The 57,671-nt window shown below is 54.1% G+C and carries 50 protein-coding genes and 1 tRNA gene (2 of these 51 only partly in view); 25 read left to right on the top strand and 26 right to left on the bottom strand.

From position 1 onward, the window contains the following. The 5 genes in view from lsrA to lsrG are tightly spaced (at most 11 nt apart) and all read left to right on the top strand, a layout consistent with a single transcriptional unit that may run on beyond the window. Positions 1 to 559, top strand: the final stretch of a protein-coding gene (lsrA, locus tag AC6I8R_RS14230) for an autoinducer 2 ABC transporter ATP-binding protein LsrA (RefSeq protein WP_415174161.1). The gene continues 959 nt to the left of window position 1, outside the view; 559 of the gene's 1,518 nt are visible here — the last part of the coding sequence; its start codon lies off the left edge, out of view; it ends in the stop codon at positions 557 to 559. Then, on the top strand, positions 559 to 1,605 hold the full coding sequence (lsrC, locus tag AC6I8R_RS14225; protein ID WP_497832498.1) for an autoinducer 2 ABC transporter permease LsrC: 1,047 nt from the start codon (positions 559 to 561) through the stop codon (positions 1,603 to 1,605). The genes lsrA and lsrC overlap by 1 nt, the downstream gene beginning before the upstream one ends. Further along, positions 1,602 to 2,615 carry an autoinducer 2 ABC transporter permease LsrD gene (gene lsrD, locus AC6I8R_RS14220; RefSeq protein ID WP_415174163.1) on the top strand — a complete coding sequence of 338 codons (1,014 nt, stop codon included), beginning with the start codon at positions 1,602 to 1,604 and terminating at the stop codon, positions 2,613 to 2,615. The genes lsrC and lsrD overlap by 4 nt, the downstream gene beginning before the upstream one ends. A 5-nt stretch (positions 2,616 to 2,620) precedes the next feature. Further along, positions 2,621 to 3,628 (top strand): autoinducer 2 ABC transporter substrate-binding protein LsrB, encoded by a 1,008-nt coding sequence (gene lsrB, locus AC6I8R_RS14215; RefSeq protein ID WP_415174164.1) that lies wholly within the window; start codon positions 2,621 to 2,623, stop codon positions 3,626 to 3,628. Between the two features lie 11 nt (positions 3,629 to 3,639). After that, the gene (gene lsrG, locus AC6I8R_RS14210) at positions 3,640 to 3,933 is read left to right on the top strand and encodes a (4S)-4-hydroxy-5-phosphonooxypentane-2,3-dione isomerase (RefSeq protein WP_415174165.1); all 294 of its coding nucleotides are present in this window, start codon (positions 3,640 to 3,642) and stop codon (positions 3,931 to 3,933) included. An 80-nt stretch (positions 3,934 to 4,013) separates the two neighbouring features. Here lsrG and ubiG read toward each other — a convergent pair whose 3' ends face one another. Continuing rightward, positions 4,014 to 4,739 (bottom strand): bifunctional 2-polyprenyl-6-hydroxyphenol methylase/3-demethylubiquinol 3-O-methyltransferase UbiG, encoded by a 726-nt coding sequence (gene ubiG, locus AC6I8R_RS14205; RefSeq protein WP_021185051.1) that lies wholly within the window; start codon positions 4,737 to 4,739, stop codon positions 4,014 to 4,016. A gap of 177 nt (positions 4,740 to 4,916) precedes the next feature. Here ubiG and gyrA point away from each other — a divergent pair, with 177 nt between their 5' ends. After that, positions 4,917 to 7,556, top strand: coding sequence for a DNA topoisomerase (ATP-hydrolyzing) subunit A (gyrA, locus tag AC6I8R_RS14200; protein ID WP_021185050.1), 2,640 nt, complete (start codon positions 4,917 to 4,919; stop codon positions 7,554 to 7,556). Between the two features lie 149 nt (positions 7,557 to 7,705). Further along, a complete protein-coding gene (gene rcsC / locus AC6I8R_RS14195; RefSeq protein WP_497832497.1) occupies positions 7,706 to 10,558 on the top strand; it encodes a two-component system sensor histidine kinase RcsC in 2,853 nt (950 codons plus the stop codon). Between the two features lie 94 nt (positions 10,559 to 10,652). Here the strand turns inward: rcsC and rcsB are convergent, their stop codons facing one another. The 3 genes from rcsB to AC6I8R_RS14180 are packed head-to-tail and all read right to left on the bottom strand — an operon-like array spanning position 10,653 to position 15,134. Next, positions 10,653 to 11,303, bottom strand: a complete 651-nt coding sequence (rcsB, locus tag AC6I8R_RS14190) for a response regulator transcription factor RcsB (RefSeq protein ID WP_013509853.1) — start codon at positions 11,301 to 11,303, stop codon at positions 10,653 to 10,655. A 1-nt stretch (position 11,304) separates the two neighbouring features. Continuing rightward, positions 11,305 to 13,956 (bottom strand): phosphotransferase RcsD, encoded by a 2,652-nt coding sequence (gene rcsD, locus AC6I8R_RS14185; RefSeq protein ID WP_497832764.1) that lies wholly within the window; start codon positions 13,954 to 13,956, stop codon positions 11,305 to 11,307. A gap of 23 nt (positions 13,957 to 13,979) precedes the next feature. Then, positions 13,980 to 15,134, bottom strand: coding sequence for an MFS transporter (locus tag AC6I8R_RS14180; RefSeq protein ID WP_021185047.1), 1,155 nt, complete (start codon positions 15,132 to 15,134; stop codon positions 13,980 to 13,982). A 1,052-nt stretch (positions 15,135 to 16,186) separates the two neighbouring features. Between AC6I8R_RS14180 and ompC the strand changes: the two genes are divergently transcribed. Beyond that, a complete protein-coding gene (gene ompC / locus AC6I8R_RS14175; protein WP_415174167.1) occupies positions 16,187 to 17,296 on the top strand; it encodes a porin OmpC in 1,110 nt (369 codons plus the stop codon). Positions 17,297 to 17,323: 27 nt separating this feature from the next. Here ompC and AC6I8R_RS14170 read toward each other — a convergent pair whose 3' ends face one another. Beyond that, positions 17,324 to 17,887 carry a TetR/AcrR family transcriptional regulator gene (locus AC6I8R_RS14170; protein ID WP_497832496.1) on the bottom strand — a complete coding sequence of 188 codons (564 nt, stop codon included), beginning with the start codon at positions 17,885 to 17,887 and terminating at the stop codon, positions 17,324 to 17,326. A 91-nt stretch (positions 17,888 to 17,978) separates the two neighbouring features. Between AC6I8R_RS14170 and AC6I8R_RS14165 the strand changes: the two genes are divergently transcribed. Beyond that, positions 17,979 to 18,434 carry a nuclear transport factor 2 family protein gene (locus tag AC6I8R_RS14165; protein WP_415174202.1) on the top strand — a complete coding sequence of 152 codons (456 nt, stop codon included), beginning with the start codon at positions 17,979 to 17,981 and terminating at the stop codon, positions 18,432 to 18,434. 6 nt (positions 18,435 to 18,440) lie between these two features. On the opposite strand, the gene AC6I8R_RS14160 is transcribed toward AC6I8R_RS14165, so the two are convergent. Beyond that, positions 18,441 to 18,596, bottom strand: a complete 156-nt coding sequence (locus AC6I8R_RS14160) for a hypothetical protein (RefSeq protein ID WP_415174169.1) — start codon at positions 18,594 to 18,596, stop codon at positions 18,441 to 18,443. A gap of 387 nt (positions 18,597 to 18,983) precedes the next feature. Here AC6I8R_RS14160 and apbE point away from each other — a divergent pair, with 387 nt between their 5' ends. The 3 genes from apbE (at position 18,984) to AC6I8R_RS14145 (ending at position 22,459) form a co-directional block, all read left to right on the top strand. Beyond that, positions 18,984 to 20,024 carry an FAD:protein FMN transferase ApbE gene (gene apbE / locus AC6I8R_RS14155; RefSeq protein ID WP_415174170.1) on the top strand — a complete coding sequence of 347 codons (1,041 nt, stop codon included), beginning with the start codon at positions 18,984 to 18,986 and terminating at the stop codon, positions 20,022 to 20,024. A gap of 11 nt (positions 20,025 to 20,035) precedes the next feature. Continuing rightward, positions 20,036 to 20,677, top strand: a complete 642-nt coding sequence (gene alkB / locus AC6I8R_RS14150) for a DNA oxidative demethylase AlkB (protein WP_021185040.1) — start codon at positions 20,036 to 20,038, stop codon at positions 20,675 to 20,677. Positions 20,678 to 20,806: 129 nt separating this feature from the next. Then, positions 20,807 to 22,459: a multidrug ABC transporter permease/ATP-binding protein gene (locus AC6I8R_RS14145; protein ID WP_415174172.1), complete on the top strand. Its 1,653-nt coding sequence runs from the start codon at positions 20,807 to 20,809 to the stop codon at positions 22,457 to 22,459. A 154-nt stretch (positions 22,460 to 22,613) separates the two neighbouring features. On the opposite strand, the gene AC6I8R_RS14140 is transcribed toward AC6I8R_RS14145, so the two are convergent. After that, complete coding sequence (locus AC6I8R_RS14140) at positions 22,614 to 23,339, bottom strand: 4'-phosphopantetheinyl transferase family protein (protein WP_497832495.1); 726 nt, start codon at positions 23,337 to 23,339, stop codon at positions 22,614 to 22,616. A 74-nt stretch (positions 23,340 to 23,413) separates the two neighbouring features. Continuing rightward, positions 23,414 to 23,617 carry a hypothetical protein gene (locus AC6I8R_RS14135; protein ID WP_013509840.1) on the bottom strand — a complete coding sequence of 68 codons (204 nt, stop codon included), beginning with the start codon at positions 23,615 to 23,617 and terminating at the stop codon, positions 23,414 to 23,416. Between the two features lie 214 nt (positions 23,618 to 23,831). Here AC6I8R_RS14135 and AC6I8R_RS14130 point away from each other — a divergent pair, with 214 nt between their 5' ends. Further along, a complete protein-coding gene (locus AC6I8R_RS14130) occupies positions 23,832 to 24,383 on the top strand; it encodes a GNAT family N-acetyltransferase (RefSeq protein ID WP_497832494.1) in 552 nt (183 codons plus the stop codon). Here the strand turns inward: AC6I8R_RS14130 and fhuB are convergent. Genes fhuB through AC6I8R_RS14115 form a run of 3 tightly spaced genes read right to left on the bottom strand, consistent with a single transcriptional unit; the run spans position 24,378 to position 29,375 of the window. Beyond that, positions 24,378 to 26,354 carry a Fe(3+)-hydroxamate ABC transporter permease FhuB gene (fhuB, locus tag AC6I8R_RS14125; RefSeq protein ID WP_497832493.1) on the bottom strand — a complete coding sequence of 659 codons (1,977 nt, stop codon included), beginning with the start codon at positions 26,352 to 26,354 and terminating at the stop codon, positions 24,378 to 24,380. The two genes, AC6I8R_RS14130 and fhuB, sit on opposite strands and share 6 nt — an antisense overlap. Further along, the gene (locus AC6I8R_RS14120; RefSeq protein WP_497832492.1) at positions 26,351 to 27,214 is read right to left on the bottom strand and encodes an ABC transporter substrate-binding protein; all 864 of its coding nucleotides are present in this window, start codon (positions 27,212 to 27,214) and stop codon (positions 26,351 to 26,353) included. The genes fhuB and AC6I8R_RS14120 overlap by 4 nt, the downstream gene beginning before the upstream one ends. Positions 27,215 to 27,218: 4 nt before the next feature. Then, positions 27,219 to 29,375, bottom strand: coding sequence for a TonB-dependent siderophore receptor (locus tag AC6I8R_RS14115; RefSeq protein WP_021185035.1), 2,157 nt, complete (start codon positions 29,373 to 29,375; stop codon positions 27,219 to 27,221). Between the two features lie 273 nt (positions 29,376 to 29,648). Between AC6I8R_RS14115 and AC6I8R_RS14110 the strand changes: the two genes are divergently transcribed. Beyond that, on the top strand, positions 29,649 to 30,419 hold the full coding sequence (locus tag AC6I8R_RS14110) for an AraC family transcriptional regulator (RefSeq protein ID WP_497832491.1): 771 nt from the start codon (positions 29,649 to 29,651) through the stop codon (positions 30,417 to 30,419). On the opposite strand, the gene AC6I8R_RS14105 is transcribed toward AC6I8R_RS14110, so the two are convergent. After that, positions 30,409 to 31,227, bottom strand: coding sequence for a helix-turn-helix domain-containing protein (locus tag AC6I8R_RS14105; RefSeq protein ID WP_021185033.1), 819 nt, complete (start codon positions 31,225 to 31,227; stop codon positions 30,409 to 30,411). The two genes, AC6I8R_RS14110 and AC6I8R_RS14105, sit on opposite strands and share 11 nt — an antisense overlap. Positions 31,228 to 31,466: 239 nt before the next feature. Here AC6I8R_RS14105 and AC6I8R_RS14100 point away from each other — a divergent pair, with 239 nt between their 5' ends. From AC6I8R_RS14100 to arsC, 5 genes are all read left to right on the top strand, one after another. Continuing rightward, positions 31,467 to 32,867: an MFS transporter gene (locus AC6I8R_RS14100; RefSeq protein ID WP_497832490.1), complete on the top strand. Its 1,401-nt coding sequence runs from the start codon at positions 31,467 to 31,469 to the stop codon at positions 32,865 to 32,867. Positions 32,868 to 32,877: 10 nt separating this feature from the next. Continuing rightward, on the top strand, positions 32,878 to 34,833 hold the full coding sequence (locus AC6I8R_RS14095) for a glycoside hydrolase family 127 protein (RefSeq protein ID WP_497832489.1): 1,956 nt from the start codon (positions 32,878 to 32,880) through the stop codon (positions 34,831 to 34,833). 361 nt (positions 34,834 to 35,194) lie between these two features. Further along, on the top strand, positions 35,195 to 35,518 hold the full coding sequence (locus AC6I8R_RS14090; protein WP_235056597.1) for a metalloregulator ArsR/SmtB family transcription factor: 324 nt from the start codon (positions 35,195 to 35,197) through the stop codon (positions 35,516 to 35,518). A gap of 45 nt (positions 35,519 to 35,563) precedes the next feature. Then, complete coding sequence (locus AC6I8R_RS14085) at positions 35,564 to 36,853, top strand: arsenic transporter (RefSeq protein WP_497832488.1); 1,290 nt, start codon at positions 35,564 to 35,566, stop codon at positions 36,851 to 36,853. A gap of 13 nt (positions 36,854 to 36,866) precedes the next feature. Continuing rightward, positions 36,867 to 37,292: a glutaredoxin-dependent arsenate reductase gene (arsC, locus tag AC6I8R_RS14080; RefSeq protein ID WP_497832763.1), complete on the top strand. Its 426-nt coding sequence runs from the start codon at positions 36,867 to 36,869 to the stop codon at positions 37,290 to 37,292. Positions 37,293 to 37,350: 58 nt separating this feature from the next. Here the strand turns inward: arsC and AC6I8R_RS14075 are convergent. From AC6I8R_RS14075 to AC6I8R_RS14065, 3 genes are all read right to left on the bottom strand, one after another. Beyond that, a tRNA-Pro gene (locus AC6I8R_RS14075) sits at positions 37,351 to 37,427 on the bottom strand. A 72-nt stretch (positions 37,428 to 37,499) separates the two neighbouring features. Beyond that, positions 37,500 to 39,254, bottom strand: a complete 1,755-nt coding sequence (gene yejM, locus AC6I8R_RS14070) for an LPS biosynthesis-modulating metalloenzyme YejM (RefSeq protein WP_415174190.1) — start codon at positions 39,252 to 39,254, stop codon at positions 37,500 to 37,502. Between the two features lie 22 nt (positions 39,255 to 39,276). After that, positions 39,277 to 39,504 carry a YejL family protein gene (locus AC6I8R_RS14065; protein WP_021185026.1) on the bottom strand — a complete coding sequence of 76 codons (228 nt, stop codon included), beginning with the start codon at positions 39,502 to 39,504 and terminating at the stop codon, positions 39,277 to 39,279. A gap of 158 nt (positions 39,505 to 39,662) precedes the next feature. On the opposite strand from AC6I8R_RS14065, the gene yejK reads away from it, so the two are divergent. Beyond that, positions 39,663 to 40,667: a nucleoid-associated protein YejK gene (yejK, locus tag AC6I8R_RS14060; protein WP_021185025.1), complete on the top strand. Its 1,005-nt coding sequence runs from the start codon at positions 39,663 to 39,665 to the stop codon at positions 40,665 to 40,667. Between the two features lie 58 nt (positions 40,668 to 40,725). Here yejK and rplY read toward each other — a convergent pair whose 3' ends face one another. Together rplY and radD are read right to left on the bottom strand one after the other, a co-directional pair. Continuing rightward, on the bottom strand, positions 40,726 to 41,010 hold the full coding sequence (rplY, locus tag AC6I8R_RS14055; protein ID WP_208723947.1) for a 50S ribosomal protein L25: 285 nt from the start codon (positions 41,008 to 41,010) through the stop codon (positions 40,726 to 40,728). 130 nt (positions 41,011 to 41,140) lie between these two features. After that, positions 41,141 to 42,895, bottom strand: a complete 1,755-nt coding sequence (radD, locus tag AC6I8R_RS14050; RefSeq protein ID WP_036626842.1) for a DNA repair helicase RadD — start codon at positions 42,893 to 42,895, stop codon at positions 41,141 to 41,143. Between the two features lie 168 nt (positions 42,896 to 43,063). On the opposite strand from radD, the gene rsuA reads away from it, so the two are divergent. From rsuA to AC6I8R_RS14035, 3 genes are all read left to right on the top strand, one after another. Continuing rightward, entirely contained in the window at positions 43,064 to 43,786 is a 723-nt protein-coding gene (gene rsuA / locus AC6I8R_RS14045; protein ID WP_021185023.1) for a 16S rRNA pseudouridine(516) synthase RsuA, read from the top strand. A gap of 12 nt (positions 43,787 to 43,798) precedes the next feature. Beyond that, the gene (locus AC6I8R_RS14040; RefSeq protein WP_415174192.1) at positions 43,799 to 44,995 is read left to right on the top strand and encodes a Bcr/CflA family multidrug efflux MFS transporter; all 1,197 of its coding nucleotides are present in this window, start codon (positions 43,799 to 43,801) and stop codon (positions 44,993 to 44,995) included. A gap of 364 nt (positions 44,996 to 45,359) precedes the next feature. After that, the gene (locus AC6I8R_RS14035; RefSeq protein WP_021185021.1) at positions 45,360 to 45,686 is read left to right on the top strand and encodes a YejG family protein; all 327 of its coding nucleotides are present in this window, start codon (positions 45,360 to 45,362) and stop codon (positions 45,684 to 45,686) included. Here the strand turns inward: AC6I8R_RS14035 and yejF are convergent. The 9 genes from yejF to yeiP all read right to left on the bottom strand — a co-directional run bounded on the left by yejF (position 45,683) and on the right by yeiP (position 56,642). After that, complete coding sequence (gene yejF / locus AC6I8R_RS14030) at positions 45,683 to 47,272, bottom strand: microcin C ABC transporter ATP-binding protein YejF (RefSeq protein WP_497832487.1); 1,590 nt, start codon at positions 47,270 to 47,272, stop codon at positions 45,683 to 45,685. The two genes, AC6I8R_RS14035 and yejF, sit on opposite strands and share 4 nt — an antisense overlap. Then, a complete protein-coding gene (locus AC6I8R_RS14025) occupies positions 47,273 to 48,295 on the bottom strand; it encodes an ABC transporter permease (protein WP_021185019.1) in 1,023 nt (340 codons plus the stop codon). It lies immediately after the preceding gene. Next, the gene (locus tag AC6I8R_RS14020) at positions 48,295 to 49,389 is read right to left on the bottom strand and encodes a microcin C ABC transporter permease YejB (RefSeq protein ID WP_415174195.1); all 1,095 of its coding nucleotides are present in this window, start codon (positions 49,387 to 49,389) and stop codon (positions 48,295 to 48,297) included. Before AC6I8R_RS14020 ends, AC6I8R_RS14025 begins: the two co-directional genes overlap by 1 nt. Before the next feature lie 10 nt (positions 49,390 to 49,399). Further along, positions 49,400 to 51,208 (bottom strand): extracellular solute-binding protein, encoded by a 1,809-nt coding sequence (locus AC6I8R_RS14015; RefSeq protein WP_415174196.1) that lies wholly within the window; start codon positions 51,206 to 51,208, stop codon positions 49,400 to 49,402. A 65-nt stretch (positions 51,209 to 51,273) separates the two neighbouring features. Continuing rightward, positions 51,274 to 52,842, bottom strand: a complete 1,569-nt coding sequence (gene pdeN, locus AC6I8R_RS14010) for a cyclic di-3',5'-guanosine monophosphate phosphodiesterase PdeN (RefSeq protein ID WP_497832486.1) — start codon at positions 52,840 to 52,842, stop codon at positions 51,274 to 51,276. A 299-nt stretch (positions 52,843 to 53,141) separates the two neighbouring features. Next, complete coding sequence (mepS, locus tag AC6I8R_RS14005) at positions 53,142 to 53,717, bottom strand: bifunctional murein DD-endopeptidase/murein LD-carboxypeptidase (RefSeq protein ID WP_013509814.1); 576 nt, start codon at positions 53,715 to 53,717, stop codon at positions 53,142 to 53,144. A 516-nt stretch (positions 53,718 to 54,233) separates the two neighbouring features. Continuing rightward, positions 54,234 to 54,941 carry a phosphatase PAP2 family protein gene (locus AC6I8R_RS14000; protein WP_208723954.1) on the bottom strand — a complete coding sequence of 236 codons (708 nt, stop codon included), beginning with the start codon at positions 54,939 to 54,941 and terminating at the stop codon, positions 54,234 to 54,236. A gap of 44 nt (positions 54,942 to 54,985) precedes the next feature. Then, entirely contained in the window at positions 54,986 to 55,960 is a 975-nt protein-coding gene (locus tag AC6I8R_RS13995; protein WP_415174198.1) for a CobW family GTP-binding protein, read from the bottom strand. Positions 55,961 to 56,069: 109 nt separating this feature from the next. Then, the gene (gene yeiP / locus AC6I8R_RS13990; RefSeq protein ID WP_021185013.1) at positions 56,070 to 56,642 is read right to left on the bottom strand and encodes an elongation factor P-like protein YeiP; all 573 of its coding nucleotides are present in this window, start codon (positions 56,640 to 56,642) and stop codon (positions 56,070 to 56,072) included. 254 nt (positions 56,643 to 56,896) lie between these two features. Between yeiP and AC6I8R_RS13985 the strand changes: the two genes are divergently transcribed. Together AC6I8R_RS13985 and fruB are read left to right on the top strand one after the other, a co-directional pair. After that, entirely contained in the window at positions 56,897 to 57,151 is a 255-nt protein-coding gene (locus tag AC6I8R_RS13985; RefSeq protein ID WP_415174055.1) for a YkgJ family cysteine cluster protein, read from the top strand. Positions 57,152 to 57,429: 278 nt separating this feature from the next. Continuing rightward, on the top strand, positions 57,430 to 57,671 hold the 5' portion of the coding sequence (fruB, locus tag AC6I8R_RS13980) for a fused PTS fructose transporter subunit IIA/HPr protein (protein ID WP_021185011.1). 889 nt of this gene lie beyond the right edge of the window; the window shows 242 of its 1,131 coding nt (coding positions 1-242); it begins with the start codon at positions 57,430 to 57,432; its stop codon lies beyond the right edge, outside the window.

The following is a 57,671-nucleotide window of genomic DNA, read 5'->3' as shown; positions in this document are numbered from 1 at the left end:
ATCGCTGCTGGCAATGTCGCCGGCGCAACGGCTGCGCGCCGGGCTGGTTTACCTGCCCGAAGATCGGCAAACCTCCGGCCTCTACCCGGATGCTCCGCTGGCGTGGAACGTTACCGCGTTAACCCTGCCGCGCCGTAACTGGTGGCTGCGACCTGCGCAGGAGAGGGCGGTACTGACGCGTTACCAGCGAGCGCTGGGCATCAAATTTAGCCGCTGTGACCAACTGGCGCGCACCCTGTCCGGCGGCAATCAGCAGAAGCTGCTGCTGGCAAATTGCCTGGAAGCGATGCCAAAAGTCCTGATCGTCGATGAACCGACGCGCGGGGTGGATGTGGCGGCCCGCGCTGACATTTATCAGTTGCTGCGCTCGGTAGTGGCGCAGCAGATTGGTTTGATCATCATCTCCTCGGATCTGGATGAAGTGGCGCAACTGGCGGATCGCGTGGTGGTGATGCATCACGGCGAGTGGGTCGGCGAATTAACGCAGTCGGCGGTCAGCGCTGAAAATATTATCCAGATGGCCTGGGGACGCCACGCTCAGGCGGCAGGAGAACATTGATGCTGAAATATCTGCAAACCCACCGTGAACTGAGCACGTTGTTGGCGACCCTGCTGTTGTTTCTGCTGCCGTGGTTGCTGGATCGGCAAATTGCCAGTCTGCAACTGGTGGGGATGATTTTTGGCAGTGCGCAGATCGCCATCCTGTTGGCGATGGGGGCGACGCTGGTCCTGCTGACGCGCAACATCGACGTCTCCAGTGGTTCCACTATGGGGTTGTGCGCGGCGGTGCTGGGCATCCTGCTGAATCAGGGGATGGCGTTGCCGCTGGCCTGCTTACTGACGCTGGCCAGCGGTATGCTGGCCGGGTTGTTTAACGGCGTGCTGGTGGTTGGGTTGCGCATCCCGGCAATTGTCGCCACGCTCGGTACCCTCGGGTTGTACCGTGGCCTGATGTTGCTCCTGACCGGCGGGAAATGGATTGAAGGGCTGCCCGAGCAATTGAAAACCCTGGCCGTACCGCTGTTTGGCGGCCTGTCCCCGTTGGGGATCATGGTGCTGCTGATTGCCGTGGTGATGATGGTATTCCTCGCCCGCAGCGCGGCAGGTCGTAACTTTTACGCTACTGGCGATAACCTGCAAGGGGCGCGTCAGTTAGGCGTACCGGTGCATCAGGTTCGCCTGCTGGCGTTTACCGTCAACGGGGCGATGGCGGCGCTGGCCGGGATGGTGTTTGCCGCACAAATTGGCTTTGTACCCAATCAAACCGGCACCGGCATGGAGATGAAAGCGATTGCCGCCTGCGTGCTCGGTGGCGTAAGCCTGCTGGGAGGTTCCGGCACCTTGTTGGGAGCGGTACTTGGCGCGTGGTTCCTGACGCAAATCGACAGCGTGCTGGTGTTGCTCAGGCTGCCCGCCTGGTGGAACGATTTTATCTCTGGCCTGGTGTTGTTGCTGGTGCTGGTGATTGATGGGCGTTTACGTCAGGCGCTGGCGCGCCGTTTACATCGTCAGCGCTATGCGCGTTTTTTAACGCCCCCGGTGCGAAAAAAAAGCGCAGCTAAAGCCACATCGACATCGGCGACGCGCCGGGGAGCGACGGAATGAAACGCTATCTGAACTGGGAAGGGGCGCTGGCGCTGCTGTTGGTTCTGGAGATTTTTCTGTTCGGCTGGGCCAACCCCCGGATGTTGAATATCGACACCTTACTGTTCAGCACCAGCGATTTTATCACCGTCGGCATTGTGGCGTTGCCGCTGACGCTGGTGATTGTCAGTGGGGGTATCGATATCTCCTTTGCGGCGGTCACCGGCTTGTGTGCCATCGCCCTCGGCATCATGTTGCAGAGTCACTGGCCGTTGCCTGTCGCCTTGTTGTGCACGTTGCTGCTCGGCAGCCTGTGTGGATGGCTCAACGGTGCCCTGATTCTGTGGACCGGCGTCAACCCGCTGGTGATTACCCTTGGCACCCTTTATCTCTACGGCGGCGGCGCGTTGCTGCTCTCTGGTCTGGTCGGGGCGACCGGTTTTGAAGGCATCGGAGACTTTCCGGCGACCTTTACCGATTTAGCCAATCTCACCCCGCTCGGTATCCCCATGCCCTTGCTGATATTTACGCTGTTGTGTCTGGTGTTTTGGTTGCTGATGCATCGCACCCGTACCGGGCGTTATGTGTTTTTGCTGGGGCAGAACCTGCGTGCGGCACGGTACGGCGCGCTGCCGGTGAATCGCACCTTGTTGCTGCTCTACAGCCTGGTTGGCCTGGCATCCGCCATCGCGGCGGCGGTGATGAGTGCCTATTTTGGCTCGGCGCGTGCCGATCTCGGCGCCCCCTTGTTGATGCCTGCTATCACCGCGGTGGTGCTGGGCGGGGCAAATATTTACGGCGGAGCAGGTTCGGTGCTGGGCACCGCATTGGCGACGCTGGTGATTGGTTTTTTGCAGCAGGGCTTGCAAATGGTGGGAGTGTCGAGTCAGGTCAGCAGTGCGCTTGCGGGTGCCTTGTTGATTCTTGCGGTGATCGGACGCTCCTGGAGCCTGAATCCAGGCATTGTGCGCCAGCTTAGCCGGCGCTTGCGTGCACGCTTCACGCGGGAACGCACATCTTACCAGGAGTAAAAATCATGAAAATGCAGCGTTTATCACTGGCGCTTTGCTGTGTGCTCGGCGTGAGCTTTAGCGTGCAGGCAGCCGAGCGAATCGCCTTTATCCCGAAACTGGTGGGCGTGGGCTATTTCACCAGCGGTGGCAAAGGGGCCACGGACGCGGGTAAGGCCCTCGGGGTAGATGTGACTTACGACGGCCCGACCGAACCCAGCGTCTCCGGCCAGGTTCAGATGATCAACAACTTCGTCAATCAGGGTTACAACGCCATTGTGGTGGCGGCCGTTTCACCGGACGGGCTGTGTCCGGCATTGAAACGCGCCATGCAACGTGGCGTGAAGGTGCTGACCTGGGATTCAGATACCAAACCGGAATGCCGCTCGATTTACATTAATCAGGGCACACCGACGCAATTGGGCGGCATGCTGGTGGATATGGCGGCCAGCCAGGTGAAGAAGGACAAAGCGAAGGTGGCGTTTTTCTACTCCAGCCCAACGGTGACGGACCAAAACCAGTGGGTTAAAGAAGCCAAAGCGAAGATTGCCAAAGATCATCCGAATTGGGAGATCGTCACCACGCAGTACGGTTATAACGATGCCACCAAATCGTTGCAAACCGCCGAGGGTATTCTGAAATCCTGGAACGATCTGGATGCGATTATCGCCCCGGATGCCAATGCGTTACCGGCAGCGGCGCAGGCGGCGGAAAACCTCGGGCGCAAGAATGTCACCATTGTCGGCTTCAGTACGCCGAACGTGATGCGGCCTTATGTCAAACGCGGTACGGTGCAACAGTTTGGCCTGTGGGACGTGGTGAAGCAGGGCAAAATCTCTATCGCGGTTGCCAACCAACTGCTGAAGGGCAACCTTAATCCGGGCGATACCCTGGAGGTGCCCGGCGTGGGGAAAGTGACAGTCTCAGACAACAGCGTGCAAGGCTACAATTATGAGGCCAAAGACAACGGCATCGTGCTGTTGCCGGAGCGGGTGGTATTTACCAAAGACAACATCGATAACTACGATTTTTAAGGAGCAGGCGAATGGAAGTCACTTTGGTTGAGATTAACGTCAAACCTGACTGTATCGACGAATTTCTACGGGTTTTTCGCGAAAATCATTTAGGCGCGGTGCAGGAGCCGGGCAACATGCGTTTTGATGTGTTGCAGGATAGCAACGTGCCGACGCGTTTTTTTATTTACGAAGCTTACGCCAATGAAGCGGCGGTGCTGGCGCATAAAAAAACACCGCACTATCTCGCCTGTGTTGAAGCGCTGGAGGCGCTGATGTCCGAGCCGAGAAAGAAAACGGTGTTTAACGGGATATTCCCGGAATAGTTTGTCTTACGCGCGATAAATCGCGCCGCTACAGGGCTGAGAACAAATTGTAGCGGCGCGATTCATCGCGCAAGGTGCCATTACATCTGACGATGCGTATGCACCATATAATTCACATCCACCCCGCGTCCCAGGCGGAACTGGTTGGTCAGCGGGTTGTAATGCAGACCAATCATCCCCTGTTCACGCAGCGGGGTTTCATCCACCCAGTTCAGCAACTCGGCTGGACGGATAAATTTCTTCACGTCATGGGTGCCGCGCGGCACCATGCGCATCACATATTCGGCACCGAACACCGCCAGCAGCCAGGCTTTGGGGTTGCGGTTAATGGTGGAGAAGAATACTTCGCCGCCTGGTTTCACCAGTTGCGCGCAGGCCAGTACCACCGAACGTGGGTCGGGCACATGCTCCAGCATCTCCATACAGGTGACGACATCATATGCACCGGCGTGACTGGCGGCGTGATCTTCCACCGTTTGCTGGACGTAATTGACGCTGACACCGCTTTCCAGCGCATGCAGACGCGCCACTTCCAGCGGTTCTGCCCCCATATCTAACCCGGTGACATCGGCACCTTCACGCGCCATGCTTTCTGCCAGAATGCCGCCGCCGCAGCCGACATCCAGCACCTTTTTGCCAAACAGGCCGTTGCTGTGCTGGGCAATCCAGCCAAGACGCAGGGGATTAATCCGGTGTAACGGCTTGAATTCACCCTCTAAATCCCACCAGCGCGATGCGACTGCCTCAAACTTGGCAATTTCGTTGTGATCGACGTTCTGGCGGCTTTCCTGCGGTTGTTCATTCATTGAATCATGACTCCAGACAAAATGTGGCTTCAGTATAAACGCTTAAGCGCGGCCTGCGCACCTCTCAGAACGAAGGAAAAGCCGCATTAAACCGCGCTTAACATTCACCCCATGTAAGCAATGTGATATACTTTCGCACCTTTGAATTCCGGGATTATGTAGAGGGATAGCGGCTCCATGAGCGACCTTGCGAGAGAAATTACACCGGTCAATATCGAAGAAGAGTTGAAAAACTCGTATCTCGATTACGCCATGTCGGTCATCGTTGGCCGAGCCTTACCCGATGTCCGTGACGGCCTGAAGCCGGTGCACCGCCGTGTGCTTTTTGCCATGAGCGAACTGGGTAACGACTGGAACAAAGCCTATAAAAAATCCGCCCGTGTGGTCGGTGACGTTATCGGTAAATATCACCCCCACGGTGATTCCGCCGTCTACGACACCATTGTCCGTATGGCGCAGCCGTTCTCCATGCGTTACATGCTGGTTGACGGTCAGGGTAACTTCGGCTCCATCGACGGCGACTCCGCCGCAGCTATGCGTTACACCGAAGTGCGTATGGCGAAGATTTCCCATGAGCTGCTGGCTGACCTGGAGAAAGAAACGGTCGACTTCGTGCCGAACTACGACGGCACCGAGCAGATCCCTGAAGTCCTGCCGACCAAAATTCCTAACCTGCTGGTGAACGGTTCGTCCGGTATCGCCGTAGGTATGGCGACCAACATTCCGCCGCACAACCTGACGGAAGTGATTAACGGCTGCCTCGCCTTTATCGACGATGAAAACATCAGCGTTGAAGGGCTGATGGAGTACATTCCGGGACCTGATTTCCCGACCGCCGCCATTATCAATGGTCGCCGTGGTATCGAAGAGGCTTACCGTACCGGTCGCGGCAAAATCTACATCCGCGCCCGTGGCGAAGTGGAAACCGATGCCAAAACCGGCCGCGAAACCATCATCATTCACGAAATTCCCTATCAGGTGAACAAAGCGCGCCTGATCGAGAAGATTGCCGAGCTGGTGAAAGAGAAGCGTGTTGAAGGCATCAGCGCGCTGCGTGATGAGTCTGACAAAGACGGCATGCGTATCGTCATCGAAATCAAACGCGATGCTGTGGGTGAAGTGGTTCTGAATAACCTCTACTCGCTGACGCAGTTGCAGGTTTCGTTCGGCATCAACATGGTGGCGCTGCATCAGGGCCAGCCGAAGATCATGACGCTGAAAGGGATTCTGGAATCCTTTGTCCGCCATCGTCGTGAAGTGGTGACACGTCGTACCATTTTCGAACTGCGTAAAGCGCGTGACCGTGCCCATATCCTTGAAGGTCTGGCGATTGCGCTGGCCAACATCGATCCGATTATCGAGCTGATCCGTCGCGCGCCGACCCCGGCAGAAGCGAAAGCCGGATTGATCGCTCAGGCGTGGGATCTCGGCAACGTGGCTGCCATGCTGGAGCGTGCTGGTGATGACGCGGCGCGTCCGGAGTGGCTGGAAGCAGAATTCGGTATCCGTGACGGTCAGTATTACCTGACGGAACAACAGGCTCAGGCGATTCTGGATCTGCGTTTGCAGAAACTGACCGGCCTGGAGCACGAGAAGCTGCTTGATGAATATAAAGAGCTGCTCGACCAAATCGCGGAATTGATCCACATCCTGCAAAGCGCTGAGCGCCTGATGGAAGTGATCCGCGAAGAACTGGTGGCGATGCGCGATCAGTTCGGTGACGAACGTCGTACCGAAATCACCGCCAACAGCGCCGATATCAACATCGAAGACCTGATCAATCAGGAAGATGTGGTAGTGACGCTGTCGCATCAGGGTTATGTCAAATACCAGCCGCTGTCGGACTATGAAGCCCAGCGTCGTGGCGGTAAAGGCAAATCCGCAGCCCGTATTAAAGAAGAAGACTTTATCGACCGTCTGCTGGTGGCTAACACCCACGACACCATTCTGTGCTTCTCCAGCCGTGGCCGTCTCTACTGGATGAAGGTCTATCAGTTGCCGGAAGCCAGCCGTGGCGCGCGTGGACGTCCAATCGTCAACCTGCTGCCGCTGGAAGCCAACGAGCGTATCACCGCCATTCTGCCGGTGCGTGAATACACCGAAGGCTTCAACATCTTTATGGCGACCGCTGACGGTACCGTGAAGAAAACGGCGTTGCAGGAGTTCAGCCGCCCACGTAGTGCCGGCATCATCGCCATCAACCTGCGTGAAGACGATGAGTTGATCGGTGTGGCGCTGACTAACGGTAGCGACGAAACCATGCTGTTCTCAGCCGCCGGTAAAGTGGTGCGCTTCGCCGAGTCGGCAGTGCGTGCAATGGGACGTTCTGCTTCGGGCGTTCGTGGTATCAAGCTGGCCGAAGGCGACAAAGTGGTGTCGCTGATTGTGCCGCGTGAAGAGGGCGCCATCCTTACTGTGACGCAGAACGGTTACGGTAAGCGTACTGCCAACAGCGAATACCCGACCAAATCCCGTGCCACGCAGGGTGTGATCTCGATTAAGGTCACCGAACGCAACGGACCGGTGGTCGGTGCGGTGCAGGTGGAAGACAGCGATCAGATTATGATGATCACCGATGCCGGTACCCTGGTGCGTACCCGCGTGTCGGAAGTCAGCGTGGTGGGTCGTAACACCCAGGGTGTGATTCTGATTCGTACCGCAGAAGATGAAAACGTGGTGGGTCTGCAACGCGTTGCTGAACCGGTGGAAGAAGAAGAACTGGATTCCATCGACGGCAGTGTGGCGGAAGGCGATGACGATATCACGCCGGAAGTCGATAACGACGATGACGCGCCAGATGCGGATGAAGAAGAGTAATTCGTAATCTTGAAAATCAACGGCAGGTCAGGGCAACCGACCTGCCGTTTCTTTTTCAGAGTTTTCGCCACCAAGAGCGCTTTGACTGGCTTTTAAGGGATGATAAAGCTAGTGTTTCGCCATGATTATTGCCGTGAGTTGAGCCTGTTTTGAAATATCTCGTCTCGTTTCGCACCACGCTGCGCATTTCACGCTACCTGTTTCGCGCGCTGGCGCTGTTGCTCTGGTCGCTGGGTGCGCTGCTGACCACTTTTTACATCATCAATGTGCTGCACGAGAAAGAGAACGCGGTTCGGCAGGAATTCGATATCAACTATGGCCAGGCGGAGTGGTATGTGCGCCATTCGGCGGATGTGATGCGTGAACTGAAATACATCACGGAAAATCGCCTGACCAGCAGCGCCAGCGGCCTCGATGTACTCAACGGCATCCCGACCAGTAAAGGTACGCTGCCGCAATTTACCCCGTTATTTTCCGACGGTGATTGCACCTCGATGAGCAGCACCTGGCGCAATTCTCTCGACTCACTCAGTTACTACATCAACTACTGGAAAAGTAACTTTGCTTCGGCCTATGAGCTGAACCGGGTGTTCTTTATCGGCGGAGAAAATCAGTGTCTGGCGGATTTCACCATCGGTAGCAATACGATGGATCGCGAACGCAGCCTGAAGATACTGCGCGAGCGTGTGCTGCACTATCGCAGCAGTAACGAAGACGAACGCCGTAATCCGATGTACTGGATCACCGAAAGCTCACAGCCTGGCGTTGGCAGCTTCTACATGGTGATGCCGGTCTATGTCGCCAACAAGCTTCAGGCGTTACTCGGGGTGGAACAAAATATCCGGCTCGATGAGTTTATTCAGCCAGGCGGCCTGCCGCTGGTGGCGACCATCACCGATGATAACTACCGCCCGCTGTTGAGCTCGCGTCGCGGGGGACCTGGCTACTCGCTCGACGATCTTCCGGATGACAAAACCTGGTTCGGCTATCTCGACGGCTACCGCCAACTGGTGCTGAAGAAACCGCTGCCGCCTTCTGACCTCAATGTGGTGTGGTCACTCTCCACCGATGTCCTGGTCGATCAGCTAAAACTGATGCTGATTAATGCGCTGTTGCTGAATATTTTCAGCGCACTGCTGCTGTTTACCCTCGCCTGGGTGTTTGAACGCCGGATGTTTTTACCGGCGGAAGACAATGCGCATCGGCTGGAGGAGCATGAGCAGTTCAACCGTAAAATTGTCGCCTCGGCGCCGGTTGGCATCTGTATTTTACGCACCAGCGACGGCACCAATATCCTGAGTAATGAACTGGCGCATAACTATCTGACATTGCTGACTCAGGAAGATCGACAGCGTCTGAACGAGATCATCGGCGGGCAGCAGGTGAACTTTGTTGACGTGCTGACTGGCAGTAACACCAACCTGCAAATCAGCTTTGTCCATTCACGCTACCGCAACGAAAACGTCGCCATTTGCGTGCTGGTGGATGTCTCAGCGCGTGTGCGCATGGAGCAGTCGTTGCAGGAAATGGCGCAGGCGGCGGAACAGGCCAGTGCATCGAAATCGATGTTCCTTGCCACCGTCAGCCATGAATTACGTACGCCGCTGTACGGCATCATCGGCAACCTTGATCTGTTGCAAACCAAAGCACTGCCGAAGGGGGTTGATTCGCTGGTCACGGCGATGAACAACTCCTCCAGTCTGCTGCTGAAAATTATCAGCGACATTCTCGACTTCTCGAAAATTGAGTCGGAACAGCTGAAAATCGAACCGCGTCCGTTCTCGCCGCGTGAAGTGATCAACCATATCGTCGGCAACTACCTCTCGCTGGTGGTTCGCAAGCGGTTGGCGTTGTATGTGTTTATCGAAAACGATGTACCGCTGGCGTTGGAGGGGGATCCGCTACGCCTGCAACAGGTGATCTCCAACCTGTTGAATAACGCCATCAAGTTCACACATACCGGTTGTATCATCCTGCATGCTTACCAGCACGAAGGGTATCTGGCATTCCGCGTGCGTGATACCGGTGTCGGAATTCCGGCCAAAGAGGTAACACGTTTGTTCGATCCGTTCTTCCAGGTCGGCAGTGGCGTGCAGCGTAACTTCCAGGGGACTGGCCTCGGACTGGCTATCTGCGAAAAATTGATCAACATGATGGACGGCGATATTGAGGTGGATTCCGAGCCAGGCATGGGCAGTCAATTTGTGGTGCGTATCCCGATTTACGCCGGACATCAGCCACCGCCACCGTTGCTGGAGGGGCTGGAGGAAAAAGCGATCTGGCTCGATTTGCGTAATGATTACCTCGCCAACTTCCTGCTGCGACTGCTGCAACAACAGGGGATGCAGGTAGCGCGCTATCAGGGCCGGGCAGGGAGCGATGATGTGATGATCAGCGATCATGATGATGCGCCAGGCCACAGCCTGCGAGCCCGCATTCGCATCAGCGGGGAACATATTGATATGCCGCAGGAAAGCGAGCCGGGATTATGGCTGCACAGTAGCGCCACGCTGCATGAATTGCCGGTGCTGCTGGGACGTATTTATCGCATTGCTATCGACAGCGAAACCTCCGCACCGCTGGCGTTGCCGGGGGCTGTGGCGGAACAGGCCAGCTATGAAGACATCATGGTGCTGATTGTCGATGACCATCCTATCAACCGTATGTTGTTGTCAGAACAGCTGGGTACGCTGGGCTATCAGGTGAAAACCGCGCAGGATGGCGTTGATGCCTTGAATGTACTGAGCCGTAACCATATCGATATCGTGTTAAGCGATGTGAATATGCCGAATATGGATGGTTATCGTCTGACGCAACGTCTACGTCAGTTGGGACATGCGTTCCCGGTGATTGGCGTCACGGCGAATGCGTTGGCTGAAGAGAAACAGCGTTGTATGGAGGCGGGGATGGATAATTGTCTGTCCAAACCGGTGACGCTGGATGTGCTGAAAACCACGCTGGCGATCTACTCAGAGCGGGTGCGGAAGACGCGGGAAGGCTGACCTTCATTCCCGATGCATAACGGCGCGATAAATCGCGCCGTTACGGGATAGTCTTATCAAGAACACGCGGTGCGTTAGCACCGCCTGCCAGGGATTACTCTTTATCGACCTGCGTGGCGCTGACCGAGGAGAGATAATTCAGCAGCGCGATATCGTTATCCACGCCCAGTTTCATCATCGCCGACTTCTTCTGGCTACTGATGGTTTTGATGCTGCGGTTCAGTTTCTTGGCAATCTCGGTGACCAGGAAGCCTTCAGCAAACAGACGCAAAACTTCGCTCTCTTTAGGTGACAGGCGCTTGTCGCCGTAACCACCCGCGCTGATTTTTTCCAGCAGCTTGGCGACGCTTTCCGGCGTGTACTTCTTGCCTTTTTGCAACGCGGCCAGTGCTTTGGGCAGGTCAGTTGGTGCACCCTGTTTCAGCACAATCCCTTCGATATCGAGATCCAGCACGGCACTCAGGATCGCCGGGTTATTGTTCATGGTCAGAACGATAATCGAGAGATCCGGATAGTGACGTTTGATGTATTTAATCAGGGTGATACCGTCGCCGTACTTCTCGCCAGGCATGGAGAGGTCAGTGATCAGGACATTGGCATCCAGTTTGGACAGGCTGTTAATCAGTGCTGTTGAGTCTTCAAACTCACCTACAACGTTGACCCATTCAATCTGTTCCAGAGATTTACGGATACCAAACAGAACAATTGGATGGTCATCGGCAATAATTACATTCAAGTTATTCATCTTATGGGTTACCTTGCTGCAGCAGTTGATTGACGTAAGTGTCAATGTCACTGGTGGTATTTTTAATGGTTGAATCTTCACATACTTTAATGTGCTGTTCTAACTCTTCACAAAGCTGTTTACCTGGAACCAGATTTAGCATGGCAAACACGCCTTTCAGGCGATGCGCTGTCTGAGCAAGCGAGGGGTAATCCTTCTCCGCCGCCTCAGTATACAGTCTCTTGACATCAGGCGGTACTGTCTCGGTAAACAGCTGAAAATAGCCTCCGCTTAGTAGCGGTGTGGCAGTCTCATCTTCGTTATTCTCCTCCATCAAATCATGGGCTAGTTGCTTCTCGATCAGCGCCAGTAGTGCATCCAACAGCGCATTGCTGAGATTAAAATTAACACGGAACTGCTGATCATTGAGTGCGTGGTGACCCATCTCGTCACCGGCCAGTAACAACGCCCAACCACTCAGTCGGGCCGGATCGTCAGTGACCAGCACATCATGTTCCTGCCCTGACAAACGCTCGTCAGAGGTCAGGCATTTCGCCCCCCAGTTCTCCAGGTGGCGGCAAACAATTTTGTGCACATCTTCCATCGCGATATCCACCAACACGCTGACGCCTTCCAGCAGTTTCTCTTCCTGCTCGGTTTGCTGCTCCAGCGCCAGCGGCAGTTGAATATTGTAACGCGTACCAATATCCGGTTTCGCCACAATCTCCAGGGTGCCGCCCATCTGCTTGCACAGCTGTTTACACAGGAAGAAGGCCATCCCCGATGCCTGACCAAAGCGGTCCTGGGTGGTATCGCCCAGGAACGGGAAATCGACATTGGACAACTCATCGACGGTCAGTCCCGAGCCGGTGTCCACCAGTTGCAGCAGGATACGGTCTGCTTTGCCTTCGCTGGCTTTGATCTCCAGCGAGATCTTGCCCCATTGCGTGGTGGTCAATGAGTAATGCATCAGGGTGGTCAGCACTTTTCGCAGTGCCCGACGATCGCCGAAGCGCATTTCATCATTGGCGAGGTGATTATTCACGACCAACGCCAGTCCTTTGCGGCGCAGCAGCGGCAGACTCTCCAGCGCGATCTCATCTAACAATTCTTGCAGGTTAAAACGGCTGGCATCCGGTGACCAGTCATGTGCTTCCAGACGATTAAGCAGCACGATGTCATCCACCAGACGTGCCAGGCCCTGGCTTTCGTCGAGCAGGTCAAGCACGCTTTCATCATCGTCACGCTGGCTGAGTTGCACCAGTTGCATCACCATACTTTCCAGTGGGCGATGTAGCGCATGGCCGAGGTTATGCATCAACTGCTGGCGCATCTGGTGGTTACGATCCAGTACCTGCTGGGCTTTTTGCAGCTTTTTGTTCACCAACAGTTCGCGATCCTGATCGCGCATCATAAACAGTTGGGTATGTGGCGACAGCACGCTGCGGGCATGGCGGATCTCATACACTTCGTTATTGATCGTGGCCTGTAACACACCCTGATGCTGATCTGACATATTGATGATTTTTTGCAGATTCAGATGCGGCAGCAGATGTTCGGCGATTTTGTTGCTGAGGAGCGTGCGGTTAGTCGCGAAGTCATACACCAGCAGTCCGACCGGCAGACTGGCGACAATCTCCTCATTCAACATGCGTAGCGAGTCCAGCTCAGCGCTTTGGTTCTCATTCGGGCGCAGTGACTGCTGGCGCAGCAGGGTGATCCCCGCAATCGACAGCAGGAACAGCACCAAATTGATCAGCAGCGGCCACAGCAGATTACGCAGGGTATCCAGCGCCAGACTGGTGAGCGGCACACGATAAACCAGCTGCAATGAGGTGCTGGGCAGCGAGGCGGCAATCTCCAGATTCGGGTTTACCAACGAAACATGCGTACTTTCGCTGGATTCGTCATCGGTGCTGCTGGTCTGAGTCGCGTCCTGACGCAACTGGAAATTCTCCAGCGGCATGCTGCGTGGAATAAGATCATTCACCGGTAAATCAAAAGCCACGACCGTCGCTAAATGGCCCGGCTGATTAAAGGTGGTGCGCAGAGTGAAGTAGTGATCGTTCTGCCAGGCGAAATGACGCAGGGGCGAAAAGCTTTCGCGCTCATCCAGCGCATTGGCCTGTTGCAGCATCTCAGCACGGCGACTGTCCACCAGGGAATTGATGGCGCTTTCTTTATACCGTGTCGCCATGTCTTTCAGCGGCAGGGTAGAGATCATGATCAGACTATTATCCTGACCATTGAGGAAATACATCGACCAGGTTGGATTCTCTGCGCCCCACAGGGTGTCGAGGTAGTTGGACATGCGCATGGTCATGTCCAGCGTGCTGCTATCGTGAGAACCAAAAATCAGCGCTTCGGTTTTACGGCGCGTTTTTTCCAGATAATAGACATCCGGGCGCAGACGGGTTTCCTGCAAACTGCTGTTCGGCGCAGAACCGGCCGCACTGGTCGCAAGGTTTTCATAGATCTGCCAGGTGGCGAAGCGATAGGCATCGATGCGTTTCTGCATGGCGCGGGCCAGATCGGTCATGGCGTAGCGTTTTTCTGTCACCCAGGCGTTGACGCTGTTGTGGACCATTGCGCCCAGCGCCAGAAAAAGCACCAGGTTGAACACCACAAAAAAGCGGGTCACATTGCCGGATGTCAGAGGGAATTTGTAAGGCAGCATAGCGTCTCAGGCACCTGAAATTATCGCGCAACCAGTCGGGCACTGGCAGCCACGGCCAGCAGCAGCAGGGCGATAAGCAGAAATGCGCCGCTCAGGCTGATCCACTGGGATATCAATCCGATCAAAGCCGGACCTGAAAGAATACCTGCATAGCCTAAGGTTGTCATGGCGGAAATCGCCAGATTTGACGGCATATCGTGTTGATTTCCTGCCGCATTGAACAACATTGGCACCGTATTGGCGAGGCCGAAGCCGACCAACAGAAATGCCAGCAGCGCCATTAACGGCCAGGGGATCAACACGGCAAGCGTCATCCCTGCGGCGGCAGCCAGCGCACCGCCCAGCATCACCGGGTAACGACCACAACGCTGAATAATCTTATCGCCAGTGAAACGCCCCAGCGTCATGGCGACAGAAAACACGGCGTAACCCAGTCCGGCCAGGCTGGTTGTCATCTCCGGGCTTTGTAACAACAGCAACGCACCCCAGTCGAGAACTGCCCCTTCCGCCAGAAACAGGATAAAGCACAGCAAGCCGAGAAACGCCACCCAGCCGCGCGGACGTACCAGCCAGGGTTGATCGGGTTGATGCAGGCGGGTGGTCATCATGCCGGGTTGGCTGCGCAGCAACAGCAACACCATCACCAGCATCACCACACCAACGGCAGCCAGCGGCGACAAACTTGCGCTCATCAGCAGACTCACCGTCCCGGCCCCCAGAATGCCTCCCAGGCTAAAGAAGGCGTGGAAGCCGGACATCATCGGACGGCGCGCAGCCTTTTCGACCTCAACCGCCTGATAGTTCATTGCCACGTCCAGCGTACCTAACCCGGCACCAAACAGCATCAACGTCAGCGCCATCAATAAAGTGTGGTGGGAGGTTGCCAGCAGCGGCAACATCGCCAGCACCAGCGCGGTGGAGCACAGCATCACCCGTTTACAGCCGAAGCGAGCCACCAGCTTGCCGGTGACCGGCATGGCGGCCAGAGAACCAATACCCAGGCACAGCAATAACGCGCCCAGCATACTGCCGGATAAATGCAGGCGGTCGCGGGCGAACGGCACCAGAGGAGCCCAGGCTGACATGCCAAGACCATTGATCAGGAAGACGGTGCGCGTTGACCAGTGCAGATGGCGTGCGTCTTGTGGCTGTTGTGCGGCGTCCAGTGCTGTCATGAGGTTATTATCTTTCTCTATATAAAAGGGCGATTTTAGCATCAACTCGCCGCAACAGCAGGTGCTGCGCGGGTTTAAAGACCCGTACCGTGCCATCGAAAATCAGGATTAAGAGGGCATATTACCGACTTTTACGACGCTGCATTTTTTTTCCAGAACTTTCCTGGAGTCGGGGGAGCGAGTTGATTGAACTTAACTCAAATTATCTAGCGTAGATTCAAAAGGTTAGCTGAAAAAGCGCAGGGTGGTCAGAAAGGAATTTGTGATATCCGTCACGAGTTGATGAGAAACTTGCCTGAGCGCTGCCCGTAAGTCCTGGTCGTGATATGGCAAGTTAATTTTGGCACTGATTATCTGTGGTGCCGAAGCCACTATAAATAAAAATGGCTATAAACGAATCATTACGGGTTAGTTTAACTCGCTGAATAAATACGAAGAAGTAATACGTAGACGTTAATATTGCAGCTTGCAACTGATTCTAATTAACTTTGTTACGGGCGGAAATTAACATCCCGCATTTTTAGTATATTATTGAACAAAATGTGCGGAATTAAGCAATTAATGTGATCTCAGGATTGCCTTAATTGTATCCAGTCAACTAAGTTTACGGAAAATGACAAATTGAAGTGAAGTGCGGATAAAAAAATGCCGGACAATCATGTCCGGCGGGAATTTAGGGTAAACATCTCATTCGGGGTGAATGAAGGTAATAATGAAATAAATGATGATAGCGGGGGTAATTGTATTCTCTGATGGCTGAAAAGTTTTATCATTCAGTGCTGAAAGGTGGTGTTGTTCATTTTATTGATTTTAAAGGATAAAAAATCGGTTTATCAATACGTGCTATATTTTTTACCGATGCGTGCTGATTATTAGTTCCCCTAAATTTACATTTAGAAATATCTATTTAATACAGTGAAACACTTTTGGAAATTTAGTATCATTTTCATGATAGATTATTGCCCGGTATAAAATAACAATGGATTGCCGGCTGATTTTTATTCGCTCAGCTCGCAGTGGCATAAATAAGGCACATTACAGAGGGTAATAAAATGAAACTTCGTGTTCTCTCCCTGATGATTCCTGCGCTTCTGGTAGCAGGCGCTGCAAATGCAGCGGAAATTTACAATAAAGATGGCAACAAATTAGACCTCTACGGCAAAGTTGACGGTTTGCACTATTTCTCCGACAACGACAGCAGTGACGGTGACCAGTCTTACTTGCGCTTCGGTTTTAAAGGTGAAACTCAGATCACCGACCAACTGACCGGTTATGGTCAGTGGGAGTACCAGGCTGCGCTGAACACCACTGAGTCACAAGGCACCGCTAACAGCTTTACCCGTGTTGGTTTTGCTGGTCTGAAATTCGGCGACGCCGGTTCATTCGACTATGGTCGTAACTACGGCGTGCTGTATGACATCGGTTCATGGACCGACGTCCTGCCAGAGTTTGGTGGTGACACCTACGGTGCGGACAACTTTATGTTCCAGCGTAGCAACGGCCTGGCGACCTACCGCAACAGCAACTTCTTTGGCCTGGTTGATGGCTGGAACTTTGCTGTGCAGTATCAGGGCAAAAACGATAACCCGACTGAATCTTCATCTGGCCGTGATGTACTGGGTGAGAACGGTGACGGTTACGGCCTGAGCACCACCTATGATATCGGTGCTGGCTTCGGTATCGGTGCCGCGATGATGTCGTCTGACCGTACCAACAACCAGAACGGCGGTTCTGCGGGTATCCTTGGTCGTGGCGATCGTGCTGATGCCTACACCGGTGGTCTGAAATATGACGCCAACAATATCTACCTGGCGGCGATGTACACCCGTTCCTTCAATGCTACCCGCTTCGGTTCCAGCGATGCCTCAGCTTATGGCTACGCCAACAAAGCGGATAACTGGGAATTGGTTGCACAGTACCAGTTCGACTTTGGTCTGCGTCCGTCCCTGGCCTTCATTTCCTCTCGTGGTTCTGACATCGAAGGTTATGGCAGCCAGAACCTGAAAAAATATATCGACGTAGGCGCGACCTACTACTTCAACAAAAACATGTCCACCTATGTTGACTACCAGATCAACCTGTTGGACGACAACAACTTCACCCAGGCCGCCGGTATCAACACCGACGACGTCGTAGCACTGGGCCTGGTTTACCAGTTCTAAGAAGTGTTGTGGAGCGTGGCCTCGTGGTCACGCTCCGGTTTTTAGCAGTGTACTCAATGCCGCGCGTAACATCCCGATCGTATCCAGTACCGCCTCACCCAGTTGCACCTGCACAATCGCGCCTTCCACCAGCAACACAATCTGACCGATCTTATCCCGCTGTTCAGCGCTAAGTTTCTGCCCGATCGCTGCCGCCATCTCTCTTTTATGGCCAATAATCAAAACATTGGCTTCTGGCAGGCTATCTCCCAGCTCTGCTGCGCTGTTGATAAAGGCACAGCCACGGAAATCCGCTTCATTAAACCAACTAAGCAGGGCGTCGGGCAGGGCGTCCACCAACTCTGGCTGCTGCGCCAGCGCTGTGCTAAAGGCGCTCATCCAACGTTGATGGCGCTGTTGCAGGAACGCCAGAATCAGCGCGTTTTTGGCTGGAAAGTGGCGGTAAAAAGTCACTTTGGTAACGCCTGCTTCAGCAATCACCTTATCAATGCCAGTGGCGCGGATGCCCTGCTGATAAAACAGACGTTGGGCGGTGTTGAGAATGCGATCGCGGGCGGAGGCCTGCGGATCGAAGATCAGGGGTGCGAGCATAATGTCACCGATAAAATGGAGTAGACAGAATTGTCTACATACGGCAGGATGAATCAAGTAGACAGATCTGTCTACGCACAAGGAGACGATGATGCTGATTCCCCCGTTTAATGAACAGAGCGCCATGCAAAAAGTCCGCATGGCAGAGGATGCCTGGAACAGTCGCGACGCGCAGCGGGTCGCACAGGTTTACAGTGAAGACACGCGCTGGCGCAATCGCAGCGAATTTGTCAATGGCCGATCCGAAGTGGTGGCGTTTTTACAACGCAAGTGGGCTAACGAGCTGGAGTATCGACTGATTAAAGAGTTATGGGCCTGGCATCATGACCGGCTGGCGGTGCGGTTTGCCTATGAATGGCGTGATGATAGCGGCAACTGGTTCCGCAGCTTTGGTAATGAGAACTGGCACTTTGGCGCAGATGGACTGATGATCACGCGCTACGCTTGCATCAACGATTTGCCGATTGCTGAATCTCAGCGTCTGTTCCACTGGCCATTGGGACGACGCCCGGACCAACATCCGGGCTTGAGTGAATTGGGTTTATAGCGGCGTTTATGGCATGGCACGCCATTTTTTGGCTTTGGGTGCCTGCTGTAATTGAGGCTGAGTCGGGGGCATACTGCCTTCCAGTGCCACTCCCGCCAGCGTGAATGCTGAGAAGCTCAGCCACTGTTGCCATTTATCCTGTTGAGTTTTTGCCTTTTCCATTTTACTGCCTCGCTGATATTCAACTCAGCGTCAACGATGCAGAATTCGTGCCACAGCACCGCTCTCAGCGCCACGCGCGCCATCCTGGCTTTGCTACACTGCGCCAGCGCTGAAGCGGTGCAACGCGGGTCTTTCTGGTGCAAAAATTTAACGCCCGCGCAGATGACGGTGGCGATAGTGTTGCCAGCATTTCAGGCTGCTGTAGAAAAACAGGCCAGCGGCCACGACAAGGATTGCATAGATCATCTGACGCTCCGGTCTTCGCGGTTGTGCAGGAACGGGTTATCCTGCGGTAGCCTGTCACCGACTTCAAGCGACTTTAGCCTGATTTACAAGCGAGTTATGCTTTGAAATAGACATTATTAAAGCGTTACAGATGAGGATTAGATGCGTTTTAAGAATATTCTGCTGACCTGTCTGGTTGTGGTCGGGGTAAGCGGTTGCGACCAAACCGCCAGCCGGGCAAGCCTGGTACTGGAAGGTAAAACCATGGGTACCGTATGGCGTGTCAGTGTTGCCGGTGTGGATGAACAACGCAAAGCAGCACTTCAGCAAGCGATACAGCAGCAGCTTGACCATGATGATGGTGAACTCTCCACCTGGAAAGCGGATTCGGTGTTGTCGCGCTTCAATCAGTATCAGGGCACAGATCCACAGCCGGTCAGTGCCGATATGGCGGATATTGTGACGGAGGCCTTGCGTATTGGACAAAAAACCGCAGGTGCTATGGATATCACCGTCGGACCACTGGTGAATTTGTGGGGGTTTGGTCCGACTAAGCAACCGGCGCATACGCCGTCAGACGCCGCAATCGCAGCAGCGAAAGCGCTCACGGGTTTGCAACATCTGCTTGTGATTCAGGCGGTTAACGGCCAGTGGCTGCAAAAAGATCTGCCGGGTTTGTATGTTGACCTGTCCACTATGGGCGAGGGTTACGCTACCGATCATCTGGCGCGCCTGATGGAGCAGCAAGGGATCACCGATTATCTGGTATCGGTAGGCGGCGCGGTGCTGAGTCGGGGTCACAATGCACAAAACCAGCCGTGGCGGGTGGCGATCCAGAAACCCACCGATCGTGAAAATGCGGTGGAGGCGCGGGTCGATTTACAAGGCCACGGTATCAGCACCTCCGGCAGTTATCGCAACTATTATGAACTGGATGGTAAACGTATTTCTCATGTTATCGATCCCAGTACCGGTCGACCGATTGAGCATAAACTGGTGTCGGCAACGGTGATTGCCACCACTGCGTTGGAGGCCGATGGCTGGGATACCGGCTTGATGGTGCTGGGCACTGAACGCGCGAAAGCGCTGGCGCTAAAGGAGCACCTGGCGGTGTATCTGATCACCAAGCAGGGCGATGGTTTTACTCACTGGATGTCGCCCCAATTTAAATCCTTCCTGATTTCCGTGGATGACCACCCATAACGGAGGCGCAGATGCTGGATCTGTTTAGTGAAGAAGCGCCGTGGCAGGAGCCGCTGGCAGAAGGGGCGGTGATTCTGCGTCGCCGCGCGCGTGATCAGGCGGATGCGCTGCTGGCGGAAATATATGCTATCGCCGCGCAGAATCCGTTTGCCCATCGTATTACCCCCGGTGGACACCGTATGTCGGTGGCGATGACCAATTGCGGTGATTTAGGCTGGTCAAGCGACTCGCGTGGTTATCAATATACCGAGCAGGACAACCATAGCGGCCACAAATGGCCGCCAATGCCCTCCCTGTTCCGCGAGCTGGCGCAACAGACGGCGCAGGAGGCGGGATTCAGTGGTTTCAATCCTGATGCATGCCTGATCAACCGTTATGAACCGGGGGCAAAACTAACGTTGCATCAGGATAAAGATGAGAAGGATTTGCGACAGCCGATCGTGTCCGTGTCGCTCGGGTTGCCTGCCGTTTTCCAGTTCGGTGGTTTTGAGCGCGGCGATGCCACGCAACGTGTACTGCTGGAGCATGGCGATATCGTGGTGTGGGGCGGTCCGTCGCGCCTGCGTTATCACGGCATCCTGCCGCTCAAGCCCGGCGTTCATCCGCAGGCGGGCGCCTTCCGCTACAACCTCACATTCCGCCGTGCGCATTAATTCGTAGTGACGCGATTTATCGCGCTACTACGGACCTGGCAGAGGCAAGGGTGGGTTGAGAATTATTCTTGCTATCATTTGACGCCCCATTAAACTGCTAGCTGCTTTTTAACTTGCTGGAACCTTTTAATGGCTCTGCTTCAGGTTGTTTATCGCCAGTTCCGCTGGCCTTTTATTGGCGTCATCCTTCTTACTTTACTCAGCGCCGCGCTTGGCATCGGCATGATCGCCTGGATCAATAGCGAGCTGATCACGGCAGTGAATACCTCGGTTGGTGTATTGCCAGAATTCCTCCTGCAACTATTTTTGCTGATGGCGGTGACGCTGGGCTCACAGCTTTCGTTAACGTTGCTCGGGCATCAGTTTGTCTGGCGTCTGCGTGGGGAGTTTATCAAACGTATTCTCGACACCCGCGTGGAGCGTCTTGAACAGATCGGCAACGCACAACTGTTGGCCGGGCTGACCAGTGATGTGCGCGCGATTACTATCGCCTTTGTGCGCCTGCCTGAACTGATTCAGGGCATCATTATTACCCTCGGTTCTGCGCTGTATATGGCGTGGCTCTCACCCAAAATGCTGCTGGTAACGTCAGTGTGGTTGGTGGTGACTCTGGTTGGCGGCTGGCTGCTGGTGTCACGCGTATATCAGCATATGGCGAAGTTACGTGAGGTGGAGGATGACCTGTATCGCGACTATCAAACCATCATTGAAGGACGTAAAGAGCTACAGCTGAACCGCCAACGCGCGCAATTGATTTACGACAACGTCTATCAGGAAAATGCCAACAGCTATCGTCACCATATTGTGCGTGCCGATACATTCCACCTGAGCGCGGTGAACTGGTCAAACATTATGATGCTTGGCGCGATTGGCATCGTGTTCTGGATGGCTAACGGTCTTGGCTGGGCCAATACCGCCGTGGCCGCCACCTATTCATTGACGTTGCTTTTCCTGCGCACGCCGCTGCTGGCGGCAGTGGGGGCGTTGCCGACCTTGCTCAGCGCGCAGGTGGCGTTCCGCAAACTCCATACCTTTGACCTCGCCCCCTATGAGGCGGAATTTAAAAACTTGCCTGCGATTGGTGACTGGCAAACGCTGGAACTGCGCGATGTGCGCTTCCATTATGGCGAACATGGCTTCGAAGTGGGGCCGATTAACCTGACTTTACGACGTGGCGAGCTGGTGTTTCTGATTGGGGGTAACGGCAGTGGTAAATCGACGCTGGCAATGCTGCTCACCGGCCTGTACCAGCCTCAATCTGGCGCGCTGTTGCTGGATGGTAAGGTGGTTGACTGGCATAACCTGGATGCGTATCGCCAGCACTTCTCCGCGGTATTCACAGATGTGCATCTGTTTGATCGCCTGATCAACCGGGCAGGCAAGCCCGCTAATCCGGCATTGGTGCAGCAGTGGCTGGAACGCCTGAAAATGCAGGATAAATTGAAGCTGGCAGGCAACAAGGTGTTGAACCTGCAACTGTCGAAAGGGCAGAGCAAGCGTCTGGCGCTGCTGTTGGCCGCAGCCGAGGAGCGTGACATCCTGCTGCTTGATGAATGGGCAGCCGATCAGGACCCGCACTTCCGTCGTATCTTCTATCGTGAATTGCTGCCGTGGTTACAGGAGTCGGGCAAGACGGTGTTCGCCATCAGCCATGACGATCACTACTTTATCCATGCTGACCGCCTGCTGGAAATGCGTGATGGCAAACTGAGTGAACTGACCGGCAGAGAACGTGAAATGGCGACGCTCGATGCGGTAAAGCGTACCGATACCGGCCATTAACGCCAACTGGCAAAGCTTAGCGGAAAGGGTTATTGGTCAGCGGAGGCGGAGCGCGCTAAGTTAACCACCAGCAGAGACTTCGGTTTCTGCCTCCCTGGAACATTTTCTGTCGTCTTGTGTTGTTACCGGCTCTGGAGGGTTCTGAGCCGGTTTTTTATTGCCCGGCAAGCGGGTGAGTCACCAGCGTGATAATGCGTTGCGCTTCACAACAAAAACGCGCCTGCAAAGCAACGTCCTGATCAAATCCATTACCAAAATCGGCGGTTAAGCGCAGTACGGCGCTACCGGTGGTCAGATCGGCCTCGCACAGTGCGGCCTGCAAGAAATCCATTGGCTGATGTAACTGCGGCCACAGCGCTTTGTAAAGACTCTCCTTCAGGGAAAACAGCAGCGTCGCCCCCTGGGCAAAAGGAAGCGCCAGTTGTTCCAGCAACTGGCGTTCCTGGGTGTTCATCAGCATTTCTGCCGTTTCCCGGGCAGTATCGTTGCTCATCACCTGTTCCACATCCACCCCGACACACAGCGGCTCTCGCGTGGCCGCCATCACCACCTGATTATGGCTGTGCGACAGCGAAGCCTGAATGCCAGCAGGCCAGCAGGGGGAACGATCCGCCGCATTACGCAGCACGAAGTCCTCCACGCCCAATTGCAGCAACACTTCACGCGCCAGCCAGCGGCTGGCGAGGTGTTCCGACTTACGTTTGACCACAGCGTTTGCCAGCGCGGCGGGTAGGGGGAGTTGCCAGCGCTGATGCAGATCGGCCTGCCAGTGCTGTTGCTCGAATTGACACCCGGCCAGCAGCAGAGATCCAGACGTTAAACCGGCAGCAGTGAAAAAAGGTGAATCTGGGAGAGCAAGCGGTGAGGAGAAGGTAAACATAGAGAATCACGGCTGACGGAAAAAGCTATTTAATCAGTCAGCCGGAGAGAGGGCAAGCTCAGCGCTCACCGTCTTTAGTCATTGGGGGGAATGGCAAAACTCTTGATCGATACCACAAAATGCTGATGGCCTTTGCTGATGCGCGCTCCGCGATCGCACCAGCGAGACGCCAGGCGGAAGAAATCGTCGCTACCGATATCGTAAGCCAGTTCGACTTTGCTGATACCGGAGTGCAGGAGTTCTTCAGCGTCCTGCAGGTTTTTTGCTTTGATGACCATATCGGTTTTCCATCGAAAAACAGGAAGCTATAAGGTAGGGGATGTCTGTGACAGTTTTGTTTCAGTCAGATGAATTGCTGTCACAATCTGCCAAAAGTGTGATCCTGGTCCATATTGATTGCTTACGGTAACTGACTGATGTTTTGGGTAAAAACATTGTTAAAACTGATTTTTTTCTGATAAAGCTTAAGCAGTTCCCCAACAGGAGGTTGAGATGACAGTACCCCGGCTTACTACCCCGCGTTTGCTACTTGAACCCTTACAAAGCGACGATGCTATCCAGATACAACAGGTTTTTCCGCGCTGGGAAATTGTGCGTCATTTAACCAATGCGGTGCCCTGGCCCTATCCGTCGGACGGCGCCCGTTTTTTCGTTGATCAGGTCGCGTTACCGGCTATGGTCGCGGGACAGGCATGGCACTGGAGCTTGCGTCATCGCTCGGATGCGGATCGGCTAATCGGCCTGATCTCGTTACGCGCAGGTGATGAAGATAACCGTGGTTTCTGGCTGGTACCGGAGTGGCAGGGGCAAGGATTGATGAGTGAAGCCTGTACTCTGGTGACGGATTTCTGGTTTCAGACCCTGCAACAACCCCGTTTACGCGTGCCAAAAGCGATGGATAACCAGGCGTCACGACGGATCTCGGAACGCAGCGGGATGCGACTGATTGAAACCTTCAGCAAAGCCTTTGTTGGTGGAGAAATGCTGGCGGGCAATTGGGAAATCACGCGCGAGGAATGGCTGGCGCAACGCCCGTCGTTATGAGCGACTCTCGCGGCGGGTGAATAACCACATCATGTAGGGGGCACCGAGCAAGGTAGCAACCAGCCCTGCCGGAAGTTCCTGTGGTGCCAGCAGGTTGCGCCCGATCCAGTCGGCCACCACCATCATCAGTGCACCGCAGGGAATGGCCAGCAGTAACTGCTGGCCGGGGCGACGGGCACCCAGCAGGCGGGCAATATGCGGGGCGGTCAGACCAATAAAGGATATCGGACCGACGGTAAGCGTAGCCCCTGCTGTCAACATGGCGATCAAACCCAGCGTGAGCAGACGTGTTTGCGCCAGCGCGATACCCACCGCACTGGCACAGGTGGGGCCGAGCGGCAGAATCATCATCCAGCGACGGAACAACCCCGTCAGCACGCTGAGCGTCAACGCCAGCAGTAGCGCGGTTACGGCATCGCCAGGCATGATGGTGTAGGTTGAACCAGAGAGCCAACTCAACAATGTCACGGCACGTTCGTCTCCGGAGGCGATGATGGTTGCCACCAGGGCCTGGAACAGCGCGCTGATGGCGACGCCGACCAACAGCACGCGATCGGCTGCGAAATGGTGACGACGCGAGAAAGACAAAATCATCAGTAGCGCCAGCAGTGCCCCGACGCTGGTAACGGCAAAACGCAAACTGTGCGACACCTCGCCGGTCACCAGGGTTAATGCCAGCATTCCCAACGCCGCCCCGGCACTGACCCCCATCATCTCCGGGCTGGCCAGCCGATTACCACTAAAGCGTTGTAGCAGCACCCCTGCCGCAGCCAGCATCATCCCGGCGGCACAAGCCGCCAGGGAGCGTGGCCAGCGCCAGGGCAGCAGTGGCGACAGCGGGGACAGTGACGCCATGCTCCAGCCGTTGGGCGCGCGGCCAAAAACCAGCGAGAGCAGGAGAGTCAGCACCAGTAACAGAAACAGCGTTAGGCTAAGCAGATACAATCGACCATCCGCAACCTGTGCCCCCTCAACGGCAGCATTAACCGAGCTGAACGGTACTGACGGGGTGCGCATTCTGAGCAGCAACCAGAGGATTAGCGGTGCGCCAAACAGCGCGGTCGCGGCACCGGTTGGCACCAGTTCCCCCAATGCGTTGGCGAACGGTTGCACTGCCTGATCGGTGGCCCACAGTAATAGCGCGCCACATATCGGGGCCAGCAGTAATCGCTGTGCCAGACGGCGGGCACCGAGTAACTGTGCCAGCGCCGGCGCAGCCAACCCGACAAAGCCAATCACTCCCACGGCACTGACTACTGCGGCGGTCAGCAGGACTGCCAGCGAAAATCCGACCAGCCGCGCGTAGCGACTGGGCAAGCCGAGACTGCTGGCGTGCATATCTCCTAACCCCAGCAGTTGCAACGGACGACATAACATCAGCGCCAGCAGCCAGCCGACCAACAATTGTCCACCGAGCAAACGGACATTGCCCCAGCCCTGCTGCACCAGTGAGCCAGCCCCCCAGATAAATAAACTGTGCAAATACGGGGCGTATAACAATTGCAGCACCGTGATTAACGAGCCACAGAATAAACTCACCACCAGCCCGGCAATGGCGACCCTGGAGGGTTCCAGCCCACGCGAGGCCGCAAGCGTCAGTACCAGCACGGCAGCGATAAGCGCACCGGCGAGGGTGATCCAGGAACTGGCTGCCAGCCAGTGCGGGAGAAATACGGTGGTCAACGACAGGGCAAGTTGTGCCCCGGCGGCAACGCCAAGTGTCATTGGCTCAGCCAGTGGATTGCGCAGCGTTTGCTGAAACAGTAAGCCTGCCAGCCCCAGCGCGGCACCGCATAACAGGCTGATTGCCAGACGAGGCAGCCAGCTCTGCAATACCAACAACCGGTGAATATCAGGGTTCGCCGTCCAGGGGAGCAACGCGCGCCACTGCGCTGCGGGTAACAATTGTGTCAGGTTGTGCAGGCTCAGTAGCACAGCCAACAATAACGCGATAGCTGACCCGCGCTTCATGCTGCCAGCACCGCGGATAACTGTTGGGCAAAACGAATCGCAGAAGGCAGCATGCCAAAGCCCCAAAACGCCGGTAATGCTGCGCTATGGCCGGCCTGTACCGCAGGCAAAGCCTGCCATAGCGCATTGTCTGTCAGGCCGTGCGTCATATTGGTGGGTAACGGGGTAAAATAAAGGATCCGCGCGTCATCCCTCACCGCCAGACTATCCAGCCCGGTGACGCTAATCCCCCAGTAATCGGTCGTCTGGTGCCAGCCGTTAGTAAGCCCTAAAGCATCCAGCACATCCTGAAACAGGCTGTGTTGACCATAGATACCGATATGGCGCGCATCGAAAAAGCGGATCAGGAACAGGGGGATGTCTGGTTGTCGCGACTGGGTCACTGGCTGCAACGCGTTTTCCGCCTCAGCGATTAACCGTGCCGCCGCAACCTGTTGCTGACACAATTCACCCAGTTGATGGGTTGCCGTAATGGCGTGTTGATACGGAGTGCCACTGTCGCTGTATATGGCAAAGGCGCGTACCGGTGCGATACGCTCCAGCATTGCGCGCTGTGACTCCTGGCTGGAGTTGATCAGGATATAGTCCGGTGCCAGTTGTTGTAGCCACTCCAGATTGGGTGCCAGGCGCAATCCAACATCGGGAACCTGTGCCGGGATTACCGGGGTCACCACATTGTCGTGGTAACCCGCGATCTCGGCGACGCCAACCGGGACCACCCCGATGGCCAGCAGCGTTTCCACCAGTCCCCAGTCGAGTACCACTAAACGGGGAGCGGGCAGAGAAGACGCACCAACCCGACACGCCATACCCGCTAGCGGGAGCAAGGCGATCGTTTGCAGAAAAGTGCGTCTTCTCATCTCATTACCAGCGGTAGCGCGCCGTTGCCAGCACGTCAGCACCTGCGGCATAGGTGCAGGTCGAGGCGCTGTAGCAAGAGGCAACATAGTGACGGTCCAGCAGGTTGCTGGCATTCAGGCTGAACAGCCAGTGCGCACCGGTGTCGTAGTGGATACCGGCATCCATCACCGTCGCAGAGGCTACACGAATGGTGTTGGAGGTATCTTTACTGGCCCCGATATAACGCACCCCGGCATTGATACCAAAGCCCTGCAATGCGCCTTGATGGAAGGTGTAATCCAGCCAGGCTGAGGCGGTATTGCGCGGCATTCCCCACAGACGTTTGCCTTGCATCGAGGTTGTGCCGCCGTCCAGCGTGGTGGCGCTGTCGTTGGAGTCGATGGTGACGGCATTCAGCCAGGTATAGGCGGAGATCAGCGTCAGGTTTGTCGTCAGGTTGGCGTGAGCCTCAACTTCAACCCCTTTTGACCGGACTTTACCTGCCTGAGTATCGTAGCCTGAGTGCACAGGATCGCTGGTCAGTACGTTCTTCTCGGTCAAATCAAACCATGAGGTAGTGATAAAGCCGTTGAAGCCAGTTGGCTGATATTTCACCCCCACTTCATATTGATTAGCGGTGGTCGGTTGCGCCATACCGCCGCCATACAGGGTACCCACCTGCGGGATAAAGGATTTGGCAAAGCTGGCATAGGGCGCGATGCCATTATCAAACTGATATACCAACCCGGTACGCCAGGTAAAGGCACGGGCGGATTGTTCGGTGGAAGAGTCAGTCACCGGATTGACATCATCCGCATGTGCCCAATCCTCGCGGATACCCAGCAGGTAGCTCCAGTTGCCCAGGCGCATCTGATCCTGGGTATATACGCCCAGTTGTTTCTGGCGAATATGGTCGTCCGAACTGGTGGCTGGCATGGCGATGTCGCTGTATTGCGGGGCGAAGGCATCAATGGTTGACGCGGCACCTAAACCGACGGTTTCGCGATACAGCACGCGTTGGAAATCGACGCCTGACAGCAGTTGGTGCGACAGCGCGCCAGTATTGAACTCCGCTTCTAACTGATTATCAACGGACAGCGTTTTCGCCTGTTCGTGGTTAAAGAAGGCGTAGCGATTCAATACCCGGTCAGAGCCGCTGGCGTAGCCGTTGGTGAAGACATTCTCAAGGTTATCTTTCACGTCGCTGTAATGCACATTTTGCCGCATCATCAGGCTGTCGTTCAGACGATGCCAGAATTCGTAGCCAACCGAGAACTGGGTGCGTGAATGGTGATCAAAATTGGCATCGCCAAGGTTGGTCTGCGGTGAGATTTTCCCATGCGGGCCGCTGTACACGCTGCCAACTGCCGGGACAAAGTTGTAGTAACCCACATCCGGATCACGTTGATACTTCGCCAGCAGCGTCAGTGAAGTATCGTCATTCGGCTTCCAGGTGATGGCTGGCGCGACATACACATGCTTCTGGCGGGTGTCATCCACCTGGGTTTTGCTGTCGGTGGCGCTGGCCGTCAGGCGATAGAGCAGGGTGCCGTCATCGTTGGCCTTACCGCCAACGTCAAAGCCGGTTTGCAGATGGTCATGGTTGCCTGCGGTGACAAACACCTCGTGTACTGGCGTCTCGGTGGGTTTTTTGCTGGTCAGATTGACCACCCCGCCCGGATTCACCTGGCCGTACAGCACCGAGGCTGGGCCGTGCAGCACTTCAATGTTGCTAAAACCATAGGTGTCATAATTAGCGATGGCATAGCCGAAGCTGCTGTCGCTCGGCATGCGAGCACCGTCAAGGAACTGTTCCAGATAGAAACCGCGACTGAACATATACCCGGCGCCACTGCTGGATGCACCACGAATCTCTGAAACCACGCCGGAGGTATAACGCAGCGCTTCTGCGGCGGTTTGTGCGGCCTGCAAATCCATCTGCTTACGCGTCACGCTGGATACTGATTGCGGCACCTCAATCTTCGGGGTGGCGGTTTTGGTGGCACTGGTGGTGCTGGTGGCGACGACGCCACTGCCATCCATGTGCTGTAGCGGGTTATTCTGCGCGTTGGCGGTCACCACCATTTGCTGATCGGCGGCACTGCTTCTGCATGCGATTAGCATTAACGCCATCATGCTGAGTGCGAAAGGCGCTTTGCTCATGCCTGTCATTTTGCACATCAATTTTCCCTATCTTTGAATAAGTTAAAGAAATGCTCACCATTAAAAAGTGCATACTGGATAAGGCTTTTTTGACTCGCGTTACGATAAGGAAAGGGCAGCGTAACGGGTAATCCTGACCAGGAGAAGGCGAATGATAATGATTTTATTTCTTATTAAAAGATGGCGGATGTCTGCTAATCTGTGTCTTTATAACTAACCCTGAAAATGCGACAAAGGTTGTCGCAAACGACAAATCGTTACGCGTTTTTCAGGTATCCGGCGAGAGGGGTGATGAAAGGTCAGATTCCGCAACTGAAGCCTGAGATGCTGAGTGCAACCTCGGTACCTACCGCGGTTTCCTATTTTTATGCCCGTGAGCAGGCGCAGGCCTGGCACTCCCACGCAACGGTACAGTTGACCTGGTGCAGTCGTGGTGCCATCACCATTCACACCGCGCAGGCAAGCTGGACGTTGCCCCCCTGGCGTGGACTATGGATCCCTTCGGGGCTGCCACATCAAACCCATGCTCAGGCGGGGACGCAAACCCATAATCTCTACCTGTCTGAAACCGGTGAGAAGAAATGTATCGAAGCAGTGTGCCCGCTGCGGGTGACGCCCCTGGTGCATCAGTTGGTCAACGAACTCAGTGCGCAGCACCCGGCGCGCAATGCACTGATTCTGCCGCTGCTATGCAATGAATTAAGCCAGGCCCCTGCGGCCACGGTGGGGTGTCTGCCGGTGGTGACCGAGCCGAGATTGCTGGCGCTCACCGGGATGCTGACCACGCAGCCCGGTAACCACCAAACGCTAGCAACCCTGAGCCTGCGTGCCGGCACGACGTCGCGTACCATTGCCCGTTTGTTTCGCCAGCATACGGGCCTGACATTTGCGCAGTGGCGGCAGCAGTTAACCATCATGACCTCCATCAATCAGCTATCCCAGGGAGTGTCGGTGGAAGAGATCGCTCAACAGCAGGGGTATTGCAACGGCAGCGCATTGATTGCCATGTTCAGCAAGGTGCTGGGCATGACGCCACAACGCTATTTTGCGCTCAGGAGTTAATGTGCTCCTTGCAGTAGCGGCGTTTCCAGCTTGCTGGGGTCAGCCCGGTATGTTTACGAAAAATCTGACGAAAGTAGCTGGTGTCGTTGAATCCGCACTGCCGTCCCACCTCAGTTAATGACAGCGAATTATTGATCAGCAATTTTTCCGCCATCAGAACGCGCTGGCGGTGGAGGGCCTCCGTCAGCGTCAGGCGAAAGGTGCGGCGATAGACACGCCCAAGATAATCCGCGTTGCAGTGCAACTCTTTTGCCAGTGATGATGTGGAAAGCGGCAGGTGGAATTGCGTGCGGATGATCTGATTGGCTTTCCACGCCAACGCCAGGCCGGGACTGTCATTGGTGCTTTCCTGCGGGCCGGGCGCGGCAATTTGTTGCAGGATCAGCAACAAAATACACTCCAGCGCGATGCTGCGATGAATGTTTTCCTGCTCGCTGAGAAACTGACGAAACAGCGAAATGACGTATTGGGGATCGCTGACGCGTGTGTGCTGCGGGATGTTCAGCAGTGTCGCATGTAACCCGGCTGCCGATGTGGCTTTCAGCCAGTCAAAATGCAACCAGTAGAATTTGAGGTCGGCAGGAAATGCCCCTTCACCCACATGACGATGGCCGGGTCGCAGCAGCAAACTCTCTCCTGCCTGGACGGTGAACAGGCGATCGTCTTCGCGGATTTGCAGTTGTCCTCGTTCAACAAAGATGACTTCCCACGAGGTCAGAATCCGTGCCGGATGGCTTCCTACCCCACGCGAAATGAACAACCCGCCATTTTGCACCTGAATCGGAAACGCTATGGATAATTCGAGCATTGATATTCAATTTTCCGCTTTTCATGTCATGTAAAATACGATTTCTTATTGATTATTAATCATAAAATCTTCATTCGCTCGATCCAGTTCACACTTTGTCAATCAGGTCGGAATTACCCCTTTTTTATACTTTTCCCTTCCCTTGTTGCACGGCATATTCCGGGCAGAATAAATCCGTACCTGAAAATAAGCCCGCCCTGATGCGGGTAATGGACTCTGACCCTGATGAGGAGTTTGCAATGACTTCTTCCCCGATTACCCACACCGAATTGACGCAGCAGGCAGCGAGTGATTCGCTCTCTCTGCGTGAGAAAATCGGCTACGGGCTGGGTGATGCCGGTGGCACGGTGATCACCTGCCTGATCATGAATTTCCTGACATTTTTCTATACCGATGTGTTTGGCCTGACACCTGCGCTGGTCGGGACGCTGTTTATCGCGCTGCGCGTGTTTGATGCCGTGTCCGACCCGATTATGGGCATTGTGGCAGACCGTACTCAAAGTCGCTGGGGACGTTTCCGTCCGTGGCAGCTGTGGATCGCGGTACCGATTGGCATTATCGGCGTAATGACCTTTACCGTCCCTGACGTCAGTATGAATATGAAGATCATCTGGGCGTTTGGTACTTATCTGCTGCTCTCCGTCAGCTACACCGCGATTAACGTGCCGTACTGCGCATTGATCAACACCATGACCAGCCGCCACAGCGAAGTGATTGCCTGCCAGTCATGGCGTTTTGTGCTGTGCGGTGTGGCGGGCTTTTTGGTATCGGTGGGGTTGCCGTGGCTGGTATCGACCCTGGGCAACGGCAATGCGGCGCAGGGATATCAGCTCGGTGTCGGTATCCTGTGTAGCGTGGCGGTGGTGATGTTCCTGTGCTGCTTTTTCTGGGTGCGTGAGCGTGTCTCGCTGGACAGTATGGGGAAATTTACCCTGCGGGAACATCTGGCAGGGCTGCGCAAAAATGACCAACTGCTGCTGATGCTGCTGATGTCGTTCCTGCTGATCAATGTGTTCAACATTCGCGGGGGCGGCTACATGTACTTCATCACCTACGTGTTGCAGGGCAGTACCGCTTACACCTCGCTGTTTTTTACCATGGTGACCTTTGCTTCGATTCTTGGCTCGGTGCTGGTCAGCCCGCTGTCAAAACGCGTGGATACCGTCAGGCTGTATTATTGGACCAACATCGTGCTGGCTGCGCTGGCGGTAGTAATGTGGCTCCTGCCCACCGGTCCGGCGTGGCAAACCCTCTGGCTGGTGGTGATCCTTGGCAATGGGATTATCCTTGGCTTCACGCTGCCGCTGCATTTTTCACTGATGGCCTTTGCCGATGATTACGGCGAGTGGAAAACCGGCGTACGTTCTTCGGGGATGAACTTCGCCTTTAACCTGTTTTTCATCAAGTTGGCCTGGGCCTCCAGTGCCGGCATCATCAGCCTGGTGTTTATTTTCGTCGCCTATCAACCTGGTGCAGCTAACCAGACGGCGGCATCTCTGCACGGCATCACCAGCATGGAAACCTTGTTGCCTGCCTTATTCCACCTGCTGCTGGCGTTCACCATTCTCGCCTGCAAACTCAAAAATCCCATGATGGCGCGCATTGCCAGCGATCTGCGTGTTCGCCATGTCCAGTCTTAAGGAGAACGTTATGTCTGTAATGGAAGTCGATCTGCATCAGCTCAAAATTAACGATCCGTTCCTCGGTCAGTATCAGCAACTGGTGCGTGATGTTGTGATCCCCTATCAATGGGAGGCACTGAACGATCGGATTGCCGAAGCCGATCCCAGCCATGCGATTGAAAATTTCCGTATCGCTGCCGGGTTACAGCAGGGAGAGTTCTACGGCATGGTGTTTCAGGACAGCGACGTGGCGAAGTGGCTGGAGGCGGTTGCCTGGTCGCTGTGCCAGCGGCCAGATGCAGAACTGGAGAAAACCGCTGATGAGGTGATTGAACTGGTGGCGGCCGCCCAGTGTGACGATGGTTATCTTAACACTTACTTCACTGTCAAAGCGCCCAACGAACGCTGGACTAACCTCGCGGAGTGTCATGAGCTGTACTGTGCCGGACACATGATCGAGGCCGGTGTCGCTTTCTTTCAGGCCACCGGCAAGCGCCGACTGCTGGAAGTGGTGTGTAAACTTGCAGACCATATCGACAGCGTGTTCGGGCCGGGTGATACCCAGTTGCACGGCTATCCGGGACATCCGGAAATCGAGCTGGCGTTGATGCGTCTGCATGAAGTGACCCGGGAGCCGCGTTATTTGACGCTGGTGAACTACTTCGTTGAGCAGCGTGGCGCGCAGCCGCATTTTTACGATAGCGAGTACGAAAAGCGTGGCAAGACCTCTTACTGGAATACCTATGGCCCCGCATGGATGGTAAAAGACAAAGCCTACAGTCAGGCGCATCAACCGATTGCCGAACAACACACGGCGATTGGCCACGCAGTGCGCTTCGTCTATCTGATGACCGGGGTGGCGCACCTGGCCAGACTCAACCAGGATGAGGCGAAACGTCAGGACTGCCTGCGCCTGTGGCATAACATGGCCCAGCGCCAGTTATATATCACCGGCGGTATCGGTTCGCAAAGCAGTGGTGAAGCTTTCAGCAGTGATTACGATTTACCGAACGACAGCGTCTATGCCGAAAGCTGCGCGTCGATTGGCCTGATGATGTTTGCCCGTCGCATGGTGGAGATGGAGGCCGACAGCCAATATGCCGATGTGATGGAGCGGGCGTTATATAACACCGTGCTGGGGGGGATGGCGCTGGATGGTAAACACTTCTTCTACGTCAATCCGCTGGAAGTTCATCCGAAAACCCTCAGCGCAAACCATATCTATGACCACGTAAAACCGGTGCGCCAGCGCTGGTTCGGTTGTGCCTGTTGTCCACCCAATATTGCTCGCGTGCTGACTTCACTCGGTCATTACATCTATACGCCACGCGAAGATGCGCTGTATATCAATCTGTATGTCGGCAATAGCCTTGAACTGCCGGTGGGTGAGGATAAGTTGCGCTTGCGCATCGGTGGCAATTTCCCGTGGCAGGAGCAGGTGTCCATCACCATTGATTCCCCGCAACCCATTCAGCACACGCTGGCATTACGCTTGCCGGACTGGTGCGATGCGCCACAGGTGATGCTGAATGGTTCGGCAGTGGAAGGTCAGGCCCGGAAAGGTTATCTGCATATTAGCCGCTACTGGAAGGAGGGCGATACTTTAACCCTGACGTTGCCGATGCCGGTACGTCGCGTCTATGGCAATCCGCTGGTACGTCATGTGGCGGGCAAAGTGGCGATCCAGCGCGGGCCACTGGTCTATTGTCTTGAACAGGCCGATAACGGTGAGGAACTGCATAACCTGTGGTTACCGCAAACGGCGACCTTCCGCACTTTTGAAGGTAAAGGGCTGTTTGCGCACAAGGTGTTGATCCAGGCTGAAGGCAGCAAACACAGTGCGAGTTCGCCGGAAGAACAAGCGCTATGGCATTATGATCGCTCTCCTGCCACCCATCAGACACAAACATTGACCTTTATTCCCTGGTTTAGCTGGGCGAATCGAGGGGAAGGCGAGATGCGAATCTGGGTGAATGAGGGATAGCAGAAAATAAAAAAAGCAGCCTTATGGCTGCTTTTTTATTGGGAATTTTGGTCGGCACGAGAGGATTTGAACCTCCGATTGAGGGTGATTCACCTGACCGAAACAAAAATGATGAAAGCCCGGATGTTCCACTTTCATCCGGACCCCAACCATTCCAGTATTCCATCCCACCATGCTGTGCAATTCCTGAACTTTCGGATGTGTATCTGGAACATCATCAGGCTGTGAATTGAACAAAATGTTCAGCATCAAGGGCTGGAAATAACGATATGTAATGTTCCCCCAGTGAATAAAATCTGCCTTTACATTAAACATATATGATTTAACATATGTGTTAAATGATTATCAGGAAACATCACTGATGCAGCCAGTTCAACTTTTCAAACTCCTTGCTGATGAGACACGCACAACAATCATCTTGCTGTTGCGTGAGGCTGGAGAACTCTGTGTGTGCGACCTGTGTGCTTTTACAAGTCAATCCCAGCCGAAGATTTCACGCCACATTGCGTTACTGCGAGATGCTGGTTTGGTGTTGGATCGTCGTGAGGGTAAATGGATTCACTACCGTTTATCGCCTCATATGCCAGCCTGGGCGGCGTCGATAATAGATACTGCCTGGAGCAGTCAGCGTGATGAATTACGTGAATCATTCAAAAGTGCCAACGCAAATGTGTGCGGCCGTTAAAACATATTCATAAAAACATATGTATTTTCAGAGCAGGGGATTTTAATGTTACTGGCAGGCGCAATATTTGTTCTCACCATCATTTTTGTCATCTGGCAACCTCGCGGACTTAGCATCGGCTGGACCGCGTCGATAGGCGCAGTTCTGGCGTTGATGACCGGGGTCATCCAGTTACATGACATTCCGGTTGTCTGGCATATCGTCTGGAACGCAACGACTGCGTTTATCGCAGTAATAATCATCAGCCTGTTGTTGGACGAATCGGGTTTTTTCGAATGGTGTGCCTTGCATGTCGCCAAATGGGGTAACGGGCGAGGGCGGTTGCTGTTTACGTATATCGTCCTGTTAGGTGCTGCGGTTGCTGCATTATTCGCTAATGATGGTGCGGCGCTGATTCTGACACCTATTGTTATCGCGATGCTACTGGCATTGGGGTTCAGCAAAGGAACGACACTGGCTTTCGTTATGGCGGCAGGCTTTATCGCGGATACCGCCAGTTTGCCGCTGATAGTCTCCAATCTGGTTAACATCGTTTCTGCCGATTTTTTCCAACTGGGATTTAGTGATTATGCGTCAATCATGGTGCCGGTTGATCTTGCTGCCATCATTGCCACGCTGATCGTACTGCATCTTTTCTTCCGCAAGGAGATTCCCAGCCACTACGATCTTTCCCTGCTAAAGTCCCCGGCTGAAGCCATCAAAGACCCTGCGACATTTAAAATGGGCTGGCTGGTGTTGGTTCTGCTGTTGGTTGGTTTCTTCCTCCTTGAGCCGCTCGGTATTCCTGTCAGTGCAATAGCGGCGGTTGGTGCGCTAACGCTATTTGCGGTGGCTAAACGCGGTCATGCTATTAACACAGGGAAAGTTCTGCGAGGCGCACCCTGGCAGATCGTCATTTTCTCACTGGGGATGTATTTGGTCGTCTACGGTCTGAAAAATGCGGGCCTCACCCAGTATCTCACCTTGCTGTTGAATACCTTTGCAAACGGGGGGGTATGGAGTGCCACCTTTAGCACTGGTTTAGTTACGGCGATACTTTCATCTGTGATGAACAATATGCCTGTTGTTTTGATCGGTGCGCTCTCAATTGATGCCAGCACGGCGGAAGGTGTCATCAAAGAAGCCATGATTTATGCCAACGTAATTGGCTGCGATTTGGGGCCGAAGATCACACCCATTGGAAGTCTCGCTACGTTACTTTGGCTGCATGTACTCGATCAGAAAAACATCAAGATTAGCTGGGGTTACTACTTCCGGGTGGGTGTTGTGATGACACTGCCAGTGCTGCTGGTAACTCTGAGTGCGCTAGCTTTGCGCCTGGCCTTTACCCAATGATTTGAGAATGAACATGACTGACATCACCATCTATCATAATCCTGCTTGCGGGACTTCACGTAACACGTTGGCATTAATTCGCAACAGTGGAGTTGAACCTGTTGTCATCCACTATCTGGAGACACCGCCGCAACGTGAAGAGTTAAAGGAACTGATCCATGCGATGGGGATCAGTGTGCGGGCCTTATTACGCAAGAATGTCGAGCCTTATCAGCAACTCGGTTTGGCTGATGAGCACTTTAGCGATGATCAATTGCTTGATGCCATGCTGTCTTATCCCATCCTGATTAACCGTCCGATAGTGGTGACACCGTTAGGGACGCGGTTATGTCGCCCCTCAGAAGTGGTGCTTGATATTCTTCCTGACCCACAGCAGGGGGAGTTCAGCAAAGAAGATGGCGAAAAAGTGATTGATAAGGATGGCAACCGTCTGCTGTGATTGCAGCATGCAGAAAATAAAAAAGCAGCCATAAAGGCTGCTTTTTTATTGGGAATTTTGGTCGGCACGAGAGGATTTGAACCTCCGACCCCTGACACCCCATGACAGTGCGCTACCAGGCTGCGCTACGTGCCGAACGTGGAGGCATATAGTAACGTTTCCGCGCGCGATTGCAAGATGCACGGGATTTAACTGCCTCATAATTAATCAGTTTGCGATGAAACGCTTCTGTTCCGTCAGCACTTGCAACAGCAATGCCAGTTCAGGTTTATGGTCCCTGAGGACTTTTCCCTGCGCATCATAAGCGTAATAGCTGCCGTTGTTGTTCAGCACCAGGGTTGTTTCAGGGGTAGTGACTACCAGTCTGCCATCTTCACTGCTGGCCACCCAATTGTGGCTGCGCTGCGCGGCAAAAAGATCTTCACCCTGAGAGTAGTTCACCGGATTGGTACGCACATGCAACAGACGCTGCATCAATGTTGCCATCACATCCTGCTGATCGGTCAGGCGATCGATAGTTTGTGCAGGCGTATTAGGCCAGTGCACCACCAGCGGTACCTGAAGCGTCGCACGGTTACCTGGATTGTCATCATCACCATCCAGCGCAATCGCATGCTGGGCGGTAATCACCACAACGGTATTTTTCAACAAATCGCGCTCCTGCAAAGTTTGCAGCACAGCGGCGATTTGACTGTCAACGCCAGCGGCCTGACGCAGATAGCTGCGCTGGCGCGCTTTAACGCTGTCGCCATTCACGGTAATGCCGTTCAACGCGATCCAGGAGAACCACGGGGCATTATTGTCTTTCTGCCCATTCAGCCAGTTTTGCCATTGGGTAACCGTAGCGCTATTGGTCTGACTCTCCATCGTTGGCAGCGAGTAATCGGCCAGCAATGCCTGGCGATACAACGGCTGATTAAAGCCATCGGACGAGAACAGGCCGAACTGATAACCCTGGCTATTCAGGGCGCTGAGTAACGCGGAAGGCATACGCGCCGCCAACACGCCATCCATATAGCTGGATGAGATGCCGTAGAACAGGCCAAACAGGCCTTTTTCAGCCTGGTTGCCCGCGCTGAAGTGCTGCGTGAAACGCACATTGTCGCTGGCAAACTGATTAAGCGACGGTAGGGCTTTCTCTACCGTAGCGTTGTTAAGGCCGTTCACCGTCAACACCAGCAAGTTATGTCGTGTACCGCCATCGCGGAAAGTAATGTCGCTCAGCGGATATTGAACCGAGAGGGCTTCGGGATCACCTTGTTGCACCAGACGACGCTGATATTCCTGTGCATCCAACAGGCCGTGGCGTTCAAGGAAACGTCTTGCGGTCATCGGATAAGAAAGTGGCAGGTTCGCGCGCTGCATGGTGATGGGGCGATAGAAATTGGCATCGGCCCAGATATACAGCAGATGGCTGGCGAAGAAGGCTGAGATAAACAACGCCGCCAGCGGCTTGCCGAATGAGCGTCGATTGAGGCTGCGCAGTTTCTGCCAGCTCCAGGTGGCGAACAGCATCTCCACCAGGAATATGATCGGCACACCGATAAACATCAGCTGCCAGTCACGCGCCATCTCACTCTGGTCGGGGTTAATCACCAGTTCCCACACCACCGGATTGAGGTGGAGATGGAAGCGATTGAACACTGCGCTGTCGACCATAATCAGCGTCAGGCCCGCCGTCGCGATAATGGCTGACAGAAATCTCAGCAGCCGTTGCGACATCACCACGAAGGTGAGGGGGAAAATTATCAGCAGATAGCCAGCAAACACCAGGAAGCTAAAGTGGCCAATCCAGCTGCTGTAGGCATAGATACGACCAGCCAGCGACGCGGGCCAGTCGGAAACCAACAGGTAGCGGCTGCCTAAAATTAACGCGAAGATAATATTAAACAGGGCAAACCAATGCCCCCAGCTGATCATCTGGGAGACTTTTTCACGGTAGCGCTGCCGGTTGGTTACCATATTATAAGGTCAAATCTGCAAATTAATGGGCGTTGTCATCGCGAACCGACGCCTGCAATGCATCGGCAAAAGATCGCGCCAGGCTACGGCGCTGCGCCGGAGAGACACTGGTGTTGATCAAATTGGTTACCATATTTCCCAGCACCATCAGGGAAAGGTCGGTTGGCGCTTTGTCTTTTTCAAGAACCTGCGCCAGTTGCGCGAGGAGTTTCTCCACGCGTTCGTCACTGTAACGGGATGATTGTGGCATATCGTCGACTAATCAAGTATCAAAAGGCGGTATATTACCGTAACAACGCGATTTTTTCCGCAATTTTATCGAAAGCGAAATGTTCGTGTTGTGCATGGAGTTGAAAGCCGCGGCGGGCGGTGTTTGAATACGCGCCTGAGCTTAAAGGAGAGTCTATCATGAGTCTGGATATCGACCAGATCGCCCTGCATCAGTTAGTCAAACGTGATGAAAACCAGCTGGAGCTGGTGCTGCGCGATACCCTGCTGCCTGCCACCAAAGCGGTGGAAGAGATGGCAGAAGAGTTACACCGGGTTTATAGCGCGAAAAACAAAGCCTATGGGTTATTCGATGAAGAGAGCGAACTGGCCGCTGCGCTGCGTAACTGCCGCAAAGGAGAAGATGACTTTCTGGCCTTCAGTCGGGCGGCGACCGGTCGTCTGCGCGATGAACTGAGCAAATATACGTTTGCTGAAGGCGGTATCGTTCTGTTTATCCATTATCGTTATCTGGCGGTGGAATATTTGCTGGTGGCGGTGCTTAACAGCCAGTCCAGCATGCGTGTTAACGAACAACTGGACATCAGCAGCACCCATTATCTTGATATCAATCATGCGGATATTGTGGCGCGTATTGATCTCACCGAATGGGAAACCAACCCGGAGTCCACCCGTTATTTGACGTTTTTACGCGGGCGGGTAGGGCGTAAAGTCGCTGACTTCTTTATGGATTTTCTCGGTGCCAGCGTGGGCCTCGATACCAAAGCGCAGAACCGTGGCTTGTTGCAGGCGGTTGATGATTATTGCGCGGAATCGAATCTGGATAAAAACGAACGCCAGAATTATCGTCAGCAGGTCTACAGCTACTGCAACGATCAGCTCCAGGCCGGTGAGGAGATTGCGCTGGAAGATCTATCCAGCGAACTGCCGCCACTGGGCGAGAAGACGTTCCAGGCATTTACCCAGGAACAGGGCTACGAACTGGAAGAGCATTTTCCGGCCGACCGTAGCACGTTGCGTCAGCTGACTAAGTTTGCTGGCAGCGGCGGTGGCTTAACCCTGAATTTCGATGCCATGCTGCTGGGCGAACGTATTTTCTGGGATCCGGCGACCGATACGCTGACGATTAAAGGGACACCGCCGAATCTGCGCGATCAGTTACAACGTCGCACTGGCGGCAACTGATTTTCGCCCATAAAAAAACGCCGCAAATGCGGCGTTTTTTCTTCAACTCGTCAGGCGATTAAGCGCGAACGAAGTCGATGTGGTGCAGTTTCGGCTTGAACGGGTGACGCTGTACAGCCTGAACTTTAACCTTGGTTTCTTTACCGTCAACAACGATGGTCAGAACTTCAGAGTAAAAACCTTCTTTAGCCTGCATGTTCATGATTGCATCGTGATCCAGTTCGATAGAAACCGGTGCTTCAGTTCCGCCATAAACGATGGCCGGGAACTTGTTAGCGTGGCGCAGGCGGCGGCTCGCACCCTTACCCTGCTCTTTACGTGCTTCTGCGTTGATAGTGAACATCTTAATGTCTCTTCGTTGATTCCTGCTACAGGCGACCCAGCAACAGGACGATTATTCAAACGCTCTTGCGGATGCAAAAGCGGGCGGCATTATAGCCGCTATCCCGGCGCCGGGCAAATGATTCCGTGGCTTATCGCAGCTCATTGGCGCGGCGATAACGCCCCTGATAATCAAACACCTTTTCGCGAACCTGCCAGAAATGGCCTTTCGCGCGCGCGACGACAAAATCAGGGTGGCGCAATAACGGCTGCAACGCCACCACATCAGCGGCGGTCTGCCATCCCAGCGGTACGCCAGGCGCGCGCTGATGCGGGCGCATAAACAGTTGCTCAAAGGCTTTGCGCTGTGCGGGCGTATGCAGACGGAAGCGCTCACTTACATCCAGCCCATCTTCATCGTAGTAGGTGGCCTTTAACCATTCGCCTTTCTCGTCTCGTCCTTGCGTCAGCGTCATACCGCCACAGCGTAATACCCGGGCATCTTTCAGCTTCAGCGCCGCTTTCAACATATCGTCGGGATCGACCAGCACCTTGTCACACTGGTGACAGCGGCGCGCAGCTATATCGTTTTCCGCACCACAATCCGGGCAGCTTTTAAAGCGGAAACGGTAATCACATTGTTCGCGTGCGCCGTCGTCATCTTCCAGTACTCCCTGGCAGCGGCGACCAAAATGCTCAATCACATGGCCATCGGCGGTGGCTTTGCCCCAGAAGGTGTTGGCGAAGCCGCAGGCCGGACAAAACACCTGCACGGGTTGGTTGTCACTGGCACCTTTAGGCGCACCGACTTCTGGCGTAAAAAGATCATGCGGGTTGCCTGCGTAATCGAGGATCAGGCAATCGGTTTTGCCGGGGGCAAGCCGCAGGCCACGTCCGACAATCTGTTGATACAGGCTGACTGATTCGGTCGGACGCAGAATGGCGATCAGATCGACATGGGGGGCATCAAATCCGGTGGTCAGCACCGCAACATTGACCAGATATTTCAGTTGCTGTGCTTTAAAGGCGTTAATCAGCCGATCGCGCTCTTTCACGGCGGTTTCTGCCGAAACCAGCGCGCTATCCTCTGGCAATAACGTCAGCACTTCCCGCGCATGTTCGACGGTGGCGGCAAAAATCATCACCCCGCGTCGATCCTCGGCAAATTCCACGATCTGCTGAATGATATGCGGCGTGACGCGTTGTTGTTGTTTCAGCTCGCGATTCAGATCGGCTTCGCTGAACAGGCCATTGTTTTGCGGAATCAGGCGACTGAAATCATATTGCACCACTGGCATATCCAGCCGCTCAGGTGGCACCAGAAAACCGTGCTTGATCATATAACGCAACGGTAATTCGTAGATGCAGTCGCGAAACAAGGCATGGTTATCGCCGCGCACCATGCCATGATAATGAAACTGATAGATCCAACCTTTACCGAGGCGGAAAGGCGTGGCCGTCAACCCCAGCAGACGGAGTTGTGGATTATGTTGGCGCAGATGGCTGAAGAGTTGCTGATACTGGCTTTCACTCTGGTCACTGATGCGGTGACATTCATCGACGATCACCAGTGAAAAGGCGCTATCGAAGCGGTCAAGGTTGCGCGCCACCGACTGTACGCTGCCAAACACCACTTTGCGTTCACTTTGTTTGCGTTGCAGACCGGCGGCGAAGATGTCAGCTTCCAGGCCGTATGCCTGATATTTGCTGTGGTTCTGCTCCACCAGTTCTTTGACATGTGCCAGCACCAGCACCCGTCCACGCGCCAGTCGGGCCAGCTCGGCGATGACCAGGCTTTTGCCCGCACCGGTAGGCAGCACAATGACGGCGGGCGTAGCATGCTGGCGGAAGTGCGCGATGGTCGCATTAACCGCCTCTTGTTGATAGGGGCGCAGGGTGAAGGACATCGGAAAAAACTTTTTTCTGAAACGGGCGCGCATTATGCCATGAAAGGGCGTGAAACGCAGGATCAGCTCTGTTAGCCGCCGAAGGTTCAGGCTATACTGCCCTCACATTTTCAACGGATAAAAACACCGTTTCAGTTTCCCTCCGCAGTAAACAGGCAAAGCGAATTCATGCGACTCGACAAATTCATATCTCAGCAACTGGAAATCAGCCGTGCCATTGCCGCGCGTGAAATCCGCGCGAAAAAAATCACCATCAATGGCGAAGTGGTACGCGACACCGCCTATAAAGTGTTGCCGGATGACGAAGTCGAATACGACGGCAATCCACTGGTGCAGCAGCACGGCCCGCGTTATTTCATGTTAAACAAGCCACAGGGTTATGTTTGTTCCACCGATGATCCGGATCACCCGACCATTCTGTTCTTTATTGAAGAGCCAATGGTTGGGAAGCTGCATGCGGCAGGGCGTCTGGATATCGATACCACCGGTCTGGTGCTGCTGACGGATGACGGCCAGTGGTCGCATCGTATTACTTCACCGCGTCATCACTGCGAAAAAACCTATCGTGTTGGCGTGGAGTTGCCGATAGATCCGGCTCTGGTAGAAAAGTTTGCCACCGGCGTGCAACTGCACAATGAAAAAGATCTGACTAAACCGGCTACGCTGGAAATTGTTGGCCCGCAGGAAGCATTGCTGACCATCAGCGAAGGGCGTTATCACCAGGTAAAACGCATGTTTGCCGCGGTAGGTAACCATGTGGTGACGCTGCACCGTGAACGCATTGGTGAAATCGTGCTTGATGCGGAGCTTGCGGAAGGCGAATACCGGGAATTGACTGAAGAAGAAGTTGCCAGCATTGGCTTACCTGACGAATTAAAACAGCAAAAATAGCGGGAGCATGTGGTGCCAAAGGAAAAGAATTCACCGGTCGGGTTAGTGGTTATTCTCGGATTGCTGGCGATGCTGATGCCGCTCTCCATCGACATGTATCTGCCCGCTATGCCGCAAATTGCCCGCCAGTTTGCGGTTTCGTCTGGCAGCGTACAGATGACGTTAAACCTGTATATCTTCGGCTTTGCGATTGGTCAGTTGGTGTATGGTCCACTGGCCGACAGCTATGGCCGTAAACCGGTGATTGCCCTTGGCACCTTGATTTTTGCCTGTGCGGCGGCGGCATGTGCGTTGTCGCAAACTATTGATCAACTGATCTTCATGCGTTTTCTGCACGGACTGTCAGCTGCGGCGGCCAGTGTGGTGATAAACGCCCTGATGCGTGACAGCTACTCGAAAGAGGATTTCTCGCGCATGATGTCTTTCGTGATGCTGATCACCACCATTGCCCCCTTGATGGCACCGATTATCGGCGGCTGGTTGTTGCTGTTATGGAGCTGGCACGCCATCTTCTGGACACTGTCGATTGCCGCTATTGTCACCACGGTGCTGGTAGTCACGCAAATCCGCGAGACGCTAAAACCGGAGCAGCGCCAGCGTTTTCACCTGCGTACCACGCTGGGGAATTTTGTCGCATTGTTCCGCCATAAACGTGCCTTCAGCTATATGCTGGCGAGCGGATTCTCCTTTGCCGGATTGTTTGCTTTCCTCAATGCCGGTCCCTTTGTTTACATCGAGGTGAACCACGTCTCGCCGCAGAATTTTGGTTACTACTTTGGCCTCAACGTGGTGTTCCTGTTTGTGATGACGTTGATCAACAGCCGTGCCGTGCGCCGCTTTGGGCCACTGGCGATGTTCCGCATTGGTCTGGTAATCCAGTTCTGCATGGGGATTTGGCTGCTGGTGGTGAGCGCACTTAACCTCGGTTTTCTGCCGCTGGTACTGGGGGTGGCGATGTTTATCGGCTGCGTCTCAACGGTATCTTCCAACGCGATGGCGGTGGTGCTGGATGAGTTTCCACATATGGCTGGCACGGCATCCTCGTTGGCGGGCACCTTACGTTTCGGTGTCGGTGCGCTGGTTGGGGCATTGTTATCAATGATCAATGTCAGTAGCGCCTGGCCGATGGTGGCGACTATCGCGCTGTGCGCCACCGTTTCAATTGCGTTGTTCAGTTACGCTTCACGCCCCCGCCACGCCAGTGTCTGACCTGTTAACATCCCCCAACTCGTAGCAGCGCGATTTATCGCGCTGTTCTGCAATTTGCGCGATAAATCACGCCGCTACGGTTTATGTAATACCTTTTCTGTTTGTAATGTTTCCATATTGTGAAAATTAATAAGTAAAAAAGTAACGTTATTGCGTCTAAAATGATTGTTAACTGCCGCCGAACAGGGTACATATAGCGATAAATGCGAGCAAACTCGCAAATAATAACTCTGCTACATGCTTTGTGTTTAAAACGAGAAGGCTAACCTTGACGTCCGTATTCTGAGTTAACCAGGAAAAAGGATTCACTGCGTGTGCGCCGTTCGTTGTGAATAACGTTAACGTCTCTGGGGATTACGTATCTATGCTGCAACTTTCCGTTGTGCATCGTCTGCCTCAACATTACCGCTGGTCGCTTGATCATGCTGGTGAGATTGAGCGCCAGGAATCTGCCGATGCTGAAAATGACCAGGATCTGGTGGCGTTACGCCTGCTTAGCCACGACGGCCATCCGGCAATGGAGATTCTGCGTCAGTTGCAGGATACGCTGGCGCAGATTCAGGTTGAGTGCAAGATCGCCCAATGTGAAGGGCAGCCCTGCCTGCTGATCCAGCGTGGCGACGAAAGCGCCACGAATTGCTGCCTGAAGAATCAGGGTGTCGCCATCGCGGAAACCTTTGACGGTCATTAAATCAGGCTTTCACCCTGCGCGGATGCCAACAGCTGCCGCGTATACTCCTGCTGTGGCGCATCAAATAACGCATCACATTCACCTTGCTCCACCACCTCTCCCTGGCGCAGCACAATCAGCTGATGGCACAGGGCGCGCACCACCTGCAAATCGTGGCTGATAAACAGATAAGCCAGCTGATGTTGTTGCTGTAAACGACGTAGCAGGCTAAGTATCTGTTTTTGCACCGAGCGATCGAGCGATGAGGTCGGCTCATCCAACACCATCAGTTGTGGCTCAAGAATTAACGCCCGCGCGATAGCAATGCGCTGACGCTGGCCGCCGGAAAATTCAGCCGGATAGCGTGTACGGCTTGCCGCATCCAGTCCGACTTCCTCCATTACCGCTATCACTTTGGCTTCCTGCTCGGCGGTGCTGAGAGAGGGGCGATGTACTGCCAGGCCTTCAGCGATAATCTGCTGCACCGTCATCCGTGGGTTAAGTGACGAGTTAGGATCCTGAAACACCACCTGAATTTTTTCCCGCAACGGTAACAACTGCTTCGCTGACAACTGATGCAACGGTTGATTATCGAACCAGATTTCCCCACGCGCCGCAATCAGGCGCAGCAGTGCCAGCCCGGTGGTGCTTTTGCCGGAGCCGGACTCACCCACCAGACCAAGACTTTCGCCGCGCCGCAAGGTAAAACTCAGATCCTGCACCGCCGTTTTCTCCGCCACGGTACGCTTTAGCAGGCCACGGCGCACCGGAAAGCCAACATGCAGATTCTTTACCTGCAACAGCGGGAGGGTGTCGCTGAGAGGGGCGGGCCTGCCATCTGGCTCCGCTGCCAGCAATTCTCGGGTATAGGCGTGCTGTGGCTGGCTGAACAGCGCAGCGCAGCGGTTATGCTCGACTTCCCGGCCATTACGCATCACGGTGACGCTATGTGCCAGCTGACGCACAATGTTGAGGTTGTGGGTGATAAACAGCATCCCCATATTCAACTCGCGTTGCAGCTCGCGCAGCAGTTGCAGGATCTGCGCCTGTACCGTGACATCCAGTGCGGTGGTTGGCTCATCGGCAATCAACAATTTTGGCTGAGTCAGCAGCGCCATCGCAATCATGACGCGCTGGCGTTCACCGCCGGAGAGTTGATGGGGGAAATCCTGCAAACGCGTGGCGGCCTGGCGGATACCAACACGATCAAGGCAGCTAAGGATCTCCGCCCGTGCCGCTTCACGCCGCATCCCCCGATGCAGCGACAACACCTCATACAACTGCTTTTCTACGCTGTGCAGCGGATTGAGCGATACCATTGGCTCCTGGAAAATCATCGCCATCTGGTTGCCGCGCAAGCCACGCAGCGTGCGTTCGTTGGCCTGCAACAGGTTCTGCCCATTAAACAGAATCTCGCCTTGTGGATAGCTGACCGGCGGCTGCGGCAGCAAGCGCATAATCGACAGCGCGGTGACACTTTTCCCAGAACCGGATTCGCCGACCAGCGCCAGGGTTTCACCCGCATCAATGCGCAGCGAAATATCCTCCACCACGGTGCGTTGTTGAAACGCAACGGCGAGGTGATTGACGGTCAGTAAGTTGCTCATTTAGCTCCCCCGGCTTGGATCAAAGGCATCGCGTACCGCTTCACCAATAAAAATCAGCAGCGACAGCAAAATGGCCAACGCAAAAAAGCCCGATAACCCGAGCCACGGCGCCTGCAAATTATTCTTACCCTGCAACAGCAACTCGCCCAGCGACGGTGAACCCACCGGCAGACCAAAGCCAAGGAAATCGAGTGAGGTCAGCGTGGTGATCGACCCGCACAGAATAAAGGGCAAAAAGGTTAAGGTGGCGACCATCGCGTTAGGTAGCATATGGCGCAACATAATGCGGCTGTCACTGACGCCCAGTGCGCGTGCTGCACGGATATAGTCAAAGTTGCGGGTGCGAAGAAATTCTGCCCGGACCACGCTGACCAGACTCATCCAGCCAAACACCACCGTCACCAGCAACAGCCACCAGAAACCCGGCTGAATGACGCTGGAAAGTAAGATTAATAAAAACAACGATGGCATGCCGGACCACACTTCAATCAGGCGCTGCCCGACTAAATCGACGCGTCCGCCGAAATACCCCTGCACCGCGCCGACCACGATGCCAATCACGCTGGAGAATAGCGTCAGCAGCAAACCAAACAGCAACGAAATCCGCGTGCCATACAACAGGCGGGCCAACACATCGCCGCCGTTAGCATCGGTGCCGAGCCAGTTCTGCGTCGATGGAGGAGAAGGGAAGGGGACATTGGTTGCAAAGTTGATGGTGCTGTCACTGAAACGAATCGGTGCCCAAATGGCCCAGCCTTGTTGAGCAAGGCGTTGTTTCAGCCACGGGTCCTGATAATCCGCCGGGGTCGAAAAATCCCCGCCATAATCGCTTTCGCTGTAGTTAAACAGCAGCGGAACATACCAGCGCTGCTGATAATGCACCAGCAACGGTTTATCGTTAGCCAGTAACTCGGCACCCAGCGACAGCAGGAAAATAATCAGGAAAATCCACAGCGACCAGTAACCCCGTCGATTGTGGCGAAAACGCTGCCAGCGCTGCTGGTTTAATGGGGACAAGCGCATCAGCGACCCTCAAAATCAATGCGTGGATCGACCAGGGTGTAGGTCAAATCACTGAGAATATTCATCAGCAGGCCAATCAGCGTGAAAATATACAACGTGCCAAACATCACCGGATAATCACGTTGGATGGTGGCATCGTAGCCCAACAGGCCAAGGCCATTAAGGGAGAACATCACCTCAATCAGCACCGAACTGGTGAAGAACATGCTGATGAACGTGGCGGGAAAACCGGCAATGACCAACAGCATGGCGTTGCGGAACACATGACCATACAGGATGCGTTTTTCATCAAGGCCCTTAGCGCGTGCGGTCACTACATATTGTTTGCGGATTTCATCGAGAAAAGAGTTTTTGGTCAGCATGGTCAGGGTGGCAAAACCGCCAATCACCGTCGCCAGCACCGGCAGCGTAATATGCCACAGGTAATCGGTAATTTTGCCGTACCACGGCAGGCTGTCGAATTGGGGTGACGTCAGGCCACGCAGTGGGAACCAGTCGAGATAGCTGCCCCCGGCAAATAACACAATTAAAATCACGCCGAACAGAAACGCCGGAATCGAGTAACCAATAATGATAAAGCTGCTGCTCCAGATATCAAAAGCGCTGCCGTTACGCACCGCTTTCTTGATACCGAGCGGAATGGACACCAGATAAATGATCAACGTGCTCCATAACCCAAGGCTGATGGAAACCGGCAAACTTTCTTTGATTAACTGGAGCACCGATGAACTGCGGAACAGGCTGTCGCCAAAATCAAAGCGCACGTAATTCCACAGCATCTCCACATAGCGTTGCCACATCGGCTTATCGAAACCGTAGCGCTTTTTGATCTCGGCAATCACTTCAGGATCAAGGCCGCGTGCGCCGCGATATTGACTATCGCCGGGATTATCACGGCTTAGCGCACCACGCGCTCCGCCACTGTCGCCAGCTGGCGCGCCGGGTATCCCACTATTGTGACCAAACTGAATATTCGCCAGCGCCTGATCCACAGGCCCACCCGGTGCGATTTGGACGATAAAAAAGTTGAGCGTGATAATGGCCCACAAGGTGGGGATGATCAGCAGTAATCTGCGCAGGAAATAAGCACCCAAACCGCACTCCTCAGCGTCGATCGGCCGGCAAACGCGCGGCTTTGTTCACATCGTACCACCAGTTTTCCAGCCCGGTGGCGAAGGCGGGCTTGATTTCGGGGTGCGAGAATTTATTCCAGTATGCCAGCCGTTGTTCGGCGTTGTACCACATCGGGATCATATAGGCGCGCCACAGCAGGATGCGATCCAGCGCCTGACCGAGCGGCAGCAGCGCTTTCTCATTGCCCTGATCCGCGACTATCTGTTGCACGAAGTGATCAACAACCGGATCTTTCACCCGCGCGGTGTTCCAGGTTGATTCGATATATTCAGACTGCCAGATGGTTTGCAGATCGGTCGATGGCCACGGCATCGCGTAATAGGTCGATGGCGTCATATCGTAATCACCGTGGCGCAGGCGACGCAGATATTGCGAGCTGTCTACCTGACGCAGGGAGACCTGAATGCCCAGCCGCGCCAGACTGTGCTGGAACGGTAGGGTCCAGTCATTGTTTGAACCGCTGTTCAGCAGTAGCTCAAAGCGGAATGGCTGACCGGTTTTCGAATTGACCAACTGCTGGTTTTTAATCTCCCAACCGGCTTCTTTCAGCAGGTTCATGGCTTTCAGCAAATTGTCACGATCGAAACCGCTACCATCGGAGCGGGGGGGCGCATACTCATTGGTAAACACTTCCGGCGGCAGCTCGCTTTTGTAAGGTGCCAGCAAAATCAGTTGTGCGGCGTCGGGGTAACCTTTTGCCGCATACGCGGTGTTCTGGAAGTAGCTGCTGGAGCGTTTATACGCACCGTAGAACAACGCCTTATTCATCCATTCAAAATCAAAGGCAAGGCTTATCGCCTGACGTACCCGTAAATCCTGAAACAATGGCTTTTCATTATTGAATGCCAGCCAACTGGTATTGGTGGAGACATCATTCGGCGTGACCTGTTTGACGATGGCGTGGTTGTCAAAATTGCGGCCACGATATTGCGTTGCCCATTTCTTGGCGGAACCTTCAAGACGTAGGTCGAAGGCACCGGCTTTAAAGGCCTCAAACGCCACATTATCGTCGAGATAGTAGTCGTAACGGATAGTGTCGAAATTAAAACGACCGCGATTCACCGGAAGATTGGCGGCCCAGTAATTTTTCACCCGGCTGTACTGAATAAACTGCCCGGATTTATACGATGTGACGTGATAAGGGCCGCTGGCAAGGGGGGGATAACCAATGGGTTCGTTGAATTTTTTATCCTGCCAGAATTTTTGCGGCAACACCGGCAGCGTCAGCCAACTGAGGGCTAAGTCTTTATCCGGCTTGGGTAGATCAATCCGCACCGTAAGGCGGTTCAGCGCTTTGACTTCAACGCCGCGAAACGCCACGCGGAACTGTGGTACACCTTCGGTCATAAATTTCTGAAAGGTGAAGGCGACATCCTGCGCGGTAATCGGCGTGCCATCCTGGAATTGCGCGTGTGGGTTAATGGACACTTCCATCCAGTGGAAATCACTGGGATAGCGAGCGGATTCAGCAATCAGGGGATAGTAACTGGCTGGCTCATCATCGGAGGTGGTGAACAGACCGTCGTACAGCGTATCGGTCGCAGCGCCGGGATTGCCGCGCGAAGCGTAACGGTTGAAGTTGTCAAAGGTGCCGATCACCGCCAGCGTCAGCTTGCCACCTTTCGGCGCTGCCGGGTTGGCGTAATCATAATGGGTGAAGTTCACCTCATATTTTGGATCGCCCAGCTTGGCGAAGGCATAGCTTTCGTTGATGGTTTCCGCATGTACTGACGACATGACACAGCCAATCAATAACGCTGTGATTAAACGAAGCAGCATAAGAGGGACGCTCTCCTTTCGTTATCCGCACCTTATGGTAGCAGTTTCATGACGTTCGCGTGACGTTAACCCGCAGCAGCCAGTTGCTGCTGATAATAATTCACCAGATTCTCCGGTTTCAGCGGGCGGCTAAACAGATAACCCTGCAAATGCGTCACCCCCCGATTAACCAGCCAGGCTGCCTGGTCACCGGTTTCCACCCCTTCCGCCACGGTTTTCAGATTGAGTTTTCTTGCCAGCAGGAGCACTGCATCCAACACCGGTGACGTGACGGTTTCGGTACCGATGCTCTGTACAAAACCACGGTCAATCTTCAGATAGTCGAAGGGATATTTTTCGAGGTAAATCAGGGCGCTGTGTCCGGTGCCAAAATCATCAATCGCAATCTTGATGTCGTTATCATGCAGCCAGGCAAAGATTTCACCTGCGTTTTTCTCCTTCACCATAGTGCGTTCAGTAATCTCAAACACATAGTTGAAGTGGTTGGGCGGCATGTCGGCAATCCAGTCCTGCACATCACGTCGGAAACTGTCGGAAGCGAGGTGCAACGGTGACAGGTTGAGACCCATCCGGGTGCCACGCGGTAATTGATGACACATCTCATGAGCATCACGCGCGACCAATTTAAACAGATGGCGGGTGAGGGGGATAATCAGGTTTTGGGCTTCGGCGTAGCTGATAAATGCATCGGGCGGGATCATGCCTTCGCTGGGATGAGTCCAGCGTAGCAGGGCTTCCACACCATAGGGTTTGCCGTCTTGTGCGGTGACCAGCGGCTGATACTCAACGTGAAACTGACCTCGTTTGATGCCCTGCATAATCTCTTTGCTGGGGTGTTGATGAATCATCAACAGCAACCAGCAGGCACCGCCCACCAGCAGTGAAAATAACATGCCGCTGAGAACAATCAGGTGATAATCCGGTGCGGCGAGGGTGGAGCCAAACAGGACAAACTGCATGGTGCCCTGATTAAACGTAATACTTGCCAGAGACGGGGGTAAATCGCTTACGTGCACCACTTGGTTACTGCCGCTTAATATAGCCCGATCACCGACTATCAGCGCCATGCCGGTGATTTCTGGATGGTAAGAGGCCAGTAGCTGATAAGGCGTAAGGCTGAGGTTCATGGTAGTGAGAATGCCGGTTTCTTCGTTGCCGGGATTTTTCATCCACAATACCAGCGCCGGTTTTTTGGGTTGCAGCGGCGTGCCTTCCATTAAGCGCAGATCGCTGTCGCGCTCCAGTTCCGATTCCGGGGAGATATCCCCCACCGGCAACAGGAAGGCCCCGGTGGCGGATGAACAATAGGCGTTACCATGACGCACCAACAGGATGGCACGAATATTACCGGCGAAGGCGGCGCGTGAGGTAAGCTCGCGACCAACGCTGTTGCACTCCAGTTGGGTGTATTGCTGAAGTGGATAAAGGGTATTGACCAGAGTTGTCATCACCTGTTGTAAATCGTCCCGACTATGAGACAACAGCAACGTATGCTGCTGAACTCTTTTTTGCCAGGTCATCGTTAACAGGACAGTGACAAACAACAGAAAGAACACGGCGCCGACGATCACGCTGCTCCAGGCGATTCGGCGCGAATAGGTTGCATGACGTTTCAACGTCCCCGACAGTGGCATGGAGTGAATTCCCCTTGTCTTGCCATTTTATTATGTTAACCGCGCACTACTGCTATCTGGTGTCTTCCCGTCTTCCGTCTGGTTGCTGCCGCGTCTTTCGCCGCTGTGCAACCCGATTTGGTGAGGGTAAGTAAGTGAACGAGAATATAACGAGAGCGCGAGAAAAGTCTCGTTATATTTCTGATTCTCAATTACTTTTTATCGATTCTGAGGGAGAAAAAAAACGACAGGCGAAAAAAAACGCTGCCGGGGCAGCGTCTTCTGATTCTCTGGCTGAGAGGATCTTCAAAGGGGATTGATTAGCTGGGATTACGCCCTAAAACACGTCGTGCTTCACGGTAACGTGCCTTCCAGTAACTCTCGTTGAGACTGGAGATCATCACACCACTGCTGGTGGATGCGTGTACAAAATTGTCATTACCCAGATAGATGCCGACATGGCGACCGGTGGAACCGGCGCGGAACAGCACTAAATCACCAGGGCGCAGTTTTGTACGAGAAACCTGCTTACCGGTATCTTCCTGTTCATAAGTTGAACGTGGAAGATCTAACCCAAACTGCTCACGAAAGGTGCGCTGAACAAAAGCGGAACAATCGATGCCGCGCTTGGTATCACCGCCTAAGCGATAACGCACGCCTTTCCAGTCATCGTATTGGTCCATGATGCGGGATTTGATATCCACATTCCGCACCATCTGTTCGAATTCATCCTGAGACGCCTGAAGTAAAAAACCATTCTGGTTGTTAACTTCATGATTCTCGTTATTCGCGTTCTGCCCGTTATGGGTACTGCTACATGCTGATAAGAGCGTTGCTAATGCTACTGCCGGAATAATCCGTCTGAGGTATCTCAGTATTGGTTGAGACTTGACCATTATGGGTGTTTTCCTTCGAAATCCTTACGACAAAATGTCGCCAGCCAGATGACAAAACGAGTCGAGATTAATAAGAGCGACCAGCTAAGACAATTCCTTAATTACTAAAATGTGTTAATGCACACATTTTTGTTGCCTTCGGAACCACATTTTATGCTGTTCAGCTACTGATTGCGTTTGAGGTTAACCGATTACAGACCGCGTGGCGAGTGCTTTTATATAAATTTTTATAGGTTTTTTCGATGTGAAATCAATCTGTAACACAATGGCTACTTTATCGACAACTGGCAGCGATTAAACAGGGAAATAGCGGCAGGATCAGGGGCTAATTCTGGCGTTAAGGCCGATTTTAAGAGGGTTCTGACTGGACAGCTTAAGAAAAAGCCTGGTCAACAACAGATCACACCATAATCTTTTCTTTTTACTGATAACTACTTAGCGAGCTAATAATCTATTTGGGGTTTCATTAAGCGCGAGCGATCACTATTTTGTTGTTTGATCACTCGCGCTAAACAATTACGCTTGCGGCTTATATTTACCCGGCAAGCTTCGATACAACCAGTTAACTAATTTGTCACTGGCCGGCGTTAATAACCACCAGCTCAGGCCCACCAGTACGACGGACAGTGAACCGACAGCGATATCAGTGAACCAATGCGCACCGGCCATTACACGCGGCAAACCAAACACGAATACGATCACCAAACCCACCAGGAAAGCGCGGAAGCCGAAATAGCGCCACATAAAGCAGGCAAAGATAATCAGCATCATACCGTGGTCGCCAGGGAAGCTATCGCTGGATGCATCTTTAGCGGGAATGCCAGTCAGTTCGCTGACACGATGGACGTTTTCAAAGAACAACGTCGGGCTGACGTGTTGCACGGGCAGCAGGTGACCCAGTTGGTTCAGCACCACCGCAGTCAGTAGCATGGTGACGCCGATTGCCAACATCCGGCGACGGCCCTGCGGTGTTTCGCGACGCCAGAACCACAGATAGAGCAGCCCCATTGCCAGCAGTGACACCAGGTCAAAACCGCGAAAGTTGGTGATCGCCACCAAAATCGCAAAGCCGTGGTGTACCACCATCTGATCGTTGAAGCCAAAGAAGATGGCTTTATCAAGCCCAAACCAGAAGCCGTGGTCGGGCGGCAAATACCAGGAAAAGAAAATCACCACACCCAGCACATTCAACAGCAGGATGGTGAGAAGACGAGAAGCGCGCATAGTTCAACTCAAAAAAAGAAAAATAACGGGGAAACCTACCGCAGTTATTTTAAACGAATCTTCAACAAGCCGGACTGCAAAATGTTCCAGTCGACGGGCTGATGGTGGATTAATTCAATGCGACTATCAGGTGGTGTGGTGGGACGCGTTTCAATAAACAGGTCCTCACCCTGACGATTAATGGTGACCAATCCGTCAGGCGTACGCAGCACGCCTTTCACCCTGTCCACTGGCGCAAGCCGCGCCCATTCAAGGGCCGGGAGGGTATCGAACACCGTGTCAGCATCGAAAATCCAGCCGCAGGAAGCATAACCCTGACCATCATTTAGCGCGCGTCGCCAGCGCGCCTGACCATCAAGTTTCAGCGCCGCCAGCCCTTGCGGGTGAGATTCTGGGTGGTGATGTTGTGCCTGGGGAACCGCACGATCCGCCAAACCCTGTTGCCTGAGTAGCGCGGGATCGATCTGGCCCCAGGCCGCTTCTACCCACTGACGATCGCCAAGGTTTTGCTGTTTCCAGGCAGCAAGTCGTTGCCGATCCTCTGCATGCCAACGGTCACTTTTGGTTGCAACCACGATATCGGCGGCACTGAGTTGATCGCGGAAGTTTTCATTCTGCACAATGCGTTCGTCAGCCAGATGCCGCGGATCGAGCAGCGTCAGCGTAGCATCAACCTGTAACCAGGGTTGATAGACGGCAGCGCGTAGCATATCAAGTAATTGTCGCGGATGGCCCAACCCGGTAGGTTCAATCAGCAGGCGGTCAGGTTTGGTTTGCTTCAGCAGCATATTCAGGCCAACCTGCAATGGCAGGCCGTTGACGCAGCACATACAACCGCCAGGGATCTCCTTGAGCGTGGCTCCGCGATCGGCGAGCAGCGCGCCATCAATGCCAATTTCGCCAAACTCATTCACCAGCACTGCCCAATTTTCACCGGCCGGCTTATTGGCGAGTAGATGCAGCAGGGCGGTGGTTTTGCCGCTGCCGAGAAATCCGGTAATCAGATTTACATGCGTCACAATTCTGCCTCAATCATCGAGAACAACGTGCGCAGGAGATCACTCCCCGGCGCAGCCAACAGATTGTTATACTATAACATTTGTGACGCGCCGGACAGTCAGGGTGTGCTTAATCAGCACGTCCCATATAACGACGTTCAGCGATGTGAATGCGAATGCGTTCGCCATTACTGAGATATTCCGGAACCTGGATAACCAGACCGGTGCTCATTCCGGCGGGTTTGGTGCGCGCGCTGGCAGAGGCGCCTTTGATGCCCGGTGATGTGTCAACAATTTCCAGGTCAACGGTTTGTGGCAGTTCCAGTGCCAGCAACTGACCATCCATCGTCAGTACCTGCATGCCAGGCATACCGCCTTCAGGAATAAACAGCAGTTCTTCTTCAATCTGTTCTTTTTTGAAGGTGTATGGCGTGTAATCTTCATCATCCATAAACACGTATTCGTCACCATCTATATAAGAGAAGGAGACAAAGCGACGGGTCAGGGTGATCGCTTCCAGAATATCGTCGCCTTTGAAGCGTTCTTCCACTTTCATGCCGGTACGCACGTCGGTAAAACGCATCTTGTACAGGGTTGACGCGCCACGCGCGCTGGGGCTTTGAATATCGATGTCTTTCACCAGCAGCAGTTTGCCATTCCAGGTGACAGCCATCCCTTTTTTAACTTCGTTTGCCTTTGGCATCGTGTGTTACTCGCTAAGAGAGAATTGATCGCGCCACGTTACCCGCGCCGGTAAAAACAGGCAAGCGGACTGGCGCAAATTTTCCCATCTTGTAGGGAATTCGGGCATATTGTGTAGCGGCGCGATTTATCGCGCGGTTATTTATACCCAAAGGTCAAAAGAGCGCGATAAATCGCGCCGCTACGGGAAATGAAGTGGCGTTCCCACAGGTAGCCTGCTATTGTCGCCGCGAAATCCCGGTGCAGGTACCTGTAATGTTGTGTCGTGACCAGTGCGGTGCCTGTTGCACAGCTCCCTCCATCTCATCTCCGATTCCTGGCATGCCCAATGGCAAACCGGCCAATACCCCCTGCATTCAGCTTGATGCCCAGCAACGCTGTAAAATATTTGGTTCACCGTTACGCCCGGCGGTGTGCGCGGGCCTGCAACCCAGCGCCGAAATGTGTCGCACCAGTCGCGCTGAGGCCATGATTTATCTGCTGAAATTAGAAGCGGATACCGCGCCCTGAAGATTTGCTGATATTTTGCTGAAATGGTGGCTTTAACTGCCGCTGGCGTTACAGCAAAACCGTCAGCGTTGCATCTGGCGAAAATCCTAAATCACATCTGAAGTGTGCGTAGCGTCAAAAATCTGCTACGTCGATTACGCATTTTCTTGCCTGTCGGGCAGAGCTGTACCATATTCCCTGAAACGTTTCAGCGTTGTCGTCCCGGCTAAGCCGATGTCGTACAGCGTATTTTTTCGCCATCAAGCTGAAACGATTCAATTCAGCAAGCGAGGAGAGATATGTTCCAGCTCGAAGTTCAGGCCATTCATACCGGTGCCAGCGCACAGAACAAAGAAGAAGCCATTCGTCAGGTCGCGGCAGCGTTAACCGCTGCGGGCAATGTAGCGGAAGGCTACGTTAATGGCATGTTGGCGCGCGAACAGCAAACCACCACATTTCTCGGCAACGGCATTGCCATCCCACACGGTACGACCGACACCCGCGATTTGGTGCTGAAAACCGGCGTGCAGGTGTTCCAGTT

The organism is Pantoea sp. X-Soil-OKNW-713 (assembly GCF_059730685.1).
This window is presented reverse-complemented; position numbering and strand designations above follow the sequence as displayed.

Coding starts and splice junctions, on each gene's coding strand:
- AC6I8R_RS14170 (WP_497832496.1), bottom strand. CDS start 17,887: ATGCTCGCACCCCTGATCTTCGATCCGCAGGCCTCCGCCCGCGATCGC.
- apbE (WP_415174170.1), top strand. CDS start 18,984: ATGCGTTTTAAGAATATTCTGCTGACCTGTCTGGTTGTGGTCGGGGTA.
- AC6I8R_RS14180 (WP_021185047.1), bottom strand. CDS start 15,134: ATGACAGCACTGGACGCCGCACAACAGCCACAAGACGCACGCCATCTG.
- ubiG (WP_021185051.1), bottom strand. CDS start 4,739: ATGAATGAACAACCGCAGGAAAGCCGCCAGAACGTCGATCACAACGAA.
- lsrG (WP_415174165.1), top strand. CDS start 3,640: ATGGAAGTCACTTTGGTTGAGATTAACGTCAAACCTGACTGTATCGAC.
- lsrC (WP_497832498.1), top strand. CDS start 559: ATGCTGAAATATCTGCAAACCCACCGTGAACTGAGCACGTTGTTGGCG.
- ompC (WP_415174167.1), top strand. CDS start 16,187: ATGAAACTTCGTGTTCTCTCCCTGATGATTCCTGCGCTTCTGGTAGCA.
- yejM (WP_415174190.1), bottom strand. CDS start 39,254: ATGGTAACCAACCGGCAGCGCTACCGTGAAAAAGTCTCCCAGATGATC.
- AC6I8R_RS14160 (WP_415174169.1), bottom strand. CDS start 18,596: ATGGAAAAGGCAAAAACTCAACAGGATAAATGGCAACAGTGGCTGAGC.
- lsrD (WP_415174163.1), top strand. CDS start 1,602: ATGAAACGCTATCTGAACTGGGAAGGGGCGCTGGCGCTGCTGTTGGTT.
- AC6I8R_RS14135 (WP_013509840.1), bottom strand. CDS start 23,617: ATGGTCATCAAAGCAAAAAACCTGCAGGACGCTGAAGAACTCCTGCAC.
- AC6I8R_RS14105 (WP_021185033.1), bottom strand. CDS start 31,227: ATGCTCGAATTATCCATAGCGTTTCCGATTCAGGTGCAAAATGGCGGG.
- yejK (WP_021185025.1), top strand. CDS start 39,663: ATGAGTCTGGATATCGACCAGATCGCCCTGCATCAGTTAGTCAAACGT.
- AC6I8R_RS13985 (WP_415174055.1), top strand. CDS start 56,897: ATGTTGTGTCGTGACCAGTGCGGTGCCTGTTGCACAGCTCCCTCCATC.
- fhuB (WP_497832493.1), bottom strand. CDS start 26,354: ATGAAGCGCGGGTCAGCTATCGCGTTATTGTTGGCTGTGCTACTGAGC.
- AC6I8R_RS14100 (WP_497832490.1), top strand. CDS start 31,467: ATGACTTCTTCCCCGATTACCCACACCGAATTGACGCAGCAGGCAGCG.
- AC6I8R_RS14035 (WP_021185021.1), top strand. CDS start 45,360: ATGCTGCAACTTTCCGTTGTGCATCGTCTGCCTCAACATTACCGCTGG.
- AC6I8R_RS14130 (WP_497832494.1), top strand. CDS start 23,832: ATGACAGTACCCCGGCTTACTACCCCGCGTTTGCTACTTGAACCCTTA.
- yejF (WP_497832487.1), bottom strand. CDS start 47,272: ATGAGCAACTTACTGACCGTCAATCACCTCGCCGTTGCGTTTCAACAA.
- AC6I8R_RS14000 (WP_208723954.1), bottom strand. CDS start 54,941: ATGCGCGCTTCTCGTCTTCTCACCATCCTGCTGTTGAATGTGCTGGGT.
- pdeN (WP_497832486.1), bottom strand. CDS start 52,842: ATGCCACTGTCGGGGACGTTGAAACGTCATGCAACCTATTCGCGCCGA.
- AC6I8R_RS14110 (WP_497832491.1), top strand. CDS start 29,649: ATGAAAGGTCAGATTCCGCAACTGAAGCCTGAGATGCTGAGTGCAACC.
- AC6I8R_RS14015 (WP_415174196.1), bottom strand. CDS start 51,208: ATGCTGCTTCGTTTAATCACAGCGTTATTGATTGGCTGTGTCATGTCG.
- AC6I8R_RS14120 (WP_497832492.1), bottom strand. CDS start 27,214: ATGAGAAGACGCACTTTTCTGCAAACGATCGCCTTGCTCCCGCTAGCG.
- lsrB (WP_415174164.1), top strand. CDS start 2,621: ATGAAAATGCAGCGTTTATCACTGGCGCTTTGCTGTGTGCTCGGCGTG.
- yeiP (WP_021185013.1), bottom strand. CDS start 56,642: ATGCCAAAGGCAAACGAAGTTAAAAAAGGGATGGCTGTCACCTGGAAT.
- radD (WP_036626842.1), bottom strand. CDS start 42,895: ATGTCCTTCACCCTGCGCCCCTATCAACAAGAGGCGGTTAATGCGACC.
- AC6I8R_RS14095 (WP_497832489.1), top strand. CDS start 32,878: ATGTCTGTAATGGAAGTCGATCTGCATCAGCTCAAAATTAACGATCCG.
- rplY (WP_208723947.1), bottom strand. CDS start 41,010: ATGTTCACTATCAACGCAGAAGCACGTAAAGAGCAGGGTAAGGGTGCG.
- gyrA (WP_021185050.1), top strand. CDS start 4,917: ATGAGCGACCTTGCGAGAGAAATTACACCGGTCAATATCGAAGAAGAG.
- rsuA (WP_021185023.1), top strand. CDS start 43,064: ATGCGACTCGACAAATTCATATCTCAGCAACTGGAAATCAGCCGTGCC.
- AC6I8R_RS14090 (WP_235056597.1), top strand. CDS start 35,195: ATGCAGCCAGTTCAACTTTTCAAACTCCTTGCTGATGAGACACGCACA.
- AC6I8R_RS14085 (WP_497832488.1), top strand. CDS start 35,564: ATGTTACTGGCAGGCGCAATATTTGTTCTCACCATCATTTTTGTCATC.
- rcsB (WP_013509853.1), bottom strand. CDS start 11,303: ATGAATAACTTGAATGTAATTATTGCCGATGACCATCCAATTGTTCTG.
- alkB (WP_021185040.1), top strand. CDS start 20,036: ATGCTGGATCTGTTTAGTGAAGAAGCGCCGTGGCAGGAGCCGCTGGCA.
- AC6I8R_RS14145 (WP_415174172.1), top strand. CDS start 20,807: ATGGCTCTGCTTCAGGTTGTTTATCGCCAGTTCCGCTGGCCTTTTATT.
- AC6I8R_RS14025 (WP_021185019.1), bottom strand. CDS start 48,295: ATGCGCTTGTCCCCATTAAACCAGCAGCGCTGGCAGCGTTTTCGCCAC.
- AC6I8R_RS14140 (WP_497832495.1), bottom strand. CDS start 23,339: ATGTTTACCTTCTCCTCACCGCTTGCTCTCCCAGATTCACCTTTTTTC.
- arsC (WP_497832763.1), top strand. CDS start 36,867: ATGACTGACATCACCATCTATCATAATCCTGCTTGCGGGACTTCACGT.
- AC6I8R_RS14165 (WP_415174202.1), top strand. CDS start 17,979: ATGCTGATTCCCCCGTTTAATGAACAGAGCGCCATGCAAAAAGTCCGC.
- mepS (WP_013509814.1), bottom strand. CDS start 53,717: ATGGTCAAGTCTCAACCAATACTGAGATACCTCAGACGGATTATTCCG.
- AC6I8R_RS14115 (WP_021185035.1), bottom strand. CDS start 29,375: ATGTGCAAAATGACAGGCATGAGCAAAGCGCCTTTCGCACTCAGCATG.
- AC6I8R_RS14065 (WP_021185026.1), bottom strand. CDS start 39,504: ATGCCACAATCATCCCGTTACAGTGACGAACGCGTGGAGAAACTCCTC.